Here is a 55,738-nt window from a genome sequence, read left to right on the forward strand (position 1 = left end):
TTCGGCGAAAAATCGTGCGTGTTGCCGGTTGCGGCCTTGCCGATCCAGGCGAGCGGTTCGCGCTCGGTGTTGAAGTTCGGGCCGGCGAGAAAAAGCACGACGAGGTTCTCGTTGATCTGCGCGTCTGTGGGCGGGAAGTTCGGAGCGTCCCAGTTCATCGCCCATACGGTCTTGTCGGGGTTCGCCTGCAAGTAGTCCAACGCGTTGTTCAGCGATGTGAAGCCGGCGTTTGCGCCGCCCTGAGTGATTTGCACGTCGGGGGGCGTGTCGCGGCTCCAAAGCGTCTTGGGTGATGGCGGCCCAATCTCGAAGAAGTTCATCATCCGATCGACCATGCGCGACTTGGCAAAGGCCGGATCGAGTCGGGGCGGAACGGCAACTTCGACGCGTATGCCGGCGAGTTCGCGCCAATCTTTCTGGCTATCGGACTGCACGGTGTAGAAGTACTTCGCGTTGCTAAAGTATCGAGCACGCAAGAGAAGGATGAATTTGTCGACGTACTTGGCGTAGAAGCCCTTGAATGTTTCTTTTCCTCGATTGCCGTAAACCAACGCCCCGATCGACTGAAGCGTGGAAAATGACTTCGGGTCGGTGCGCACCATGTCGTCGTTCTTGTTCGGTGCGGCAAGCCCTTGCGTCCACAACAATTGCCATTCGGTCGGGTAGTCCATACGTTGCAATGGATTCAACCAAATCAGGCCGACCACCTGCGCGACGAATGGCTTGACCGGCTTCTCGGCTGCCAGCGCCATATTCCCTGCAGCCTCCTTGGCAGACGCAGCTTGTGCCGGACGCATCACTGACGTAGTGAACAGAAACACCATGAGCGCAGCTAGGCCAGGTACAACAATGAATCGCTTCATCCAATCTCCTATTTCCAGATGTGCCGGGTCGGGTTGTTCCAGGTGCGCCATCGTCGTGGCGATGAGCACGATGGCAATCAGCCATACCGAAACAGCAATTGCGACACGTCGTGGCCATGTAGCAATCAGCGTCTTCATACGACACCCCCGACCTTGAGATAGAACTCACCTTCGCGTTCGTCAGCGATTGCGTCGGGAATCTTGCCTTCACTTGTTTCGCCATGTGCCCATTCGGGGAGGGGCGTTCTATCGAGCGTTCCCGATGCAAAATAGTCGGCGTACCTTTTGTTTGAATTTTCCAGGGGAATCCCATCCCCCATCCTCCAATCCGCCTCGATACGAAAGTCGTAGAGTTTTTCGGGCGTGAGGTAGCACAGGCCCACCGCAACGTCATACGCAAGTGCCTTTTCGGCATGCTCGGGGTTGGTCATCGTCGTTGAGTGATTCGTCGGGCTGTTGGTCGCACCGCGATCGAGCCAATCGACGATCTGTTTGTCGCGCCAATCCTTGTAGCCTTCGGGCATCGCACTTTTGCCGTCCTCGCCGATCACGTGGCCGTCGCCGTCGAGCCATTCGGTGTTTAGCGTCCGACGCGCTTCCATTCGCATCAGCGCGCGGTCCTCGTAACGCTGTCCGGCTTCGGTTGCAGCCGTACCTTGGGCGATGCTGTCCTCGTTCTTTGCCTTGTACTGGTCGTACGGATCGTCGCCGCGCTTGTCTGCCTCGGTCTTGCTCGCGTCGCGCCAAGCAGCCGGCGGATCGTTGCCTTCGTTGAAGTCGCTGATCGCGTCGCCGTCCTTGGTCGCGACTGACTTGCCGAATCGCAATGCCTTCGGCGGGAATGGCTCGTCAAGCGCCGGAGCATCTGCCACCACTGTCCAGCCCTTCGGCGGATCGGCGTTCACGCGGAGCATGTTCAATGCCGAACTGATGCCGGTCACGACGAACATGAGTGGCGCAGTCACGAGCGTCGCCGCCACACCGAACACAGACTCGTTCCCTCTGATCGCACCCACCAGATTGAATTTGGCCGGCGGCGACGGCGGATACCAGAACCCCGGCTTCGTTCCTTGTTTGCCATGCCGCCAATCGTCTTCCCAATACCGGTACGGTTTCTGCACGCCAACCGGAAAACCGGAAGCAAAGACCCGTTGCGTCAGGATGCCGGCTGCCCCGATATCGTCGAGTTCGTGCTTGCTGATGCCGCGCCAGCCGATCCCTTGCACCGTCACCGCCGAAATCACTTGGTCGTGCGGGCAGCAATATGCGGTGACGCGGCCATATGTCGATTCATTCAGCCCGTGCCTCGCGCGATCCTCTTGCGCCGCATAAGACCGATTGCTCGTCGGCGAGACCCGCTCGTTTTCCATGTCCTCATCGATTTTGTCGGCAGGTTGTTCGTATGCTTTTCGAGCACCGATGATCGACAGGAATGTGCCGAACGTCTTCGCGCGCGCCACGTAGGTTTGTCGTCCACGCCGTCCGCTGCCGTCCTTCGTCGCGCGTTGCGACCAGGTATCCATGAACGTATCGGATTTGTATGGGCCGTCTGCGTTCGCCAAGCTATATGGTGCGTTCGCCAGCACGTAGGCGTCTGCTACGCAGTGGCCCGAGCGCCCCCACGGATCTTCGACATCGGGGAATGCGTCGCCGAAGAACGCCGCCGTGAGGCCGACGATATTTCCTTGGCTGTGGCATACGACGGTAATCGGGACATCGGCCTGCATGCTTCGGATCGATTCGATCAGTCTGGCCAAGCGCAACGCGGCGAGTACGCCATACGCTCGAGGCGGCGCGCGATACAGCGGACGATTGGTTGGATTGATGCCTTGCACGGTCATCCACCCCATCGTTCGATCATCCAGACCGCCGTGCCAAAGATCGGGCAGACTGGCACAGCCGTTCGTGAACGGGCCGCCGCCCCAATAGTCCTTCTCGTTCAGGAAGATCTTGTCGCCGTACTCCTTCAATTCCGCAGCAGTCGCGCGATAGCCCCAGCGGAAATGAATGACGGGCGAGAACGACGGCTCGGGCTTGACGTAGTTATTGGGAAGCAGCTTCGGGTTGAGAAACCCATCCGGCGTCACGCTCTCCGTGTACTTCGCGGGCGTCAATTGCCCCGCATCGATACCGTGATACATCATCTGATCGTCCAGACGCCCGAGCCGGCGATTCAGCCCGGCGCACAGCCCTTCCTCCGACGCCTCGAACCATTCGCCCTCCGAGTTCACCCCATGCACGAAGATCACGATACCGGGCAACGGCAATTGCTTGATGCAGATGAGTGGCGTGTTCTTCGCGAACATCGTCACGCCTTCGCCCCGGCCGACGACGATCGGCGGCGGTGCCGGCCGCGACACAGCTACGTCGTCAGCATCGACTTTCGCCGCAGGTTGGTCGCGATGAGCAGTCGCCATCAGCGGCGGGTCAAGAAATGAATCAGTCATGCAGTTTCCTTCGCGATCCTATGTATTGTTTTTGATGAACTGCACCGCCAGTCTCTCGAACTGGTCAGCATCGACGGCCGGAAGTTGGCCGGCCGCATCGCTCGACAAGTTCGATAGCGGTCCGGACGGCCTTTTGACCTCTCCCTCGAATCCCGCAGCCGCGTTGCCGTCGGTGGATCGGACCAGCTTCGGTACGCGACCAAGCGTGTCCTGACCAAACTTCGGCATATCCGCACTCATGCTCGCAGGCCCGTCCCACACATGCCCTGCCGACTTCACCGTGAATGTCCCCGGACATCCCAGCTCGATATCCCCGCCGCGCAGCTTGAGATACGCCCCGCCGGACGTGACGAACACGACTTCATCGCTCGCCGTGCCGACGAGGTTTCCGCCACTGGCCGTCAACTGAAGGTTCTTCGCCGAATCGACCTGCGTATCGTCGTGCTGCGATTGAATCGTGACCTTCCCGTGATTCGCGATCGCCGACACGCCGTCGCTGTGCGCGAACAACGCGACGCCACGACCGGCATGCAGATTGATGCGCTCGCCGCTGCTGACCTGAACGTGTTGCTGCGCGATCTGATCGATGTTCTCGCCCGCATACATGACGTGCGTTCTGGGCGTGACATTGAGCGACCCCGACTGCGCGCCGAACGCGATCAACGCGGGCGCATCGCCGGTCGAACCGGGCCGTGCCCCGTCAGGCGTCCAGTTGCGGAACGCATCGGCGACGTTGTCCTGACCGGCGGTATCGGCCGACTGTCCGCCATGCTCGCCGGCATAGTCGCCGAGCGATTTGAACAGCGCCGTGCATTCGTCGAGCAGCCGAATCAGTTCGTCTCGATCGAGCTGACCGCCCGTGGCTCGTGCGCGCGCATAGGTCGACAACAGGATGCCCTGCGCCGCGCGCAGTGCCGCGGCGGCATCGGTGCGCAGCTCGGCACCTTCGCCGCGATCCTTCCCGTGTCCGCTTTCGCGCGGCTGGGTCAGATAGCCGAGATTCAGTTGGGTATGCGCATGTTCGCTCGCCAGCTGCGCCGAGATTTGCGACGGCGTATCGTCGAGACGAAGCTGGTTGTAGCGCCGGCCGTTGATTTCCTTGGTCTTGATGCCCGACAGGAAGCGGTTGCCGGGAAGCGCGCCCGTATGGGTGAACGTCACGGGCGGGTTCGCGCCGTTGCTCAGCACGCCGATGATGACGAGCCGATCCGGGTCACCGGACAGACATCCCAGCAGCACTTCCATACCGACGCGCGGCAGGAAGAGCGCGCCGAAGTTGCCTCCGGCGAGGCTTGTTCCGACACGAATCGGCGCACTGTCGCCGGCCCGGCCGTTCGTTCCGGCGCCTTGCGCGTGCGCATGATCGGCCGGATCGTGTCCGTGGATCAGCACACGCACGCGGCCGGCCCCGTCGCAAAACACTTCCTCGCCCTGGGCGCCGACGATCGTGCCGGTCAGCAGGTGAACCGGCGGTACATCGACCTTCGGATCATAGGCGGGCTTGAGCGGCACGCCGCGTCGCACGCACGTGAAACGGTTTTCATAGCGCGTGTCGGTTGGCTCCGGCAGATCGACAGGTGCCGGCGCAGCCGTTTGCGCGAGGTTCCGGCTCGCCGCGAACAACGTGTGCGCGCGGCCCGCGAGCGGCTTCGGCAGGTTGTTCCAGATATCGTGCCGAACCGACGTGACGACGAACTGGCGACGATCGGCCGGCCGCATGTCCAGCTCCGGGTCGCCCGTCAGCGTGAACCAGTGGCCGACGGGCAGGTCGCGTACGCTGCTGATTCCGTCGTAACGCTCGGCTTCGAACTGATGCGCCAGTATCCGGTCGCGCGTGATGCGATCGTGATCGCGCCATGAGTCGCCGACGTGCGGGATGTCGATCGCGGCGTCAGTCAGCAGGCGCGCAAGGTCGTTCCCCGCTTCGCCCTGGTCAAGGTCCGTGACAGCGGTGGAGTCATCTGCACGCGCTGGCTTGTAGTCCCAGGACGCGCGGCGGACCTGGCCGGGAGACACGCTCTGGCAGTGCGCAAAAAGCGTCACCGTGTCGCGTGGTTCGGTTCCGGCGTCGCGCGGGTGAAGCCGCAGCGTACCGGCCGGCGCTTCCTTCAGGCGATGCGGGTCGTCGCAGAACACGAGCGTATGAAGCGGCCACGCGTCGTTCATGCCGCGCGCGCCTCCGGCCGGCTCGGCCTTCGCGAAGACCGTAATGCCTTCCCGACGCAGCAGACGCCGGATGAAACGAGCGTCCGACTCGTTGACCTGCCGCGTGAGTTCGCGCACCGGATAGCGATCGGCCTGCAAGCCGGACAGGTCGAAATCGAATGCGCGCGTGAGTGCGTGGCTGCGCAGTTTCCACTCGTTCATCAGCGTCGCGAGAATCTCCGTCACGTGGCGCGATCGGAATACGCGGGCGTTGGTGCGACGGTCCATCAACGACAGCGCGTCACACACGTGCAATTGATAGACGGTCAGTTCGCCGTCGGATTGACCGGTTCGCACTTCGCGCACGATCGCGTTGATCGCACGCGTACTGCCGCGGTCGGTCGTCAGCCGGACCGATACGGGCAGGCCGAGAAACAGCGTCGGTGACAGATGATCGTGACTCGACACGCAGGTCAGTTCGCCGTCGATGCCGGACATCAGGCCTTCGCGGATATCGGCGTGATGGAGCGCAAGCAAGTGGCCGACCGCGCGCTGCGCCCGGCCGAAATGGAGATCGACGGGGCGCGTGCTCCCGTCGGTCAGACTGGTCGCAAATTCCCGAAATGTTCTTGCTATCGACATCGCCATAATCTCATTGCTTTTTTATTGATTGGGATTTGTTTGAAATGTGGTCCTGTTTGAAATGAGGAAATTGGATGGAAAATTCGCGTCGAGAATATCAAGCTTGTCGGTCTTGATAAATGTATTTTTGTTTTTATGTGGATAGATGCTTGGTTTGAAACGGTATTTTTCTTTTTCGGTGATTTGGATGGTTTTTTAAAAGTCTTGTATTGATCGGCGAAAAGGGAGGCGCACGGTGGTTCTGTCGGATTGCGTAGTTGTCGCACGGGCCGTTTTATTTAAATAAAATCGATTAACGGTCTTTGGGGATCAGATCCGTCTGATTTCGAAGAAAATGGCGGCGTATTGCGTCGACGAAAAACGTGTGGACGGATTGCTTCGTGCCCGCTCGGAGCGCATCGGCCGGTTGCCGGTCTCGTCATTCGACGCGACCTGATCAGCGCGCGGCCGGGCGGCGCGCTGAACGGCGTTCATCGGTCGCGCAAGCGGCGTCGCCTGCGGGCATCGCTAATGTCTATGAGGGATTCCCCCGTAACCCTCAACCAAGCGCCGCTTCGGCGCAGCGCCCCCTTCCACAGCGCTTCTCCACCGACCTTTCCCGCCCGCCGCCGCCGATTATTTGCGTTTCGCGAATGGCGCGTTCGCCGGTTGTTCCATACCCGATCCGCCTGCGCGCACCTATCGTTCGGGCGTCGGCTGATTGAATTCGACGCCTGCAACCGGAAAGAAGCCGGACAGGCGGCCGCCACTTCCTCGCGACTCAGGTCGCGTCGCACACCCAAGACAACGGACCTGGCTGATGCGCGGACGCCCCGGCGCGCGCAAGCGGACCAATCCACGGAGACAGACATGAAAGCAAACGAGTGGGATACCTCCTATGAGTGGAAGGCGGTGACGCTGCTGGCGCTCGGCTTCGGCCTGGTCGGCCTCGACCGCTGGCTCATCGCGCCGCTGTTCCCTTCGATCATGAAGGACCTGCACCTGAGCGCGCAGGACGTCGGCAACTGCATCGGCGTGCTCGGCCTGTCGTGGGGCATCTTCGCGGCACTGATGGGCGGCATCTCCGACAAGGTCGGCCGCCGCAAGGTCCTGATCCCCGCCATCATCGTGTTCTCGCTGCTGTCCGGCTTCTCGGGCCTCGCGGGCGGCTTGCTCGGCCTGATCGCGATCCGCGGGCTGATGGGCGTCGCCGAAGGCTCGTTCTGCCCGACCAGCTTCGCGGCCACCGCCGACGCGTCGCACCCGCGGCGGCGCGGCCTGAACCTCGGGCTGCAGCAAAGCGGCTTCGCGCTGTTCGGGCTGGCGCTGTCGCCGATCATCGCGACCCAACTGCTCAACGTCGTGTCGTGGCGCTGGGTGTTCGCGCTCGTGGCGATTCCCGGGCTGATCCTCGGCGCGATCATGTTCTTCGTGATCCGCGAACCGAAGCGCGCGAAGGAGGTCGTGTCGGAGCACGCGCCGGCGTCGCTCGGCCATGTGCTCAAGAGCCGCAACATCCTCGTCGCGATGGCCGCGCTGTGTTGCGCGATGACCGGCGTGTTCGTGCTCGGCGCGCTGCTGCCGCTGTACCTGACGGATTACCTTGCGCTCGGCACGCAGAAGATGGGCCTCGTGGTGTCGGCGATCGGCTTCGGTGGCTTTCTCGGGCAGTTCGGGCTGCCGGGCCTGTCCGACGTGGTGGGCCGCCGCCTCGCGAGCATCGCAGGCTTCGCCGGCACGGCGGTGATGCTCTACATCTTCCGCGGCCTCGGCCCGCAACCGCTCGTGCTGTTCGTGGTCCTGTTCGTTGCGTCGTTCTTCACGCTCGGGCTGGTGTCGCTGCTGTCGGGCCCCGTCGCGACCGAAGCCGCGCCCGTCGGCCTCGTGTCGACGTCGATCGGCGTGGTGGTCGGTTGCGGCGAGATCTTCGGCGGCGGCATCGCGCCGGCGATGGGCGGCTACGTCGCCGCGCACTTCGGGATCCAGAACATTCTGTGGCTGCCGATGGGGGCGGTGCTGCTCGGCATCGTGGTCAGCATGCTGCTGCGGGAGACGGCCCCGGCCGTGTTGCAGCGCCGCGTAGGCGTGCAGCCGGAGCTGTCGGCGGGCAAGCAGCCGTAACGTGCGGCGCGGTCATGCGCGCAGCCGGCGGGATTGACACCCGTCCGGTGACAGTGTGACGCGTTCGGCTTGACCCACCCGGCCGGCAGGTGCGGTTAGACTGCCGGTTTGGCTTTCGGGAAAGGTGCGGCATGGACCGGTTTCTGAGCATCGAGGCGTTCGTCAGGGTCGCGGAGGCGAGCAGCTTCGCGGAAGCGGCGCGGCAGCTTGGGGTCACCAGTTCGGTCGTGACGAACCGCATCCAGCAGCTGGAGAAGTTCGTCAACGCGCCGCTGTTCCATCGCAGCACGCGCCACGTGCGGCTGTCCGAAGTGGGCGAGACCTTCTACCGCGAATGCGCGGAAGTCGTGGGGCGCGTCAACGAGCTGACCGACCAGATGCGCGAGTTGCGCGCGACGCCGACCGGGCGGCTGCGCATCCAGATGCTGCCCGGCTTCGCGCTCGATCACTTCGGCGTGCCGCTCGCCGAATTCAATCGCCGCTATCCGGGCATCCAGCTCGACATCATCGTCAATGACCGTGTCGTGGACCCTGTCGAAGAAGGGTTCGACATCGCGTTCCAGATCTTTCCGCCGATATCCGAGTCGCTGATCGAGCGGCGCCTGTTCGTGGTCCGACGCCTGTTCTGCGCGTCGCCGGCCTACCTCGACGCGCATGGTGCGCCACAACATCCGCGCGAATTGCTGCAGCACACCACGGCGCTGTATTCGGGTTATCCATCACGCAACCGCTGGACGCTGACGCGCGGCGACGAGGTCGTCGAAATGGAGCTGCCGGGCATGATCCGCTCGAACTCCGTGCACCTGCTGCGCGAGTACGCGCTGACGGGCGGCGGCGTCGTGTGCCTGCCCACGCTGGTCGCGAGCGACGCGCTTGTCGCGGGCCGGCTGGTGCCCATCCTCACCGACTTCCAGATCGCGCCGCTGAGCTTCGCCGCCGTTTATCCCGCAACGCAGCGACAGGCGCTGAAGGTGAAGGCGCTGGTCGAATTCCTCGTCGAATACATCGGCGACGAGTCGCCGTGGGATCGTCCGCTGCTGGAGCGCGGCTGGGTTCGTTGAGCGAAGCGATTATTCGCGAAACGCAAATGCCGTAGTCGCGCTCCGTTGCCTTGTTGACGGGCGGCGTCGCCCCTAAAGTTGAATCCAACAAGCGGTTCAACTCAGGAGACAGCAATGACCGACACGGCATTCCACACCGTCTTTGGCTCGCTCGACGGCTACACGAAGGGCGAGATCGAAATCACCAGCGGCAGCGCAAAACACTACGCGTTCTCGAACGTCTTCGAGATCGCATCGAAGTCGGCGCCCTACGAAAAGGTCGTCGCCGGCAAGAACCTCGAATACGTGATCGAAGTGCTGCGCACCGAAGGCCAGTCGCCGTGGTTCGCGTGCGCGCACGACGAGTTCGCAATCCAGATGGATGGCGAAGTCCGCATCGACTTCATCAAGCTCGACAACCCGCCCGCCACCGGCCACGGCACCGTGAACGCCGGCACGCAGCCGGCGGGCCGCGAGATGGGTTATGTCGTGCTGCGCAAGGGCCACCAGGCACTGCTGCCGGCCGGCTGCGCGTATCGCTTCGCCGCCGGCAAGCCGGGCGTCGCGCTCGTGCAGACCGTGCTCGGCGAGCTGTCCGTCGAGAAGTGGGCCGACATCTGCCTGCACTGATCGATTCGATCGCGAAGATTCAACTATTCCAGGAGACACGTTATGGCCACCCTCGAGACCCTCGATCTTTCCGCAGGCTTCGCCGCCGATCTGGTGCAGGCCACGCAAGCCGATGCCGTCACCGGTTACCGCCGCTTCCACCTCGGTGAATTCGCGTTCCAGCGCGACGAGTATTTCGTGAAAATCAGCTGGCCGGCGAAAGGCCAGACCCGCACGCACGCGATCCCCGCGGACGCATTCCTGCGCGCGATGATGCGCGACGTCGCATGGGGCTTCTTCTACGGCTGGGTGAATTTCGATCACGTGTTCGGCACGCGCAACCACTACGGCAAGGTCGACGTCTATGCGGGCACGTTCAACGGAATCCTGAAGGAAGCCGGCGTCGACTACACCGAGACGTTCGAAACGCCGACGATCATGGCGACCTTCAAGGCGATGCTGCACGACTGGACCAACGAAGGCTTCGATCCGTTCGCGGCGCCGGAGGAAACCGGCACGGCGTTCGGGCGCAAGCACGGCGAGAACGGCTCCGCGATCGAACGCACGCGCATCGCGACGCGCCGCATGCCGGGCCTCGAAGGCGACTCGCCGCTGCGCGACGATTTGCCGGTGAACCGCGCGTTCCTCGACGTCGCTCAGGACGAGCCGGAAGTGCACGTGAAACCGGGCTTCGAAGGCGAGCTGCATGCGTTCAACCTGTTCAAGTACCTGTCGCGTTCGGACGTGACGTGGAATCCGTCGGTGACCTCCGTGTGCGGGCGCAGCCTGTTCTGCCCGACCACCGAGGAATTCATCCTGCCGGTATTCCACGGCAACGACCGCGTCGAATGGTTCCTGCAACTGTCCGACGAAATCGTGTGGGACATCGGCGACAAGAACACCGGCGCACCGCGCGCGCGCGTCACGATGCGCGCCGGCGACATCTGCGCGATGCCCGCCGACATCCGGCACCAGGGCTACTCGACGAAGCGTTCGATGCTGCTGGTCTGGGAAAACGCGACGCCGAACCTTCCGCAGCGATACGAGAGCGGCGAGCTGGCGCCGTATCCGATCGAGTTCTGAGCCGCGCCGGCTCGCACAAGCACACCATCGAGGACGATTCATGCAAACCCAACTCTTCATCGACGGCCGTTTCGTCGACGCCGTCGAGCGCGGCACGATCGACGTGCTCAATCCGCACGACGGCTCGCTGATCACGAAGATCGCCGCCGCCACCGCGGCGGACGTGGACCTCGCGGTGGAAGCCGCGACCCGCGCATTCCCGAAGTGGTCGGCGATGCCGGCGGCCGAGCGCGGCCGGCTGCTGCTGCGCCTCGCGGACGCGATCGAAGCCAACGCGGAGGAACTCGCGCAGCTCGAATCGCTGGACACCGGCCACCCGATCCGCGATTCGCGCGCGCTCGACGTGCCGCGCACGGCCGGCTGCTTCCGCTACTTCGGCGGCATGGCCGACAAGCTGCAGGGCTCGGTGATTCCGGTCGAAACCGGCTTCCTGAACTATGTGCAGCGCGCGCCGATCGGCGTGGTCGGCCAGATCGTGCCGTGGAATTTCCCGCTGATGTTCACGAGCTGGAAGATGGGCCCGGCGCTGGCGGCAGGCAACACCGTCGTGCTCAAGCCGTCGGAGATCACGCCGCTGTCGACGCTGCGCATCGTCGAACTGATGGCCGAAGTCGGGTTTCCCGAAGGCGTCGTCAATATCGTTCCCGGCTACGGTCATACGGCCGGCCAGCGTCTCGCCGAACACCCCGGTGTCGGGAAGATCGCGTTCACCGGTTCGACGGCGACGGGCCGCCGGATCGTCGAGGCGTCGCAGGGCAACCTGAAGCGCGTGCAGCTGGAGCTGGGCGGCAAGGGCGCGAACATCGTGTTCGACGACGCGAACCTCGACGCCGCCATCAACGGCGCCGCGTGGGCGATCTTCCACAACCAGGGGCAGGCGTGCATCGCGGGTTCGCGGCTCGTGCTGCATGAACGCATCGCCGACGAATTCCTCGAGCGCTTCGTGTCGCTGGCGTCGTCGATCCGCGTCGGCAACCCGCTGGACCCCGACACCGAGATGGGCCCGCTGACGTCGAAGCAGCATCTCGACCGCGTGCTGTCGTTCGTCGACGTCGCGCGCGAGCAGGGCGGCCGCGTGCTCGCCGGCGGCAGCGCGCCGCAGGATGCGGCACTCGCGAACGGTTACTACGTGCGCCCGACCGTCATCGAAGCGAAGAGCGCCGCCGATCGTGTCGCGCAGGAGGAAGTGTTCGGCCCGTTCGTCACCGTGCTGCGCTTCGGCAGCGACGAGGAAGCGCTGTCGATCGCCAACGCGACCGAATACGGGCTCGGCAGCGGACTCTGGACCAACGATCTCTCCCGCGCGCACCGGATGGCGTCGCGGATCGACGCGGGCATGTGCTGGATCAACTGCTACAAGCGCGTCAATCCGGGCAGCCCGTTCGGCGGCATCGGCAAGTCGGGCTACGGCCGCGAGATGGGTTTCGAGGCGATGCACGACTATACGGAAGCACGCTCGGTGTGGGTCAACGTCGACGGCAAGGTGCCGCCGCACTTCAAGCGCTGAGGCCGAGATGGAGCGCTTCGTCTATCAGGGAACGCCGTCCCGCGTCGTGTTCGAATGGGGCGCGCTCGAACGGCTGCCGGACGAGTTGTCCGCGCTCGGCGCGCAGCGCGCGCTGATTCTGTCGACGCCCGAGCAGCAGCCGCTCGCCGAACGTGTCCGGGCCGTGCTCGGCGAGCGTGCGGCCGGCGTGTGCGCGCAGGCCGTGATGCACGTGCCGGTCGAGGTGGCGCGGGCCGCGCGCGAGATGGCCGCCGAGCTGGGCGCGGACTGCTGCATCGCGATCGGCGGCGGCTCGACGATCGGGCTCGGCAAGGCGATTGCGCTCGAGTCGTCGCTGCCGATCCTCGCCGTGCCGACGACTTACGCGGGCTCGGAGATGACGCCGATCTTCGGGCTCACGGAAGGCCGGCTCAAGCGCACCGGACGCGACGCGCGCGTGCTGCCGCGTACGGTGCTGTATGACCCGTCCCTGACGCTGTCGCTGCCTCCGGGGATTTCCGCGGCGTCGGGCGTCAATGCGATGGCGCATGCGGTCGAGGCGCTCTATGCGGAAGATGCGAACCCGGTGATCAGCCTGATGGCCGAGGAGTCGATTCGTGCGCTCGGCGAAGCGCTGCCGGCGATCGTGCGCGCGCCCGACGATCGCGAGATGCGCAGCCGCGCGCTGTATGGCGCATGGCTCGCCGGCACGTGCCTGGGTGCGGTCGGCATGGCGCTGCATCACAAGCTCTGTCATACGCTCGGCGGCACTTTCAACCTGCCACACGCACAGACGCACGCCGCGATGCTACCGCATACCGCGCACTACAACCATGCGGCGGCGCCCGACGCGCTGCGCCGCGTCGCGCGGGCGCTGGGCGGCACCGACGCGGCCGACGCCGGCCCGCTGCTGTTCCGGTTGAACCGGCAACTGGGCTTGTCGGCGGCGCTGGCCGACATCGGAATGCCGGAAGCGGGCCTCGACGAAGCCGCCGACCTCGCGTGCCGGAATCCGTACGCGAATCCGCGGCCGATCGAGCGCGCGCCGATCCGCGAGTTGCTTCAGCATGCGTGGGAAGGGCGCGAGCCGCAGTGAGCGGCCGGCTGCATACAAAGGAGACGAACGTGACGAATGATCATCATGATGACGGCGACACGCGGTTGACCGAGCAGGTCGTCGCCAGCTTCGACGGTACGCCGAACCCGCGCTTGCGCGTGCTGATGCAGAGCCTCGTGCGGCACCTGCATGCGTTCGTCCGCGAAACGGAGCTGACCGAGGCCGAGTGGATGGCCGCGATTCGCTTCCTGACCGAAACCGGGCAGATGTGCGACGACGTCGTGCGCCAGGAATTCATCCTGCTGTCGGACACGCTCGGCGTGTCGATGCTGGTCGATGCGATCAACCATCGCTTCGCCACCGGTGCGACGGAAACAACCGTGTTCGGCCCGTTCTACATCGAGGGCATGCCCGAGCGCGCGTATGGCGAGAACATGGCGTTCACGCCCGGCACGCCGGTCGTCGTGCATGGCCGCGTGCTCACGACCGACGGCGCGCCGGTGCGGGACGCCGTGCTCGACGTCTGGCAGACCGCCGAAAACGGTATGTATTCCGGGCAGGATACGGCGCAGCCGCACGGCAACCTGCGCGGCCGCTACCGGACCGATGCCGAAGGTCGTTACGCGATCACGACGATCCTGCCGGTCAGCTATCCGATTCCGACCGACGGCCCGGTCGGGAAGATGCTCGATGCCACCGGGCGCCATCCGTGGCGGCCCGCGCATTTGCATTTCATGATCGACGCGCCGGGTTACCGCAAGCTCGTCACGCATCTGTTCGACGAGAACGACGCGTATCTGCAGTCGGATGCCGTCTTCGGCGTGAAGCCGTCGCTGATGGTCGCCTATCGGCCGCGTGCGGCGGGTGACGAACTCGCGCGCCGGGTCGGCTTGAGCGGCCCGTATCGCGAGGCGACGTACGACTTCGTGCTCGACCGGAGCTGACCGACATGGCGCGATTCTTTGCGGTATTTGCGACGGACCAGCCCGGCATGCGCGAGGTGCGCGACCGCGTGCGGGCGACGCATCGGACCTACCTGCGTTCCGCCGCGCAGCACGGCGTGTATGTGCGGCTCGGCGGGCCGACGCTCGATCCGCAGGGCGATGCGATGAACGGCACGCTGCTCGTCGTCGAGGCGGACGACATCGATGCGGTGATGCAGTTCGTCGGCAACGATCCGTATGTGAAGGAAGGGCTGTTCTCGCGGGTCGAGGTGCGTCCGTGGGACTGGAGCCTCGGCAATCCCGAGCGGAGAGCGTGAGTCATGGGTGCCACGCAACTCTGTCGCTTCGCCGATGTGCCGGATGGTGGCGCGCGGGTCGTCGATGAGGCGTGCATCGGACGCCCCGTCATCGTCGTGCGGCGCGGGGAGCAGGTGTGGGCTTACGTGAATCGTTGCCCGCATTTCTCGGTTCCGCTCGATTTCGTGCCGGGCAGCGTTTCCTGCTATCGATCCCAGGTGCTGATGTGCGCGCATCACAGTGCGCTGTTCCGGTTCGACGACGGGGTGTGTATCGACGGGCCGTGTTCGGGTGCCGGGCTGGAAGCCGTGGCCGTCGAGGTGGATGCGGCGGCGTGGGTGATTTGCCGGAGCGCCTGAATCGGCGGACGGGCCGATCGCATCTGGCTGGAAGAAATCGGAAATGCGCGGGATTTCATTCGTTCCAGTAAATAAGTATAGCTAAGTAAATCTCATTGTGCCGGACCGGATGCAAGCCTGATCCGGCGGGAAGGTGTTGTTTAACGAAGCATGGGGCGGATCGTTCGCGACGTGGCGGGCGACCGGCTCGAATTTCAAAAAAGACGGAGACGCAATGAAGCTCAGGTTTGGAGTAGTCGCGATGCTGGCCATCGCGCAGGGTGCGTATGCACAGAGCAGCGTGACCATGTTCGGTCTGATCGACAGCGGCATCTCGTACGTCAGCAACGAGGGCGGCGGGAAGAACGTCAAGTTCGACGACGGCATCTTCACGCCGAACCTGTTCGGCTTTCGCGGCACGGAAGATCTCGGCGGCGGATATCACGCGACGTTCGCGCTCGTGAACCAGTTCTCGATGGCGAACGGCAGCATCATCGGGACCGGGATCTTCGGACGTAATGCATACGTGGGCATCGAGAGCGACCGGTTCGGCAGCGTCAGGCTCGGGAATCAGTACGACTTCATGGTCGATTCGCTGTTTGCGAAGGGGAATGCGATCTCGATGGACATCTCGGGGCTGTATGGATTCAGGAATGGCCCGTTCCAGCGTCTTGCGCTGCCCGGCAATCCGACCGGCGCGTTCGACTGGGATCGCACGGCAGGCAGCAAGCCGGTCGCGAATTCGGTCAAATACACTTCGCCGACGGTCGCGGGGTTTTCCGGCGGTGTGATGTATGCGTTCGGCGGCGTGGCCGGTTCCATCGGCGCGGACAATGCCGTAAGCGCGGGCTTGAACTACGAAGTCGGCGCGCTCGGCATCGGTGCCGCATATACGAACGAGAAGTACGGCCCGGCGCCCGGTACACCGTCGACCAGCGTGCGCAACTGGGGTGTCGGGATGCACTACGACTTCGGTGCGGTGAGCGCGAAGGCACTCCTGACCACCGTGCACAATTCGTTCAACGATGCCGGCGTGTGGATGGCCGAGGCCGGTGGCGTGTGGCGCATCAGGCCGGACGTGTTTCTCGGCGCGAAGTACATGTACATGAAGGGCAACGAAGCCGTGAACGACAACCATGCGCATCAGGTCAGCGTCGCGCTTCAATACCTGTTCACGAAGCGGACGATGGTCTACGTGTCCGCCGATTATCAACGCGCGAACAGCGGCGCGAACGCGCAGATCAACGGCGTGCTCGATCCGAACGGGGCGTCGAGTTCAGCGAGTCAGGCGGTGGCGCGGGTCGGCCTGCATACGATGTTCTGATGGCGCGGCGGGCGGGACCGGCGTCGCGGTTCGCCCGCCAACCGGCTACCGCGTGGCTGCGGCCGCCTCCTTGGCCTTGTCCTGTTCCGCCGCCAGCGCCGCATCCGCCGCCTGCGCGCGCTGGATCGCCGGGCGCGCCAGCACGCGATCGATGTACGCGAGAATGCGCGGCGTTTCGGGTACCAGCTTGAACATCGTCGTCCAGTTCAATGCCGAGCCCCACAGCACGTCGACCGCCGTAAAGCGCTCGCCCAGCAGGTAGGGCCCTTTCGCCAGTTGCGCATCGATCCGCATCATCACGGTATCGAAGTCGCCGTACGGCGACGTCGAGTAGGCGGCGGGCGGGCGATTCATCGAGCGGTCGACGATGGCCGGCTCGAGGCACGAGCCATAGAACGTCATCCAGGTCAGATACGGCCCGCGCAGCGAATCGCCCGGCGCCGGCGACAGGCCGGCTTCCGGATACAACTCGGCCGCGTACATGTAGACGGCGGCCTGCTCGGTGACGATCACGTCGCCATGACGCAGCGCGGGAACCTTGCCCAGCGGGTTGATGGCGAGGTATTCGGCTTCGTGATGTTTGCCGGTGGAGAGGTCGAACGCGTGCAGTTCATAGTCGGCACTCAGTTCTTCCAGCAGCATCCGCGCGCCGGCCGAGCGGCTGCGCGGGGAGTGGAACAGGGTCAGGTGACGGTCTTGCGGCATCGCGGGCTCCGGTGTGCATTCGGGACAGGCCGCCCAATATAGGACGGCCGCGCGGCTTCGTCTTGGAAAAATCCGCTGCGGCGGTGCATCATCACGCAGTCACCTCAACGGTTCGTCACCATGGCCGACTTGCGTAACGTGACCGAGACGCCCAAAGGCGTCGTCGGCCCGAAAGCCTTCAATCAGCGCTTCCGCCTGAATCGCTATTACCCGTGTGCCGATCTGGCCGGGGTGCTGGATCACCACTGGATCGTCGAATGGGATCTGCGCGACCAGCCGCCGTATGTGCAGCGCACGCTGCCGTATCCGTGCGTGAATCTGGTGTTCGACCGGCGGCGGACGGGGATCTTCGGCGTGGTGTCGGGGGCGTTCGAGACGACGTTGGCCGGGGCCGGGCGCGTGATCGGCTTGCGGTTCCGGCCGGGCGCGTTTCGGGCGTTCTTCGGCAAGCCGGTGCATTTGTCGACCGACAAGGTACTGCCGGTGTCGACGCTGCTCGATTGCGGCGACGCGCAAGCCGAAGACGCCGTGCTCGGTGCCGAGGATGACGCCGGGATGGTGGCGGCTGCCGAGGCGCTGCTGTTGCGGGTGCTGCCGCCGGCCGATCCGCAGGTAGAACGTATTCATGGCATTTTGCAGATGCTGCAGCAGGATATCGGGCTCACGCAGGTGCGTGACCTGGCCGAGCGCGCGGGGTTGAGCGAGCGCACGTTGCAGCAACTCTTTTCCGACTATGTGGGCGTGACGCCGAAGTGGGTGATCTGTCGTTATCGCCTGCATGAGGCGGCCGACAAACTCGCCGGCGGCGAGCCGGTCGATCTCGCGGAACTGGCGCAGGCGTTGGGGTATTTCGACCAGGCGCATTTCACGCGCGATTTTCGCAAGCTGGTCGGGAAGGCGCCGGCGGAGTATCGGCGGGAGGATCGGCAGGGGTGAGGTTGCGGATGAGCGGGCGTTGGCCTGCTTTCGGGCTGACAATGAACCGGCGAAGGGGCGCTCAGGGCATCGGTGAATTTCAAACAATGGATGCGTTGCCTATCATTCCACCCTATAGTGCTCGTCGTTGACCGATCCGCAAGAAAATCAGGAGTCTTCGTGTTTCATCGGAAATCCAAGTTGGGGCGTTCGAGCTTCGCGTGCGTCGTCGCTTTGACGATGATCCTGGCGCCCGTCGCGGTGCATGCAGAGGCGGAGGCCGTCGACGGCACGACGCACGTCGCGCCTGCTGCCGATCACGACGCGTCGCCCGCACGACCGATCGTCGGCGACGACCCGGTTGCCATTCGGGATGCCCTGAAGAAGCTGCACATCAGCCCCGCGCCGCCTTCCTTGAGCGACCGGGTGCGCGGCCTCGTCTCCGACGCAACCGACCGGTATGCCCCGAATCCCGACCTGGCGGCCGTCGGCCTCGATCGCGACGTGACGTTCGTGGTGCCGGTGCAGTACGGGCTGAGGTACCGGTCGCTACGGCACCTGTTGACGCTGGACGTCGACCTGTTCGACGCGGAGCACGGCGACCGGACGGGCATCCTGCTCCGGAAGGTCACGAAGGGGCCACGAGGGCGAGGGCTCGTGATCGCCCCCGAAGCGAAGGCGAAAGGGTACGTCCAGCAGATCGACATCATCGAACTCGATTCCGGGCATGGGAAAAAGACCACGGTTCGCAGCCGGATGCGGATTTCGCCTGCCGTGTACGCTCAAGCGCATGGCGACTTCGCGCTCGTCTTTTCCGGGCGCCTGGTTCGGCCTTATCTGACGGAGCAAGTCGACCATGCCGATCCGAGTATCGACGAGCCGACGGACATTACGACCCGGATCTCCAGGTTGCATATGGATATCAATGCGATCTCGCTGGTGAGTCCGTCGAGCGGGGTTGTGTTGGCGAAGAAACTGAAGTTGTCGAAGTAGGGTTTTTTCCTGTGCAGGGCGGTGATGCCGACCGGCTTGCGGGGGCACGTATGTCGCGTGCTTCGGCGCCGGTCGTCTGCGCGATTGCGTGCGATTGCGGTGCGGTCGGTGTTCGGTCGGCACAGCCCGGCCCTCCGCGATATACCCTCACTCCACCGTCACCGACTTGGCCAGATTCCTCGGCTTATCAATATCCGTCCCCCGTGCCAACGCCGCGTGATAAGCCAGCAACTGCATCGGCACCGTATGCAGGATCGGCGACAACGGCCCGTAGTACTCATTGAGTCGAATCACCTCGATCCCCTCACTCGGCACCAACCCGCAGTCCACATCCGCGAACACGAAAAGCCTGCCGTTCCGCGCGCTGACTTCATGCATGTTCGACCTGAGCTTTTCGAGCAGCACGTCATTCGGCGCCACCGCAATCACGGGCATTTCATTACTGACCAACGCCAGCGGCCCATGCTTCAACTCCCCGGCGGGATAAGCCTCCGCGTGGATATACGAAATCTCCTTCATCTTCAGCGCGCCTTCGAGCGCGATCGGATAATGCATTCCGCGTCCGAGAAACAGCATGTTGTCGCGTCGCGCGAGCAACTCCGACCAGCCCATGATCTGCGGCTCCAGCGCGAGCACCTTCGACATCGCATCGGGCAGATGCCGCAGCGCACGCAGATGCGCCTTCTCCTCGTCGTCGCTCAACCGCCCGCGCACCTGCGCCAGTGACAACGTCAGCAAGAACAACGCCACGAGCTGCGTCGTAAAAGCCTTCGTCGACGCCACCCCGATCTCGATCCCCGCACGCGTGACGAACTGCAGCGCGCATTCGCGCATCAGCGCGCTCGTTGCGACGTTGCAGATCGCGAGCGTGTGCAGCATCCCGCGCTGCTTCGCGACGTGCACGGCCCCGAGCACGTCAGCCGTCTCGCCGCTCTGCGACACCGCGACGACCAGCGTGCGCGGATTCGGCACGCTGTCGCGATACCGGAACTCGCTCGCGATCTCGACACTCGCCGGCAGCTTCGCGATGCTCTCGATCCAGTACTTCGCGGTCAGCGCGGCGTGATAACTGCCGCCGCACGCGAGCAGCAACACCGAATCGACGTCGTTGAACACGCGCCACGCGCCGTCGCCGAACAGCTCCGGCATGATCGACCCGACATCGAGCAGCGTATCGGCCACCGCCTGCGGCTGCTCGAAGATCTCCTTCTGCATGTAATAGCGATACGATCCGAGGTCGGCCGCGCCGCTGTGCGCGGCCACCCGCTGCACCGCACGCTCGACGCGCTGGCCGGCCGCATCGACGATCCAGTAGCGATGCAGCTGGATATCGGCAACGTCCCCGTTCTCGAGGTAAGCGATCCGATCGGTGATGCCCGACAACGCGATCGCATCCGACGCCAGGAAATTCTCGCCATCCCCGACACCGACGACGAGCGGCATCCCGTCGCGCGCACCGACGATCCGGTGCGGCTCGTCGCGGCACATCACCGCGATCGCGTAGCTGCCGCGCAGTCGCGCGACCGCGCGGCGCACCGCGTCGAACAGGTCGCCGTCGTACAGGTGATCGATCAGGTGCGCGATTGCCTCGCTGTCGGTCTGGCTTGCGAACACATAACCATGCGCCTGCAGTTCCGCGCGCAGCTGATCGCAGTTCTCGATGATCCCGTTGTGCGACAGCGCGATGCGCGCGTTGTCGTCGCTCGGCGAGAAGTGCGGATGCGCGTTGAGCGTGACGGGCGCGCCGTGCGTCGCCCAGCGCGTATGCGCGATGCCGGTGTAGCCCGACAGCGCATGCCCGGCGATCTCGCGCTGCAGGTTGGCGACGCGGTCGACGCTGCGCGCGCGGGCCAGCGCGCGATCGCGATAGACCACGACGCCGCACGAGTCGTAGCCGCGGTATTCGAGCCGCTTCAGCCCGTCGACGAGGTTCGGCAGGATGTCCCGCTGGGCAACCGCCCCGACAATTCCACACATAGCGCGCTCCGTAAATGTCCTGTCTGGACCCGTGACAGCGATGGTAGAGGTGCATAGATGGAATTAAATTTCAAAATCCGTCAACGAATGAAACAGACAGGCGATCATCTATCATGTTGAAATTAAATTTCACACCCTGACCGGAAGGAGCCGCCCATGGCCGGCATCACGCTCGACGATCTCGACCTGCGCATTCTCGCGATCCTGCAGGACGACGCATCGGTGTCGAACCTGCAACTCGCCGAGCGCGCGCTGTCGTCGCCGCCGACCTGCATGCGTCGCGTGCGGCGGCTGACGGAAGCGGGCGTGATCCGCCGCCAGGTCGCGGTGCTCGATCCGGTCGCGATCGGCACGGCGGTCACGGCGTTGATCGAGATCAGCCTCGACCGGCAGACGGCCGAAGACTACGATGCGTTCGAAGCCTACGTGTGCGCGGAGCCGGCGGTCACGCAGTGCTACCGCGTGTCGCCGGGGCCGGATTTCGTGGTCGTGGCCGACCTGGCCGACGTCGCCGAATACGACGCGTTCGCGCGGCGGCTGTTCACCGGCGCATCGAACGTCCGCAACGTGCGGACGTTCTTCTCGACGCATCGTGCGAAGTTCGAGGCCAACGCGCGGGTCGCGCATGCGATGCGCAAGCGTGCGTAATCGTGCGTGTAAGCGCAGCCGTCACGCCGCGGCGGCTGCCGCGAGTTGCAGCGGCTTGCCGTACCCGAAGCAGTGCGCCGGCTCGGGAAACACGCGCTGCCGCACGTCGTGCGCGTACTGGCGGATCGCGTCGCGCATCACCGCGTTCGCATCGGCGTAGCGCTTCACGAAGCGCGGCGTGTACGCGTCGAACGCGCCGATCATGTCCTCGGTCACGAGCACCTGCCCGTCGCACGCGGGCGATGCGCCGATGCCGATGGTCGGGATCGACAGTGTTTCGGTCAGATGGCGCGCGAGCGCTTCCGCGGTGCCCTCGACGACGACGCTGAACGCGCCGGCCCGCTCGGCCGCGCACGCGGCGTCGAACACCTGTGCGGCCGAGCGCGGGTCCATCCCCTGCGCGCGGAAGCCGCCGGTCGCATTGGCCTGCTGCGGCATGAGGCCGACGTGCGCCATCACCGGAATGCCGCGCTCCGTCAGGAAGCGGATCGTGTCGGCCATCTCGCTGCCGCCTTCGAGCTTGACGCCTTGCGCGCCGGTTTCGGCGAGCAGCCGCGCGGCGGAGCGATACGCTTGCGCGGGCGATTCCTGATACGTCGAAAACGGCAGATCGACGACGACGCACGCCTGCGCGGTGCCACGCACGACTGCCGCGCCGTGCGCGCTCATCATGTCGAGCGTGACGCGCAGCGTATCGGGCATGCCGTACAGCACCATGCCGACGGAGTCGCCGACGATGATCACGTCGGCCACTTCGTCGACGAGCTTTGCCATCGGCGCGGAATAGGCGGTGAGCGAGACGAGGCTGCCGATGCCTTTCGTCGCGCGGATCGCGGTGACGGTCTTGCGGGTGGTGCGGGTATGCGCGCTCATGAACGGAAGCCGTGAGAAAGAAGAGTCGTTACGGTAGCATCGCGATCGTGCATGCAATGACCTTCGGAGGACGTCTTATGTCGCTGGCGGGACAATCGGGTGATCCGTACGCGGTGCCGCCGATGGCGCGCCTGCCGAGGCCGCTGTTCGTGCGCGCGTTCGGGATTCCCGGCAACGCGAGCGTCGACGCGCATAGTCACCCGTGGGCCCAGCTGATGTATGCGACGAGCGGCGTGCTGGAGGTATCGACGCCGTCGGGCCGGCATCTGCTGCCGCCGCACTACGCGATGTGGATTCCGCCGCACGTGCCGCACGCGGTGTCGACGCGCGATTGCGTCGCGTTCCACAGCCTGTATCTCGACGATGCGATCGCGCGCGACGATGCCGCCGACGATTGCATGATCCTCTGCATGACGCCGCTGTTGCGCGAGCTGGTGATCGCGACCGGCGAGTTGCCGGTGAACTACGACGAGTCGGGGCCGGACGGTGCGCTTGTGTGCCTGATCGCCGACCGGATCGCGCGGATGCGGCCCGCGCCGCTGACGGTGCCGCTGCCGCACGATTCGCGTCTGCTCAAAATTGCGCGTGCGTTGCATGCGCAACCGGGCGACACGCGCAGTCTGGACGAATGGGGCCGTCAGGTCGGTGCGACGCGGCGCACGCTGTCGCGTCTGTTCCGGCAGGACACGGGGCTGTCGTTCACCGAGTGGCGGCAGGCCGTGCGGCTGCTCGCGGCGCTGCCGCTGCTCGATGCGGGCGAGCCGATCGGCGCGGTGGCCGCGCAACTGGGCTACGACTCGACGTCGTCGTTCATCGCGCTGTTTCAGGCGAAGTTCAACGTGACGCCGGGCGTGTATGCGAAGCGTGAAGCGCGCCGGCCGGCGCTGAGCGCATGACGCGGCAACGCGCGCCGCGGATCTTGATTCAGAACGCCAGCGACTGCTGCATCGGATGACGTTCCCCGCGCACGAACCCGGCGCCTTCGAGCAACAACAACGCGCGTTTGCGTTCGATGCCGCCTGCATAACCGGTCAGGCTGCCCGACGCGCCGATCACGCGATGGCACGGCACCATGATCGACACAGGATTGCGGCCAACCGCGCCGCCGACGGCACGCGCCGCGCTCATCGGCAGCCCGACGCGTTCGGTGATGTCGCCGTATGAAACGAGTTCGCCGAACGGAATCGCGAGCAGTTCCTTCCACACGCTGCGCTGAAACGCGGTGCCGCGCAGATGAATCGGCACCGAGAAGGTTTCGCGCGTGCCGGTGAAATATTCGGCGACTTGTTCGGCAACCTTGCACACAAGCGGCGACGCGCTGCGTACGTCCGCGTCCGGCGCGATCGCCAGCGACGGATAGTATTTCTGGCCGACGAAGAACAGGCCTGTGAGCGCATCGTCCTCGATGCGGATGGCGATGTCGCCCAGCGGGCTCGGAATCAGATGAGCGTGCGTCATCGCGAAGCTTCTCCATGAAGGTCGAGCAGCCCGTGGCCGGGCGCGAGCTCGGGCCGGCAGCGCATGCACGGCCGAAAGCCGGCCTTCTCGGCGGCCGCGGCGGTCGGGTAATAACTGCAGTTCTGCGCCTTCGGCGGTTTCACCGGGCAAACGGGGCGGCAATACACGCCGGTCGTCGACACGCCGACGAAGAACCAGCCGTCGAAGCGGCGGTTCCGCGCAAGCAGGGCGTCGTAGCAGGTGTCGGGATCGAGGCGCATGCGACGACTGTAAACCATCCGCGCCGCCGATTCCGGCTGGAATCGGACATGTGTGTCGACGCACCGTCCCGCGTCGTGGCCCCGTTTCGCACGCGGGAGAATCCCGGAAAAACGGTTAATGCCACTCTGCGAAACAGTCATCTCTTTTTGCACGGCCAATTTTGAGATGACTCATCGAAATCCCCGACTGACACGGCACCGACCCACGCCCTATCCTTTGAAAAACGTTTTCCAGAACTCGACGGACGAGCGGCCGCGCCACGCTAGGGGTGTGGCCGCCGCCCGCCCCGGCGCCCGTCGCCGGTCACGGACAGCACCATCCAGCGGCGCGACGGGCGCGACCGCGTATCGGAGACATTCATGCAATCCGCCGTCGTCGGTGCCGTGCGCACCGCGGCCAGCCGCTACCGCTGGACCGTTTGTGCGCTGCTGTTCTTCGCGACCGTCATCAACTACATGGATCGACAGATCCTCGGCCTGCTCGCGCCGATGCTGCAGCACGACATCGGCTGGAGCCAGGTGCAGTACGGCCGCATCGTGATGGCGTTTTCCGCGTTCTATGCGATCGGCCTGCTCGGCTTCGGACGCATCGTCGACTGGCTCGGCACGCGCATCTCGTATGCGGTCGCGATGCTGGTGTGGAGCATCGCGGCGATGCTGCACGCGGCGGTCGGCTCCGTGACGGGCTTCGCGGCGGTGCGCGCGCTGCTCGGGATCGGCGAGGGCGGCAACTTCCCGGCCGCGATCAAGACGACGGCCGAATGGTTTCCGCGCCGCGAACGCGCGCTCGCCACCGGCATCTTCAACTCGGGCGCGAACATCGGCGCGGTGTTCGCGCCGGCGATCATCCCCGCGATCGCGGTGGCCTACGGGTGGCGCGCGGCGTTCGTGATCATCGGTGCGATCGGCATCGTGTGGCTCGCGGTGTGGCTGGTGATGTATCGCACGGCCGACACGCGCGCGCTCGCCGCGGAATACGACGAGCCGCGCGACGAAGCCGAAGCGCTCGACGCGGCGAACGCGGATGCCGGCGCGCCGCGCTGGGGCGAACTGATCCGCAAGCGCGAGACGTGGGCGTTCCTGATCGGCAAGTTCCTGACCGACCCGGTGTGGTGGTTCTATCTGTTCTGGCTGCCGAAGTGGCTCAACGAGTCGCGCGGGATGGACATGCAGCATATCGGCCTGCCGCTCGTGTGCATCTATGCGCTGACGACGGTCGGCAGCATCGGCGGCGGCTGGCTGTCGTCGGCGCTGCTGCGCGCGGGCTGGAGCGTGAATGGCGCGCGCAAGACGGCGATGCTGTTCTGCGCGTGCTGCGTGCTGCCGATCGCGTTCGTGTCGCAGGTGCAGAGCCTGTGGATCGCGGTGCTGATCGTCGGTCTCGCGGCCGCCGCGCACCAGGGCTGGTCGGCGAACCTGTTCACGACGGCGTCCGACCTGTTCCCGCGCCGCGCGGTCGCGTCGGTGGTCGGCATCGGCGGGATGGCCGGCTCGATCGGCGGCGTGCTGTTCTCGGAAGTGATCGGCCAGGTGCTGCAACGCACGGGCCACTACTGGGTGCTGTTCGCGATCGGCGCGCTGGCCTACCTGCTCGCGCTGGCGATCATGCACATGCTCACGCCGAAGATGAAGCCCGCGAAGCTCGACGCGTGATCGCGTGACGGCAAACGAACGCGCCGCCCGGAGGCGGCGCGTTTTTGTTTGCGAAGCGACGAAGCGACGAAGCGACGAAGCGACGAAGCGACGAAGCGACGAAGCGACGAAGCGACGAAGCGACGAATCAACGATATGACGAAGCAGCGATACAGCGGATATCGAACGCGATGCGCGCTTCAACCCACCGCGGCCGTCGACGCGCGCATGATCAGCCGCGGCTCGAACGTCGAATAGCTTGCCTCGGTACGCCCGGCGAGCGCGTCGATCAGCTTCTGCATCGCGAGCTCGCCCATGTTTTCGCTCTGGATGTCGATGGTGGTCAGCGCGGGCGCCGCGTATGCGCCGTACGGCACGTTGTCGACGCCGGCAACCGACACGTCCTGCGGCAGCCGGAACCCGAGCGACGCCGCTTCCTTCATGAAGCCGAGCGCGATCAGGTCGTTGTAGCAGATCACGGCCTGCGGACGCTGCGGCCCGAGCATCACGCGCGAGCATGCGCGCTCGCCGGCTTCGGCGGTCGGCGCGTGCGCGTCGTGCACGTCGAGCGTGAGCCCCGCTTCCGCGAGACAGTCGCGCGCGCCCTGGATCCGTTCGTCGTTCACGCGCGCGGGCCCGAAGCCGAGGTACGCGATGCGCGTATGGCCGAGATTGAGCAGGTGACGCGCGAGCATGTAGGTGGCGAGCCGGTTGTCGATGCCGACGCTCGGAATCGGCAGGTCGGGGCTGCGGCGCAGCAGCACGAGCGGCTTGTGCAGGTCGAGCATCCAGCCGGCCTGGTCGTCGGGCATCCGCGTGCTGACGATCAGCCCGTCGACGCGCTGCGCGAGCGCCTCGATCAGCGAGCGTTCGCGCGCCTGGTTCTCCTCGGTATCGACGAGCAGCAGCGTGTAGTCGTGCTGGAGCGCGACGCGGTTCGCGCCCTTGACGACGTTCGTGAAGTGCGGATTGCTGATGTCGAGGATCACGAGGCCGATGGTGCGCGTGCGCCCGGTGATCATCGAGCGCGCGAGCGGGTTCGAACGGTAGCCGAGCCGCTCGATCGCTTCCTTGAGCCGCGCTTCGACGGTCGGCGAAAAGCGCTGCGTGCCGTTCACGTACTTGGAGACCGTCGCGACCGACACGCCGGCTTCCGCGGCCACGTCGCGGATCGTCGGGGAAACTTTTTTCATCGGAAGGGTAACGTTTTCGTTCGATTGCACCGGATTGTGGCAGAAAAAGCCGGCGTCCGGCCGCCGGACGATATCGGGAAAGTGCGGATGGGTGCGAACAGGTTCAACCATTGACGTTCGGCTTTTGCCCCGCGTATAGTTGGAAAACGTTTTCCGCTTGTTTGCCGGCTCCGCCGGTTTCGGGCAACGTCCAGCACACCTCAGAACAGATTCAAGGAGATTCGATGAACGCCACATCCACCGGCGCACGCAAGCCGTTCGGGCGTCTGCTGCTGACCGGCGCGGCCGGCAATCTCGGCCGTCAGGTGCGCGGCGCGCTGGCGAACTGGGCCGACGTCGTGCGCGTGAGCGACATCGCCGCGCTGGGCGACGCCGCCCCGCACGAAGAAACCCGGGTCGTCGACCTGGCCGACCGGCCGGCGGTGATGGAACTCGTCGACGGCGTCGACGCGATCGTCCACCTCGGCGGCATTTCGGTCGACGCGCCGTTCGACGATCTCGTCGATGCGAACATCACCGGCACGTACAACCTGTACGAAGCCGCGCGCAAGCACGGCGTGAAGCGCGTCGTGTTCGCGAGCTCGAATCATGCGATCGGGTTCCATCCGGTCACGGAAGTGCTCGATGCCGATTCGCCGCAGCGTCCGGACAGCCTGTATGGCGTGACGAAGTGCTTCGGCGAGTCGCTGTCGCGCTACTACTTCGACCGCTTCGGGATCGAGACGGTGTGCCTGCGGATCGGCTCGTCGTTCGAAGTGCCGAAGAACCCGCGCATGCTCGTGACGTTCCTCAGCTATCGCGACTTCATCGAGCTCGTGCGCTGCTCGCTGCTGACGAACCGCGTCGGCCACGCGATCGTCTACGGCGTGTCGGACAATCCGGTGAAGTGGTGGGACAACACGAAGGCCGGCTTCCTCGGCTTCCGGCCGCAGGACAGTTCCGAGCAGTTCGCCGGGCTGTTTCCGGTGACGGCGCCGAGCGCCGAGTACGACGATCCCGCGCAACGCTTCCAGGGCGGCGGGTTCGTCGTCGGCGAGCCGATGGAGCGCAACGCGAAGTAAGCGAGGCCGGCTCGCGCACGTCGATCAGCGCAGGACGTCCGTCGCCTTGTGCCGCTCGTCCACGCCGTCGCTGCGACGTAAGCAAATCCGCGCAGCCGTGCGCGCGGGCCGGCGCGCGTGAGCCACACCGCAAGACCCGGCGCACGCGTGCGCTCGCCGCGCCTACGCGCGCTTGCGCATCGGCCGATGGTGCGCCATCGGCGCAGGCGCCGGCACCGACTCGGCTTCCTCCTTGCACAGCTTGTCGAGCATGCGTTGCGCGGCGCCCGCGCAATCCTCGCCAGCGGGCTTGTTCGCGATCTCGTCGATCAGCGTCTGCAGGTTGCGCCGGTTCTGCGCGAGCCGCTGCTCGAGCAGCGCGATTTCGTCGACCTTGTGCCGCAACGCCTCCAGCAGTTCGTCGCGCGGCCATGCGCCGAGATCGGGCGGCAGCACCGCGCGGATCTCGTCGAGCGCAAAGCCCGCGCGCTGCGCGCGGTCGATGATCGCGAGCCGCGTCAGCGCTTCCGGCCCGTATTCGCGATAGCCGTTCGCCTGCCGGCGCGCCGGTTCGAGCAGGCCGCTCGCTTCGTAGAACCGGATGCGCGACGCCGCGATGCCGCTGGTGCGCGCCAGTTCGCCGATTTTCATGCTTGTGCTCCAGAGGGGCTTGACCTTGAAGCTGACTTTAAAGTTATGGTTGGGCATCGTCAATCGAGGAAGTCCACCATGAACCTGTTTGCGCCCCTCACGCTGCCCAATGGCGCGGTGATTCCGAACCGGCTCGCGAAGGCCGCGATGGAAGAGAACATGGCCGATGCGGATCACGCGCCGTCCGACGCGTTGCTGCGCCTGTACCAGGCGTGGGCCGACGGCCGGGCCGGCCTGATCCTGACCGGCAACGTGATGGTGGACGGCCGCGCGATGACGGGGCCGAACGGCGTCGTGCTCGACGGCGACGCGCATCTCGACCGCTTTCGGCGGTGGACGCAGGTCGCGCGCTCCGGCGGCGCGCACGTGTGGATGCAGATCAACCATCCGGGGCGCCAGATGCAGGCGGCGCTCGGCCAGACGACGCTCGCGCCGTCGGCCGTGCCGCTCGCGCTCGGCGCGCTGTCGAAGCAGTTTCCGGTGCCGAAGGAGATGACGGAAGCCGACATCGCCGACGTGCAGCAGCGCTTCGTGCGCGCCGCGCAGCTTGCCGAGCAAAGCGGCTTCACCGGCGTGCAGATCCACGCGGCGCACGGTTACCTGCTGAGCCAGTTCCTGTCGCCGCTGACGAACCGCCGGCAGGATGCGTGGGGCGGCAGCATCGAGCACCGCGCGCGGCTACTGCTCGACATCGTGCGCGCGGTGCGTGCGACGGTATCGCCGGCGTTCGTCGTGTCGGTCAAGCTGAATTCGGCCGATTTCCAGCGCGGCGGCTTCAGCGCGGACGATGCGAAGCGCGTCGTCGAACTGCTGAATCCGCTGGGCGTCGATCTCGTCGAACTGTCAGGCGGCAGCTACGAAGTGCCGGCGATGCAGGGCGAGGCGCGCGACGGACGCACGCTGGCACGCGAAGCGTATTTCCTCGAATTCGCACGGGACATCACGGCGGTCGCGGCGATGCCGCTGATGGTCACGGGCGGGATCCGGCGTCGCGCGGTGGCCGAGCAGGTGGTCGCGAGCGGCGTGGCGATGGTCGGCATCGCGACCGCGCTGTCGATCGAGCCGAACCTGCCGCGCGACTGGCAGGCAGGCAAGGACAGCGCGCCGGCGCTGCAGCCGATCCGATGGAAGAACAAGGCGCTGGGCGCGCTGGCGAACATGGCCGTCGTGAAGTTCCAGCTCGCACGGCTGAGCGTCGGGCGGCGCACGCATCCGCGCGTGTCGCCGCTGCGCGCGCTGGTGTCGCAGCAACTCGCCGCGCAGTGTCAGACGCGGGGGTACCGCAAGTGGATGGCGGGGCGGGCGGCGCGCTAGCCGCGCACGCGGCGCGTCGGGCTGCCCGAGGCCCGCTCACACCGGATACGCGTCGTCGACCTTCAGGTTCGCGAGCCGGAACAGCGTGCGCAGCGTCTGCGGATGAATGTCGCGGTGCGCGGCGAGCGACGTCAGCATGAAGTCGAGGACCTTCGCGTAGCGCAGCAGCACGAGGCAGTGCGCGAGATCCGCGTTGCCGCCGCGCATGGCTTCCGCGTAGCTGACCATCCGGGTCGACAGCGTGCGCGCCATCTCGAGTTCCATCTGCTGCTTTTCCGTCCATTCGGGCTGCGGCTGTTCGAGCAGTTTCGCGAGGAAGATCTGGAACGACGTATCGGACGAATTGGGCAGCGCATCCATGATGTGCCTCGCAGCTTGCGTGGATCGTTCGGGCGTATCCGGGGACGGTCCCGATCCGGGTTGGTGTTCGCGCCGATCGTCGGCGCGGCTGTCACTGCAATGCGAATGCAGGTTCCGTACCAGCCCTCGATCCGATTGTTGAGCACTGTTGACGCGGGGCGCGGCAACGGTCATCGCGTCCCGCCGGGACTGGCTTGCACGGAAAATCGGGCAGGGCGCCCATCCGCCGCGCGCGATCGCGGTCGGCCGCGCGACAGGGGCCGGACGGACGAAATGCTTCAGCGATGTAACGTAACGCCGGGTTGAAAACGGTCGAGTGTGTCGATCGACGAAGCGCTGCAAGGTCGCGGAGCATGGGCGTCGGCGGCGTCCCCGCGGCCTCGGGACGGTCTCGTGCGGCGAGCCGCGACGCCACCCGCCGCCACCCGCCGCGCATTGAAGGCGCGCGCCGCATGCGCCGGATGTTTCATATCCGAGACGTTTTTTTCGCGGCCCGCCGGACGCACGTGCAACCGGCGTCACGCGCGCCCTCCAACTGGCCCACCGAATAACCGGACAACTGTTCATGGGCAGCGGCGCCGGGTTCGCGAACAATCACCGCATCATCCCCCGCGAGGTTCGACATGAGCGTCCACGCCTTCTTCTCGGCCAACCTGCTGCTGGCCTACGCGGCTTACTTCGTCGGCACGGGCAGCCCCGGCCCGAGCAATCTCGCGATCATGTCGGTCGCCGCGAACCACGGCCGCAAGGCGGCGCTCGCGTTCGCGCTCGGCGTGATCTCCGGTTCGATGTGCTGGGCGACGGTGGCCGCTTTGGGTGTTTCGGCCGCGCTGCTCGCATGGTCGAAGCTGCTGCTCGCGATCAAGCTGTTCGGCGGCGTGTATCTGCTGTGGCTCGCGTTCAAGTCCGGCCGCACCGCGTGGTCGGCGAAGGCGGGCGCCGCGCTGAAAGCTGCGCCCGAGCAGACGCTGTCGCGCTTCTTTGCGCGCGGCGCGATGCTTCACCTGACGAATCCGAAAGCGATCCTGGTGTGGGTGTCGATCGTCGCGCTGTCGTCGAACGGCGCGGGCGCGTCGCACGGCGCCGTCGTGCCGGGCTGCCTCGCGATCGGATGCGCGGTGTTCGGCGGTTATGCGCTGGTGTTCTCGACGGACGGTGCACGCCGGCTGTACGTGCGCGGCCGCCGCATGATGGACGCGTGTCTCGCGGTGGTGTTCGGGCTCGCCGGGGTCCGGCTGCTCGCGTCCAACGTGTGAGCGAACCCGCCGCGGTCACCGGAACCCGAATCCCGGAACCGCGAATCCCCGAATCCGAAAACAGACGATCCGCCGCGCACACACGCGGCGGATCGTCGATCGCGCCGTCCCGGCTTCAGCGCTTCAGAAGATGAAGCCGGTATTGATGAACTTCGAGTAGTGATCGGACACGATCGAATCGAGCAGCTGCTTGCTGCCGTCGGTCTGCTTCGCCGCGACCATCGAGCGGATCGAGAACGCGCGCAGCGCGTCGCTCACCGACAGCGTGCCTTCCGCCGAATCCTTGCGCCCGGCGAACGGGAACACGTCCGGCCCGCGCTGGCACTGGCAGTTGATGTTCACGCGGCACACCTGGTTCACGAGCGGATCGACGAGCGCGCCGATCTGCGCCGGATCGGAACCGAAGATGCTGACCTGCTGCCCGTGCTCCGAGGTCGTCACGTAATCGAGCGCGGTTTCCACGTCGTCGAACGGCGCAACCGGAATGATCGGCCCGAACTGCTCCTCGCGATACAGCTTCATCCCTTCGGACACCGGATACACGACGGCCGGGTAGAACAGCGTCTTGCTGAACTCGCCGCCCGAGTGGTTGACGACCTGCGCGCCCTTGGCCTTCGCGTCGTCGATCGCGTCGGTCATGTACGCGGTGCGATGCATGCCCGGCAGCGGCGTGATGCTCACGCCTTTCTCCCACGGCATGCCGATCTTCAGCTGTTCGAGCGCGGCGGTGAAGCGTTTCAGGAATTCGTCGACGATCGAGCGGTGCACGAGCAGCATCTTCAGCGCGGTACAGCGCTGGCCGTTGAACGACAGCGCGCCGAGCAGGCACTCCTTCACGGTGAGGTCGAGATCGGCGTCGGGCAGCACGATCGCCGCGTTCTTCGCGTCGAGGCCGAGGATCGCGCGCAGCCGGTGCGACTTCGGATGCTGCTTCTTCAGGTGATCGGCGACCTTGCTCGAACCGATCAGCGCGAGCACGTTGATCTTGCCCGACGCGAGCATGTGCGGCACGACCACCGCGCCCGGCGCGTAAATCGTGTTGATCACGCCCTTCGGGAACGCGTCGCGGAACGCCTCGAGCAGCGGCTCGAACAGCAGCGTGCCGTATTGCGGCGGCTTGAACACCACCGTGTTGCCCATCAGTAGCGCGGGGATCAGCGTCGCGAAGGTCTCGTTCAGCGGATAGTTGTACGGCCCCATGCACAGCACGACGCCGAGCGGCGTGCGGCGGATCTGGCCGATCGTGCCTTCCGCGATCACGAAGCGCGAGTTCGCGTTGTCGAGCTCCTTCAGCGCGTCGATCGTCTGCGCCATGTACGTGACGGTGCGGTCGAACTCCTTCTGCGAATCGGCGAGGCTCTTGCCGATCTCCCACATGATCAGGTTCACGACCAGCTCGCGCTGCGCGACCATCCGCTTGATGAAGTCCTGCATGCAGGCGATGCGCTGCTCGACCTTCATCGTCGGCCACTCGCCGCGGCCCGAGTCGTACGCGCGCACCGCGGCGTCGAGCGCCGCGTCGCTTTCCGTCTCGCCCATCACCGGATAGCTGCCGATCTCCATCTGCGCGACGCTGCCGTCCGGCTGGCGCACGCACACGGGCGACAGCACGGTCTTCGTCGTGCCGTCCCACGGACGCAGCTCGCCGTCGACCAGCGACACGCGCTGGTGGATGGGGGCTGCGAGCCGGAACTCGGCGGGGATGTCCTGATAGGCGGGAAACAGCTGCTGCAGGGAAGCGGAATCGGGCATGACGGTCTCGTTTGACGGGGGTGTCCGGTAAGGACGGGCGATGCGGAATCCTGAGCTGAACGATCCTCGATCCTGAATCGGCATGATGACGCGCGGACGACGGGACGTCACGCGTCGGCATGGCTGAAACGCGGAATGGAACCAGTTCCATTAAAAAGGAACGCCGAGCCGATTGCAAGATTTGCCGAATGCCATCGCACCGCGCGTAAACAATTTGAAGGATTGTGTCCGAATGGCGGGTATAAGCCGTTCGGTGCGTACGCAAACGTTTCACTTCGGCCGCATTGAGCGGATAATGACCCGGCGCGGCGAAGAAAAAATTGCCCGGAACCTGAGAGAAAACAGACGCAGTGAAGAAAAGAGAGAAGGTCCGCCGCGCTGCCGAAGCGAGGTCGGCTGCCCGGAGCGCCGGGTCGGGGTTGCCCGGCTCGGCGCGCACCGGACCTCCGGTGACGCGTCGCGATCACTCGACGTCTTCGTCGTCCTCTGCATCCATGTCATCGTCCTCCCTGTCCCGCCCCGGCGCCGCATACGCGCTCGCCTGTTCCAGCAACCACGCCCGAAACGATTCCAGCGGCTTGCTGTGGCTGAACTCCGTCGGATACACGAGGTAGTACGCCGAATCGCCGACCGTCGCCGCGTCGCACGGCACGACGAGGCCGAGCTGCTGCAACTGTTCCTCGACGAAGAACTTCGGCACCAGCGCGACGCCGAGCCCGGCCGCGGCCGCGCTGATCAGCATCGTGTGCAGCTCGTAGCGCACGCCCTGCATCGTGCGGATGTCCTCGACGCCGTGCGTCTCGAACCACTGCGCCCACGCGCCGGGACGCGTGGTCGAGTGCAGCAGCGGATACGCGAGCAGATCCTCGACGCGTTCGACCGGCCCGTCGAGCAGCGCCGGCGAGCAGATCGGCACGACTTCCTCGCCGAACAGGTAGTCGGACGACGTGCCGGGCCAGGTCGGCTTGCCGTAGTGGATCGCGGCCTCGAAGTGGGTGTCCTCGAACGAGAACAGGTCGGTGCGGCTGCCCATGTTCACGCGCACGTCCGGCGTGCGGTCGTAGAAGCTCTTGATGCGAGGAATCAGCCAGTGCGACGCGAAGGTCGGCAGCACCGCGAGTTCCAGGTAGCCGCCGCCGCTGCCGTGCGCGATGATCGACAGCGTGTCGCGGTCGAGCGCCTCCAGCGCGCGCCGCACCTGCGTGCCGTACAGCTTGCCGGCGCGCGTCAGCACGACGCGCTGCTTCACGCGCGCGAACAGCCGCACGCCGAGGCTCGCCTCGAGCGTCGCGATCTGCCGCGATACCGCGCTTTCGGTCAGGAACAGCTCCTTGGCCGCGTGCGTGAAGCTCTCGTGGCGCGCCGCGGCTTCGAAAGCCACGAGCGCACCCATGTTGGGGATCTTGAATTTGCGCATGATGCTCGTTTTGTCTGACGAACGGACCGGCCCGCGGCGGGCCGTCGGACGCGTGTGGGGATCGCGAATAATTCCAAAAACTCATCACGTGTCAATTTAATCTCGCTTTACGCCCCGCTGCAACCCTTTGAATAATGCATCCCACGCAAGGCCAGGCGCCCGCTGGGCGGCCGGCCAATCGAGTTGCCGGCACGTTTGCCGGCGGTCCCCCGAACACGAGAATCCTGATGCGCAATCCGAATATCGAGAGCTTGCTGACGAAGCTGCTGGGACAGGCGAAGACCGACGCCCTGTTCGCGACCCTGAACATGCCGGCCATCCTCGACGAATGGGAAACCGACGTCGTCACGCGCGCGGAAATCGCGCAGGCGATGAACATGGCGCTGTTCGAAGGGCTGCTCGAACGTTCGGCGAACGGCCGCGCGTATACGGCCGATGCCATCGAAAACGGCGGCTCGGTCTACTTCGACCACGGCGCGCTGCGCACGGTGCGCTGGCCGCACACGGGCGCGCTGCCGCCGGGCGAGGCCGCGTTCACGCGCATCCTGCGTCCGCTCGGCTTCCGCCTGAACGGCCGCTATCCGCTCGACAAGCTCGGCATGACCGGCCGCGCGTATGCGCACGAAGACGCGCCGGACGAGATCGCGCAGTTCTTCGTCAGCGAACTGCATCCGGAGCGCTTCTCGAAGGAATTCCAGCAGGCCGTGACGAACGTCGTGAGTTCGTCGCGCGATCCGCTGTCGCCGGCGGCCGTCGCGCTTCTGTGGGAGATCGAGCGCGAAGGCTGGCTGTCGCTCGACGCCGCGCATGCGCTGCTGCCCGAGATCGTCGGTGCGTTCGCGCGCCAGCACGACCTGCCGAACGAACTCGACTACGAAACGCTGCTGCTCGAATCGGCCGAGATGGCGTGGATCGCGACCGAAGGCAACGCGTTCAACCATGCGACCGATCGCGTGGCCGACGTGTTCAAGCTGTCCGACGACGAGAAGGCGAAGGGGCGGCCGATGAAGCCGGAAGTCGAGCGCTCGCGTTCGGGCCGCGTGTTCCAGACCGCGTATCGCGCGGACATCGTCGAGCGCGAGTTCCGCACGCGCGACGGCGGCACGGTGAAGCGCAACGTGCCGGGCTCGTTCTACGAGTTCATCACGCGCCGTCGCACGTTCGACCAGGCGGCGCGCCGCTGGGTGACGGACCTGCGTTTCGATGCGGGCAACGCGCAGGGCATCTTCAAGATGACGGTGAACGCGGCGAAGTAAGCGCGACGCCGCACGAAAAAAACGGGCCGGTGGCTGAGCATAAGCCACTGAACTGCACCCCAAAAGTTGGACTAGATCCAATCTTTGGGGTGTTTTTCATGACGAAGTACGACGAACGTTTCCGGCATCGAGTGGTTCAGGCGTATCTGACTGGAGAGGCAGGTACCAGGAGGCTTGCGCATCGGTTCGGTGTGGGCAGGACGATGATCCAACGTTGGGTGGCGAGCTATCGTGAGCATGGCGAAGAAGGGTTAAGCAAGAAACACGGCCATTACGACGCGCGATTCAAGCTATCAGTTCTCCAGCAGATGTGGCGCGATGAGCTGTCATATGCACAGGTGGCGGCGGTATTCGGTGTCCGCAACGAGCGAAGCATTCCGGTTTGGGAGCGCCTGTATCATGAGGGCGGTATAGAAGCCTTGACGCCTCGTCGCCGAGGGCGTCCCCCCAAGATGACCACCTTACCGCCACCGAAGCCTACCGACGATGCCGCGCAGAAAGAGCCGACCCGCGAGGAGCTACTCAAGGAAATCGTGTACTTGCGCGCGGAGGTGGCGTACCTAAAAAAGCTCGATGCGCTGCTGCAATCAAAGAAGCAGGCAGCGCCCAAGAAAAAGCGCAAATAGTGCGTGAGCTCAGGCAGTGCTATCCGGTAGCCGCGCTACTGAAGGCGGCAGGTCTGGCACGCAGCACGTTCTATTACCAACTCAAGGCATTGGATGCAGGCGATCGGTATGCGGATCTCAAAGCGAAGATCCGAACCGTGTACGACCACCATAAGGGCCGTTACGGCTATCGGCGAATCACGGCAGCGATCCGGCAGGCCGGACATGCGATCAACCACAAGACCGTACAGCGGTTGATGGGACAGCTGCAGTTGAAATCTCTGGTGCGTCCGAAGAGATATCGCTCCTGGCGAGGCGAAGTCGGCCGTGTTGCCCCGAATCTACTGCGGCGCCAGTTTGATGCTGAACGCCCGAATCAGAAGTGGGTGACCGACGTGACTGAGTTCAATGTTGATGGCCAGAAGCTGTATCTGTCGCCGGTGATGGACTTGTACAACGGGGAAATCGTCGCTTACCAAATGGATGAGCGGCCGAGCTTCCAGTTGGTCAGCGGTATGTTGAAGAAGGCACTGGCCAAGCTCGATGATGAGGGGCGGCCGTTGCTGCATTCGGATCAAGGTTGGCAGTATCAGATGCCCGCATACCGTCGACTGTTGATGCAGCACGCGCTCACCCAGAGCATGTCGCGCCGAGGCAACTGCCTCGATAACGCAGCAATGGAGAGCTTCTTCGGCACGCTGAAGTCCGAGTGCTATCGGTTGACTCGCTTTGCAAACGTGGAGCAGTTGCGAGATGCATTGAGCCGGTACATCCATTACTACAACCACGAGCGCATCAAGCTCAAATTAAATGGGCTGAGTCCCGTGCAATACAGAACTCAGCCCTCGGCCGCCTAGGCTTCAACCGTCCAACTTCGTGGGGTCAGTTCACACCGGCCCGTTTGCGTTCAATGGGCGCCGCGATCGTCAGAACAGGTGCGTCACCAGATAGAACAGCAGCAGCACGCCGATCGGTACGCCGAGCAGCCAGGCGATCAGATACTTGCCCATGTCGTTGTCCTCTTCATGGCCGCGACGCGGGATGCGCCGCGGCGGGGTGAGACGACCGGCGCGTTACAGCTCGCGATCGAATTCCTTCAACTGCTTCTCGGCTTCGTCGCGCGCAATCCCGTAACGCTCCTGGATCCTGCCGGAGAGGTAGTCGCGGTTGCCTTCGGCGACCTTCAGGTCATCGTCGGTCAGCTTGCCCCACTTCGCCTTCATCTTGCCGGTCAGCTGCTTCCATTGACCCTTGATCTTGTCCTCGTTCATGATGCGCTCCTGTCATAAGGGGAGAAAAAAGTGCGGCACGCGGCCGCGTGATAGCTCAGGCCTTCGCCTTCAGGCCGGCTGCGTCGACGTGCTTCACGCCCTTGATCGAGCGCGTCGCGGCGACGGCCTTCTTCACCGCGATCCTCGACGGCAGCACGCCCGTCAGCGTGACGACGCCGTCGACCGTCTTCACGCTGATGTGCGTACTCTTCACGCCCTCGGTGGTCGCGAGTTCGCTCTTCACCTTGGTCGTGATCCACGTGTCGGTGACGGGCTGGTTCGATTCCGTTTTCATGCCTTCGTCGGACGACGATGCCTGTGCGTTCGTGAGCGGGGCGGCGCAAAGCAGGAACGCCGCGCTGACGGCGAGTAACGCCGACAGGTTCGAGGTCTTGTTCATGGGATGTGCTCCTTCGATTGACGTGATGGATGGGCGAGTCGGTGCAGGCGCGCCGCGCGTCATCGCGCGATCGGCGTGTCGTAGCCAGGCTCGCGCGGCGGCATGTCCGGGCGCGGCACGTCGGGCGGCAGCGGCACCGGCGGATCGGTGCCGGGCGACGGTTCGGGCGGATTGTCCGGAGCCGGCTCGGGCCGCGTCGGATCGGGTGTCTGATGCAGCTTCATCAGTTGGTCCTCCTCTGCGGTATGGAAGGGCAGCGCGTGAGCGCCGATGCAGTACCAGCGTACCGGCGCGAACGCACGCGGGCATCGCGCAAATTCACCGGATCGGCTAGTGCGTTTGCACGGGGACGGAACGGGGAAGCGGGAACGGGAAATGCGTCGTGACACGCGCGATGCGGGACGACAGGCGCGGGAGGTGCGCCGCGCGCCGCTTGGCGGGATGGCGCACGCAGGCGGCGCGGCATGCGAATGTACTATTGCGCAGGGTGCATCCGCGCCTCTCGACCGCGTCGACCGCACGCGATCATCGCGGCGCGCGCCGGCCGCACATGTCGGCGCTTATCGGCGCTTATCGGCGCGGCGGCGACCCGCCCGGCAACAATATCGACCACGTGGATCACCGATCAATGGACGAACGAGTCAACGAACAGGTGCTCAAGTCGCATACCGACCGGCGCCAGTTGCATCAGATCATCGCGGGGCTCACCGAGGGCGTGATCCTCATCGAACCCGACCAGCGCATCGTATGGGCGAACGAGGCCGCGCTCGCGATGCACGGCGTGACCGAGCTCGACGCGCTCGGCGCGGACGTCACCGAGTATCGCGAGCGCTTCCGGCTGCGCTACCGGAACAACCGTCCGGTGCGCGACGGCCACTATCCGATGGACCGCGTGATCGCGGGCGAGGAGTTCAGCGACGTGACGGTCGAAGTCGAATCGGCGGCCGACGAGAACGTGAGCTGGGTCCACCGGATCCGCAGCCTCGTGCTGACGAACGCGGCCGGCGAGCCCGACTGTCTCGCGCTCGTGCTGCACGATGCGACCGAATGGGCGAGCGCCGAGGACCGCTTCGAGCGCACGTTCAACGCGAACCCGGCGCCGGCCGTGATCTGCCGGCTCGACGACCTGCGCTACGTGAAGGTCAATCAAGGCTTCCTCGAGATGACGGGCCATGCGCGCGACGACGTGCTCGGCCGCTCCGTCTACGAACTCGACGTGCTCGAACAGGCCGAGCGGCGCGAACTCGCGATCGAGCGGCTGGGCGAGGGCGCGACGATCCCGCAGATGGAGGCCGTGCTCAAGCGCGCGGACGGCGGCACGAAGGCGGTGGTGGTCGCCGGGCAGCCGATCGACATGAACGGCGAGCCATGCATGCTGTTCACGTTCATGGATCTCGAGCCGCGCAAGCAGGCCGAGCTCGCGCTGCGGCAGAGCGAGGAGCGCTTCGCGAAGGCGTTCCGGATGGCGCCGGTCGCGACCGCGATCGTCACGGCCGACGGTTTCGTGCTGCTCGACGTGAACGACGCGTTCGTCGGGATGGCCGGCCATGCGCGCGACGACCTGCTCGGCAAGTCCGCGGACGAGATCGGCCTGTGGGCCGAACGCGGCGCACGGCAGTGCATCGACACGCAACTCGCGCGCGACGGCAACGTGCGCAACGCAGATGTGCAGATCCGGACGCGCGACGGCGACGTGCGCGATTGCGTCGTGTCGGCCGAGCCGGTCGCGATTCACGGGCAGGATTGCCTGCTGATCGCGCTGCTCGACATCAGCGATCGCAAGCGCACCGAGATGGAACTCGTCTATGCGATCGAGACCGCGATGCAGGATGCGTCGTGGTTCAGCCGCACGCTGATCGAAAAACTGGCGAACGTGCGGCGCGCGAATGCGCCGGACGCGGGCGCGCAGTTGTCGGACCTCACCGCGCGCGAGCGCGACGTGTTCGACCTGCTGTGTCACGGCCTCGCCGACAAGGAGATCGCCGGCCGTCTCGGGCTCGCGCCGAACACGGTCCGCAATCACGTCGCGACGATCTACGCGAAGCTCGACGTGCATAGCCGCGGGGAGGCGATCGTGTGGGCGCGCGAGCGCGGGATTGTCGGCACGTCCGACGCGAACGGTGCGCGAGGCGAGAAAGCTGCCGACAAGAACGGCAAGAACTGACGCCGGCCGTCGGGCCATCGGTGCGAATGCACCATGCAGGCTGGTGCATCCGCATCTGCCGCGCGCGGCGCGCGGCTGCGATCCTGTCCACTCGGCGGTGCGGCGCGGGCTGCCGTGCCGTCGTCTCTCTCCCCAACTCATCGCAGGAGACGACCATGGACAGGAATCGCATCGAAGGCAAGCTCAAACAGGTGAAGGGTTCGGTCAAGGAAGCGCTCGGCAAGGTGACGGGCGACCGCGAGACGGAAGCGGAAGGCGTGGCGGAGCAGCAGGCCGGCAAGCGTCAGGAGCAGGCCGGCGAGGCGGCCGATGCGGAGCGCAAGCAGACGGGTACCGACCGGCATTGAGCGGCACCGGGCGTCATTGATCGAATCGCGCGATGTGCGCTGCGTTGCCGCCGTGTGGCACGGCGATGATTCTCCATCGGCATGACCCGACGCGGCCTTGGGGCAACGGTACGTGCGCGCATCCCGCTCGATGCGTTTGCTTCCAGGCCGCCGTCGCACGGGCCGCGGATCGGTGGCACGGGCACTTGATGACAATTCCTCACAACATAGTTCCGATATTTCGTTTGCTGCACGCGTATTGGCTACCCACAATCGGTTCACCTCTTTCGCGCTGACAGGTTCCCCGGAGACGGAACCGCGGTGATCGACCGGCAGGCGATGCGCCATCGGCGCCGCCCCGGCGACAAAAAAATTCACCGGCACGCGGGAGGTCGCCGGCGCGCGATGGTCGCGCGTCGCATCCCGACCCACAGAAGAAGGATTGGCCGATGACGTTCCGCATTCGTTCGCTTTCCGGCATTGCATTGACCGCCGCGATTCTCGCGTTCCAGACGGGCGCGGCCCATGCGCAGGAAACCGTCGTCAAGGTCGGCGTGGCCGTGCCGCTGACCGGCGGCGGCGCCGCGTATGGCAAGGACATCGAGAACGGCGTGCGCATGGCCGTCGACGAGGCGAACGCCGCGCACCCGACGATCGGCGGCAAGCCGGTGAAATTCGTCGTCGCGTCGCAGGACGACCAGAGCGATCCGCGCATCGGCGTGCAGGCCGCGCAGCAGCTGACCGACGCGCAGGTGGCCGTCGTGGTCGGCCACTTCAATTCGGGCACGACGCTGCCCGCGTCGAAGATCTACGCGAAGGCCGGCATTCCGATGATCACGCCGTCGGCCACCAATCCCGACATCACGCGCGCCGGTCTCGGCACCGTGTACCGCGTGATCGCGACCGACGCGCAGAACGCCGGCAATGCCGGTGCGTATGCGGCGAGCGTGACCAAGGCGAAGCGCATCGCGATCATCGACGACCGCACCGCGTTCGGCCAGGGCGAAGCCGACGAATTCGAGAAGGCCGCGAAGGCGAACGGCGGCACGATCGTCGCGCGCGAATTCACGAACGACAAGGCCGTCGACTTCAGCGCGCAGCTCACGAAGATCAAGAGCACGAATGCCGACCTGGTGTTCTTCGGCGGCCTCGACGCGCAGTCGGCGATGCTGGTCAAGCGCATGCGCCAGCTCGGCATCCGCGCGCAGTTCCTGGCCGGCGGCGGCGTGATGAACGCGAACTTCATCAAGCTCGCGGGCAATGCGGCCGAAGGCGCGTCCGTGTGGGAATACGGGCAGCCGCTGTCGCGTCTCGCGAAGGGCAAGCAGTTCGAAACGAAATTCAAGCAGAAGTACGGCGTCGACATGCTCGCGTATGCGCCGTTCGCGTACGACGCGACGTGGATCGCGATCAACGCGATGCAGAAGGCGAACTCGACGAAGCCGGCCGATTTCAACGGCGCGCTGAAGGGCACGCGCTACGACGGCATCACCGGCACGATCGCGTTCACGAACACGGGCGACCTGAAGAACCCGAGCTCGACGCTGTATGAAGTGAAGAACGCCGCGTGGCAGCCCGTCACCACGCAAACGGCGGACTGAGTACCCGAATTACCCGAACGCGCGCGGACTTTCGCGGCGCGCCCGGACGTGCTGAAATAGCCAGAGCGATCGGATGCGATCGCGGCGCATGTCGGGGCGATTCGCCGGGTGGTCACGGTCCGCCGCGCACGGCGCCGCGCGCGACGCGGCACGAACAACCTTCGGGCGCGGCCGGCCGGCCGCGCCTTTCACGTGCAACTGGAGTCAGTCGTGAGTTCTCAAGTCGTCATCGTCGGCGGTGGTGTGATCGGCAGCTCGATCGCCTATTTCCTGCGTGCTACCGATCCGACGGTGTCCGTCACCGTCATCGAACGCGATCCCACCTATGCGAAATCGTCGTCGGCGCTGTCGGCCGCGTCGATTCGCCAGCAGTTCTCGACGCCGCTGTCGATCGAGATGTCGCTGTTCGGGATCGACTTCCTGCGCACGATCGGCGAGCGGCTCGAGGTCGACGGCACGCGGCCGTCGATCGATCTGCATGAAGGCGGCTACCTGTTTCTCGCGACGCCGGCTGGTGACGCGACGCTGCGCGAGAACCATGCGCTGCAGACGCAGCTCGGTGCCGATATCCGGTTGATGGATCGCGACGCGCTGCGCGCGAAGTTTCCCTGGCTGAACGTCGACGATCTCGTGTCGGGCGCCTATGGCGCGAGCGGCGAAGGGTGGTTCGACGGTTACGGGCTCGTGCAGGCGCTGCGCAAGAAGGCGCAGGCGCTCGGCGCGCGGTATGTGCCGGCCGATGTGACCGGCGTCGTGCGCGATGGTCGCAAGATCACGCACGTGGTGACGAACGACGGCGAGCGCTACGCATGCGACACGCTCGTCAACGCGGCCGGTGCGTGGACGCGCACGCTGTCGTCGATGATGGGCATCGACATTCCCGTGTACGCGCGGCGTCGCAGCATCTTCAACGTGTCGTCGCCGGCGAAGCTCACCGATTGCCCGCTGCTGATCGATCCGACCGGTGTGTATTTCCGGCCGGAAGGGCGCACGTATATCTGCGGGACGTCGCCGAGCCCCGATCGCGACCCGGACGACCTGCCGCTCGACGAGGTCGATCACGACCTATTCGACGAGGTGATCTGGCCGACGCTCGCGAATCGCGTGCCGGAGTTCGAAGCGCTGCGCGTGGAGAATTGCTGGTCCGGGTACTACGAGTACAACGTGTTCGATCACAACGCGATCATCGGGTATCACCCCGAGCTCGCCAACGTCGTGTTCGCGAACGGGTATAGCGGGCACGGGCTGCAGCAAGGGCCCGCAACCGGGCGTGGGGTGAGTGAACTGATCCTGGGCGGGCGATATGAATCGCTCGACCTGTCGTCGCTCGGCTGGGAGCGTGTGCTCGAAAACCGGCCGATCGTCGAAAAGAACGTCGTGTAGCGCGGCGTGACCGCCCGGTGTGTGGTGGGCGGGATTCTCCTTGTGTCTCAATCTGATTGGCCCGGCTTTGCCGGGCTTTTTTTTGTCTGAGCGGGAGGCCGGAGGCGTCGTTCCGGCACGTGCGCTTCACGCCAGCAAGCAAGCGATCAGATCGTGCGTTGTGCGCACCTCGTACTTCCTCAACAAGCTCGCACGATGAATATCGACCGTGCGCGGGCTGATGTTCAGCTCCTTGCCGATTTCCTTGCTGGTGAGCCCGTGAACCAGGAATGCCGCGACGTCGCGCTCGCGATCGGTCAACGTGCTGGCGACGTCGGGATGCTTCGCGTCGCCCGACAGGTCGGTGAAGGTCCAGACGGCCAGCTCGAAAGGCCGCTTCGGGTTGTAGCCGAAGCCGCACACGGTGACCCAGAAATGGCTGCCGTCGACGCGGCGCATGATGCGATCGTCGCTGAACCCCGCACGCTTCGCGAGCAGCGGCGCGAGGCGACGGCCGGTCGTCGCGAAGTCCTTCTGCTGCGGATACAGCTTCGCGAACGACTGGTCGATGATGTCGTCGCGGGTCGCCCTGAACAATTGCAGCGCCTTCTCGTTGCAGTCGATCATGATGCGCTCTTTCGCCACGATCGCGGCGACGGGAAGATGCCTGAAGAGATCTTCGTAGTCGAGGCTTGGCATCGTGTCGGTCATGTTCGGCATCGGGTCGGCGGCTCCGAACCGTGTTCGGACCCAGGCTATCGGGCAGGTTCGCTCCTGTCGGATTGTAGCCGTAGCGCTTGCAGCACATTCAACCGACGTGAAAGACGCAGCAGTCGTGCCCTTCGCCCGCGCACCGGAGTTCGGCCGAATGCGCACGCGGGCCCCTGCTCGCCGTGTCGGGCGCGGTGTCGTTGACCCAGTCCATTGCGCCGGCGAACCAGCCCGCGAACATGTAGCAGAGCTTGCCGTGCTTGTCGGGCTGGGCCAGCACGAAGGACGAGTGATGCAGATGGATGCGCGCGTGCGACGTCGCCGGATCGGCTTCGGCAATGCTGAACACGCCCCAGCCGCGCTGCGACAGCCGCTTCAGATAATGTTCGAACACGGCCATGCCGGCGATGCCGTGCTGCTTCGCCTCCTTGTCGCACCAGTGATAGGCCGACTTGTAGCCGGCCTTGTAGAGAATCGACGCGTAGGCTTCGCGGCCGAGCGCCTCTTCCACGGCGACATGATTATTCGTGAAGAAATGGCGCGGCACGTACAGCATCGGCAGCGCGTCGGTGGTCCAGACACCGGTGTCCGGATCGACGTCGATCGGCAATTGTGGCTGCATGGCGGGTGCGTGGTGGGTTCGTGTCGTGCGATCAACCGTTCCAGACTTCGCCGAACACCCGCAGCCAGTTCTCGCCCATCACCTTCCTGATGCGCGACTCGCTCCAGCCGGCGCGTTGCATCGCGGCCGTCAGGTTCGGGAATTCGCCGATCGTGCGGATGCCTTCCGGATTGACGACCTTGCCGAAGTCAGTCAGGCGGCGATAGCGGCCCTTGTCGTGCGTGATCCAGTCGAAGAACTCGGTGCTGTAGCCCTGCGTGAAGTCCGTGCCGATTCCGACCTTGTCCTCGCCGATCACGTCGATCACGTATTCGATCGCTTCGAGGTAATCGTCGATGGTTGCATCGGCGCCGCGTCGCAGGAACGGCATGAACATCGTGACGCCCACGAAGCCGTTCGCTTCCGCGATCTCGCGCAGTTGCTCGTCCGTCTTGTTGCGCGGATGTTCCTTCAGCGCGGACGGGCAACAGTGCGAGTAGGTGACCGGCTTCTTCGAACAGGCGATCGCGTCGGACGAGGTTTTCGCGCCGACGTGCGAGAGATCCACCATGATGCCGACGCGGTTCATCTCCTGGATCACTTCGCGGCCGTAGCCGGACAACCCGCCATCCGGTTCATAGGAACCCGTGCCGACGAGGTTCTGCGTGTTGTAGCAGAGCTGCACCACATTCACGCCGAGCTCCTTGAACACCTCGATATAGCCGAGGTTGTCCTCGAACGCATATGAGTTCTGGAAGCCGAGGATGATGCCGGTCTTGTTCTCCCGCTTCGCGCGCAGGATGTCGTCCGTCGTGCGCACCAGCGTGAGGATTTCACTGTATTCGCGGATCTGCTGCTTCATCTCCGCGATGTTGTCGATCGTCTTCTGGAAGTCTTCCCACACGGAGACCGTGCAGTTGACGGCCGTGACGCCGCCCTTGCGCATGTCTTCGAACACCGATCGCTCGAAGCGGGAGATGTTCAGGCCGTCGATGATGATGCTGGTGTCGTGAAGGCTCGTCATGGTGTTTCTCCATGCGTTGGTTTAGTCGGCTCCGTTTGCACGAGCGGGGCGTGTACTCAAACCGCGCCTTCGACGCCGCGCTTGGCGGACTGGCCGGTTCTCGCGGTTGCCGGACCTGCATCTTCGAGCGCCGTCTTCGACGTTTCCGGCAGGGACAGGCCGCCGATCATCGCCAGGATCGACACGGCGATCAGGTAATAAGCGGGCGACAGGTTGGTCCCCGTCGCCGAGATCAGCCACGTGGCGACGAGCGGTGCGGTACCGCCGAAGATCGTGTACGCGAGGTTGTACGTGATCGCCGATGCGGTATAGCGCGTTTTCGTCGCGAACACTTCCGACATCAGCGGTGCCGTCACGACGCCCGAGAAGACCGCGCCGATCGCAAGCAGCGCGACGCCGGCCAGCGATTGCGACAGCACGCCCGAGCCGCCCAGCGAGAACGCCGGATAAACCGACACGATGATGAAGAGGCCGGTCGTGGCGATCGTCGCGCGGCGGCCGACGAGATCGGAGAAGAAGCCTGCGACCGGGCACAGGGCCGCGGCGAAGAAGAGGGCGAGCACCGTCACCAGGAGCGACGTGCCGCGAGACAGGTGCCCGGCCACTTGAAGGTAGGTCGCGAAATACGTCGTGAACGTGTAGAACGACAGCGCCGTCACGGACACGAACGCGCCGAGCTTCAGGATATTCAGCGACTGCGAACGCAGCGTTTCCATCAGCGGCGCATGCGCGATGTCGTGCTTGCCTTCGAGCGCCTGGAACGCGGGCGTTTCATTCAGGTTGACGCGCAGGTACACGCCGATGAGGCCGACCGGTGCCGCGATCAGGAACGGCACGCGCCAGCCCCATTCGACCATCGCCTGCGACGACAATGACGATTCGAGCAGATAGGCGACCACGGCCGCGCAGGCGAACGACGAGAAGGTCGACACCGGCACGAAGCTGCCGAAGAACGCGCGGCGGCGGCGCGGTGCGTGTTCCATCACGTACGCGCATGCGCCGGCGTATTCGCCGCCTGCCGAGAACCCCTGGACGCAGCGGATGATCGTGAGCAGCAACGGGGCCCAGTAGCCGATGCTCGCGTAGGTCGGGAGCAGGCCGATCAATGTGGTCGAGCCGGCCATCATCAGGATCGTCAGCGCAAGCGTGCGCTTGCGGCCGATCCGGTCGCCGATGACGCCGAAGACCAGGCCGCCCAGCGGGCGGAATGCGAAGGCCACCGCGAAGACGGCGAAGGTCTTCAGGAGGCCGACCGTGGGGTCGCCGCTCGGAAAGAATTCGCGCGTCAGGATGGTGGCGAGAAAGCCGTATGCGGCGAAATCGAACCACTCGACGAAATTGCCGATCGAGGCTGCGGCGATCACGCGTCGTAGCGTGCTGGTATCGACGTCCTGGGTGGTCATGGTCGGGTCCTCTTCGTAGGTGTGGTTCGGTTCGCGTCGAAAACATCGTAGGGACGCCAATTACGTAGGTCCATACGTGTCAATTACCTAGGTAATCGGGGGCGGGGCGAGGGGCGCTGGCCGCCCGGCAGGCTGCCGCGCGGCGTTGCCGGAGTTGAATAAGGGAGCGTGGAGGCTAGACTGGAAGTTCCCCATGCACACCATGGAGGGAGACATGACGACCATCTATGTCGTGAAGACCGGGCTTCAGTTCCTCTGTACCGGCGAGGACGGCGATATCGGCATGGCACCGGAGATCGAAGAAGCGATGTCCTTTCTTTCGTATGAAGAAGCGAAAAAGGCGGCGAGCGAGAACGCCGATCCGGGGTACGAGATCCTGGCGGTCGATATTGTGTGCCGCTGATGGGGAGTTTCGTGGCGAGGGCTCGATGACGGAAGATGCCTCGGATTGCGCGCATCTTGGGGCTTCCGTGTGGCCATCAACGCATGTAGCGGCACACCTGTAGTCACCTGTGACAACTGCGGCTGCGAGCCTCCGTGAAGCGCCAACACGTACCCGTCGAAACCCTCCAACGTACTCTATTCATCCGCGCGGCACGGCCGCATCACGTCCCTCGATCGATGATCGAACCACAAGACCGTGATCGATGGATATCGTTTGTCGATATCGACCGCGGTTAGCCAATCCATGTAGCCCTTGGGCTACATCGGTGCCTGTTTTATCAGTTTTTGTATCCCTGGGGATACAAAATCGCAGATGGCAACTTGTGCCTCTGGGGCTACAATTAAGCCAGGTTCACTCATTTTTGATGCCCCGGGGCTACAAATGACCACATTGTCCGATGTCGGAGAGATGCTGAAAGAAGCGCGCAGCGCGGTGGGGCTTTCCCAGAGAGAACTCGCGGAGCGCGCCGGCATCGCCCGTACGACGCTTGCTCGTATGGAAACGCTTGCACGAGGCGACATGAGCGTATCCGCGCTGGTGCGCCTGCTTGAGGCAGCCGGCTACGATCTGCGCATGGTTCGGCGCGGACATCAGCGCACGCTGGACGATGTTCTGGCCGAACAGCGCAAGACCGAGGACTGACGAAATGCGCCTTAACGTCTATGTCAAAGGCAAGCTTGTCGCTCATCTCAATCGTCAGGCGGATGATTATGCGTTGCGCTACACCGACGATGCGACTGCCGACAACTTTGTCGGCTTGACGATGCCCGTTCGCGAAAATGCATGGGTGTGGCCTCGCGACTTGCATCCCTTCTTTCGCCAGAACTTGCCGGAAGGTTTTCTCCTTCAGGTGATTCGTGAGCAGTTCGGTCCTTATCTGGACGGAACGGACCTTTCGCTACTGGCTGTTATCGGAAGCTCGGGCATTGGCCGCGTGACCGTCTCACCCGAAGGAGGCTCACCAGGCGGCGAGCTCGAACCGGTCGATCTCAAGCGCCTGCTGCACGAGGACATGACGACCGATCACTTCGCAGAACTGGTGCGGTACTACGCTCGCGCGGCGATTTCCGGAGCCGTGCCCAAGTTCCTGGCACCTGAATCCTCATCGTTGCAGACGCCTGTTGGCAAGCAGACACTGCGCACGAGCAGGCACATCATCAAAGGCTCCGATGAGCAAACGCCGTATCTGGGCTTCAACGAACATTATTCGATGCAGGTGCTGGCAAGGCTGGGCGTCGCCCGCGTCGCGAATACCACGATGTCGGACGATGGTCGCGTGCTCGTCGTCGATCGTTTCGACGTGGACGAGCAAGGCAAACCGGCATATGGCGTGGAAGACGCGTGCAGCCTGCTTGGCCTGCCTCCGCACGAGAAGTACCGTCCGTCAATGGAACAGGTTGTCAACGCAACGAAACCATACGTCCACGCTGCAAATTGGAGGCGGCAGGCCGAACAGCTAGGCTGGCTGATCATCACCAACCATGTGGTGCGCAACGCAGACTGCCATGCCAAGAACATCGCTCTCCTGTACTCGGGCATCGATGATGTCCTCTACACCCCCGCCTATGACATCGTCACCACGGAGGCTTACCCGCGCTTTGCGAACAATCCGCCCGCGCTGAGCATCGACGGTCGCAAGACATGGGCGCCGGGAAAGACGCTGGAGCGCTTCTTCAACACCCGGCTCGGCATCCCGCCGAAGCAATATCGCGAGATGGTCGAGGCGATCTGCGATTCGGCCGTGTCCACCGGGAAGGCAGTCGCCGAAGCGGCAAAAAACGACACGCGGTGGCACTGGGTGGCAAAGCAGATGCTGCATGCGTGGAACGAAGGGATGGCGTCGCTACGGAGTGCCAAACCGCAGACGGCACTGAGGGCGCTCACACCGGTAATTGATGCCGCCGGTTTCTCGGACGCGGACAAGGCCGACAATGGAAGAGAAGTGATCGGGCGCTCGGAATTGCTTGGAGAGCGCGGGAAAGGCGGGTGATGTCGGGTCACCGAGCCGCCGACAACCGGAAACCGGGGGAGTCTGCCGACCTCCCGAGAAGCGGCGAGCGCCGCCCATTTGATGACCAAACCGCAAGACCTAGTGCATAGATATCGTTTGCCGCAGCGTTAATGACTATCGACAATCGTGGCTCGAATTCCCGCCGTTGGCGCCAGAAGCGCCTTGGCGGGCGGCACCTGTCGGCTATCCCGGCCGTCGCTGCCATCCAGCTCACGACGACATGTACGCGTTCACGCCTTCATTCCAGAATCCTGCCGGTTCGCCGATCCGCGAGCTGTTCAAATACCTCTCCGAGCCGGGGATGATTTCGTTCGCCGGCGGTTACCCGGCCAGCGACCTGTTCGACGTCGACGGCCTGAACGCCGCCGCCGAACGCGCGTACGCGCAGCCGGTCCGCTGCCTGCAATACGGCCCGACCGACGGCCTCGCCGAACTGAAGCAGCAACTGATCGCATTGATGGCGCGCCGCAACGTGACGTGCACGCCCGCCGAACTGCTCGTCACGACCGGCTCGCAACAGGGCCTCGATCTGCTATTGCGCGTGATGGTCGGCCCCGGCGACGTCGTGCTGACCGAACAGCCGGCGTACCCGGCGACCCTGTCGGCGATGCGTCTGCAACAGGCGCGCATCGTCACGATCCCCGTCGACGGCGAAGGGCTCGACGTCGAGCGCCTCGCGTCGCAACTCGCGTCCGGCGCGATCGCGCAGCCGAAGCTGCTCTACACGGTCCCGACCTTCGCGAACCCGACCGGCGCGACGCTCACGCGCGAACGCCGGCTGAAGTTGCTGCGCCTCGCGGTGCAATACCGTTTCCTGATCGTCGAGGACGATCCCTACGGCGACCTGCGTTTCGCGGGTGAACCGGTGCCGTCGATGCTTGCACTCGCGAACGACGTCGAAGGCGCGCGCGACTGGATCGTGCATTTCGCGAGCCTGTCGAAAATCGTCGCGCCGGGGCTGCGCGTGGGCTGGACGATCGCGCCGGCCGAAATCGCGCGGCGCTGCGTGATCGCGAAGCAGACGGTCGACCTGTGCAGCACGCCGTGGACGCAAGCCACCGCCGCCGAGTATCTCGCCGACGGCGCACTCGAACGCCATCTGCCGCGCATCACGGCGGCCTACCAGCGCAAGTGCGACGCGATGTGCGACGCGCTGCGCGACGGTCTCGGCGACGCGATCACGTTCCATCGTCCCGAAGGCGGGATGTTCGTGTGGGCGCGCATCGGCGCGGTGTCGTCGGACGTGCTGCTGCAGCAGGCGATCGCGAACAAGGTCGTCTTCGTGCCGGGCAAGGCGTTTTTCGCGGACAACGTCGACGCGGCATCGCTGCGGCTGTCGTTTGCCGCGCCCGATGTCGACGCGATCCGGGAAGGCGTGGCGCGCCTCGTGCGCGCGTATGGTGCGGCGCTGGCCGCGTGAGGAGACACACATGAACATGATCATCAACCACACCGCATGGATGGACGAAGCGCCGGGCATGGCCGATATCCGTCCCGTCGCGCACAAGTCGTCGCAGATCAGCGCGGGGCCGCAGTACGTGGCCGACGTACTCGGCCGCTTCGGCGCGGAGTCGACCGACACGCGCGACGCCGCACCGGCCGTCCTCGGCTACAACTGAACCGCGCGGCGGCGGGCCTACAAGGAAAGCCCGCCGACGAAACGGTTAAGCTGTCGCGATCGAATCGCGCAGGATCGCCGCGCCATCATGTCCGACACCGACACCCCTTCCGAATCGCTGACGGAAACGTACGACCGCCTTTGGTCCTGCCTCGAGTCCGGCGTCGGCGCGCAGCGCTCGCCGTTCACGATGCTGCAGGCCGCGACGCTCGGCCTCGACGGCGCGCCGAAGGTGCGCACGATCGTGTTGCGGCAAGTGAGCCGCGCCGATCGCCTGCTGTCGTTCCATACCGATGCGCGTTCGGAGAAGGTCGCGGAATTGCGCCGTGACGCGCGTATCGCCATCGTCGCGAACGATCTCGATTCACTCGTGCAGATTCGCGCGGAAGGCGTGGCATCGATCTGCGACGACGAAGCGCAACGTCGCGCGGTCTGGCAATCGAGCCGTCCGCATACGCTGCTGCTGTATCGCGCACCGCTGCGCCCCGGCACGCCGATCGCGTCGCCCGAAGAGGCGCACGTTGCGGCAGGCGCAACCACAGGCACATCGGCCACCGACGACGGCTACCGGAACTTCTGCCTGCTCCACGTCACGGTGACGCGCATCGACTGGCTCGAACTCGCGCGCAGCGGCCATCGCCGCGCGGTGTTCGACGTGAACGACGACGGCTACGTAGGCCGTTGGGTCGCGCCCTGACGGCGACGTCCGCGTTTCCGCTACAAACCCGTACAAGTCAGACAAATCCCGGATACATCAGACCTTTCAAATGGGCAACGCCGCGTGACCGGCGCGCGCCCGAATGAAAGCGAAGGCGCGCTCGGACGCGCGGCATGTTCACTTTCCACTTCACGAAAGGAGATGCCGAACGATGTCTTCCACACCGTTTTCCCCGACGCGTCGCCACCTGCTGGCCACTTCCGTGGCCGCCGGGGTATCCGCGATGCTGCCCACCGCCGCGCTGCGTGCGGCCACCGGCGGCAACGGCATACGCCCGTTCACCGCCCATATCCCCGACGACGCACTGGCCGACCTGCGCCGCCGCCTTGCCGCGACGCGCTGGCCGGGCCGCGAGACCGTCGCCGACGAATCGCAGGGCGTGCGGCTCGCGCGCATGCAGGCGCTGCTGCGTTACTGGGGCACCGAATACGACTGGCGCAAGGGCGAGGCGCGCCTGAACGGCTTTCCGATGTTCATCACCGAGATCGACGGGCTCGACATTCACTTCATCCACGTGCGCTCGCGGCACGCGAACGCGATGCCGATGATCATGACGCACGGCTGGCCCGGTTCGATCTTCGAGCTGCTGAAGGCGATCGGCCCGCTGACCGACCCGACCGCGCACGGTGCGAGTGCCGACGATGCGTTCCACGTCGTCGTGCCGTCGCTGCCGGGCTTCGGTTTCTCGGGGCGTCCGGCGAAAACGGGCTGGGGCTCCGACCACATCGCGCGTGCCTGGGGCGAGCTGATGGCGCGGCTCGGCTATACGCGCTTCGTGTCGCAGGGCGGCGACTGCGGCTCGGTGATCTCGCACCGGATGGCGATGCAGCGCGTGCAGGGCCTGGCCGGGATTCACGTGAACATGCCGGCGACGGTGCCGCCGGACATCGCGACGCTGCTCCAGACCGACGCGCCGGCACCGGCGTCGCTGGCGCCGAAGGAGAAGGCCGCGTACGAGAAGCTCGCGACGTTCTATCGCGATAACTGCGGCTACTCGGCGATGATGGTCACGCGTCCGCAGACGGTCGGTTACGCGCTGGCCGATTCGCCGTCGGGTCAGGCCGCGTGGATGTACGACAAGATCTCGCAGTGGACCTACAGCGGCGGCGTGCCCGAACGGTCGATCCCGCGCGACGAGATTCTCGACGACATTTCGTTGTACTGGCTGACCAACACGGCGACGTCGGCCGCGCAGATCTACTGGGAGGATCGCTCGAACAACTTCAACGCGGTGGACATCTCGCTGCCGGCGGCGATCACGGTGTTCCCCGGCGAGATCTACCAGGCGCCGCGCAGTTGGGCCGAGCGCAGCTATCACAACCTGATCTACTTCAACGAAGTCGACAAGGGCGGGCATTTCGCGGCTTGGGAGGAGCCGGAACTGTTCGCCCGCGAAGTGCGCGCCGGGTTCCGGCCGTTGCGTCGCGCGTAAGCGTGGTTTGACGGGAAAACGCGGGCCGGTAGCGATGCCGGCTCGTGTCGCGCGTCGCGCGCGGCCGACCGCGAACACCCGTTTCCGCCACGATTTTGAATCGCTGTATGTCGTACCCGAACGCAGATACGTTGGGATACAAAGCGTCCGGACGGTTCGGATATAAAACCGGTGAAGCGATTCACACGGCGGCGCGGTGCGATGCGCCGCCGCCGTGAATGGCGATACCGCATCGCCCGCACGTGCCGCGGGCCCCTTTCTTACCGATCGACAATGGAGAACGCGTCATGCCTGATACCGTCAACACCCGCCGCCGCCTGATTCTGGGCACGACACTCGCCAGCCTGAGCCTGGCCGACCTCGGGTTCGGCTCGCTGGCGCGCGCGCAGTCGGCGCCCGATGCGTCGACGCCGAAGCGCGCGGCCGGCGCGGCGTCGCTCGGCAAGATCCACCAGATCGACGCGGGCGTGCTGAACGTCGGGTATGCGGATCTCGGGCCGAAGAACGGTCCGGTCGTGTTTCTGCTGCACGGCTGGCCGTACGATATCTACAGCTACGCGGACGTTGCACCGCTGCTCACGGCGGCCGGCTATCGCGTGATCGTGCCGTACCTGCGCGGCTACGGATCGACGACGTTCCGCTCGGCCGACACGGTGCGCAACGGCCAGCAGGCGGTGACGGCCGTCGACATCGTCGCGCTGATGGATGCGCTCAAGATCGACCGCGCGGTGTTCGGCGGCTACGACTGGGGTGCGCGCACGGCTGACATCATCGCGGCACTGTGGCCGCAGCGCGTGAAGGCGCTGGTGTCGGTGAGCGGCTACCTGATCGGCAGCCAGGAGGCGAACCGCAAGCCGCTGCCGCCGCAGGCCGAATTGCAGTGGTGGTATCAGTTCTACTTCACGACCGAGCGCGGCGCGCTCGGCTACGCGGCGAACCGCGACGCGTTCAACAAGCTGATCTGGCAGCTCGCGTCGCCGAAGTGGCAGTTCTCCGACGAGACCTTCGCGCGCAGCGCCGCGTCGTTCCAGAACCCCGACCACGTAGCCGTCGTGATCCACAACTATCGCTGGCGCCTCGGGCTCGCGCAGGGTGAAGCGCAATACGACGACATCGAGCGGAGGCTCGCGGCCGGCCCGGCGATCACCGTGCCGACGATCACGATGGAAGGCGACGCGAACGGTGCGCCGCATCCGCAGCCGGCCGCGTATGCGAAGAAGTTCACGGGCAAGTACCAGCACCGGACGATCACCGGCGGCATCGGCCACAACCTGCCACAGGAAGCGCCGCAGGCGTTCGCGGATGCGATCCTGCAAGTGGAGCATCTGTGATGCGGGCACGTACTGCTGGTGTTGTGCATCGCGGCGCGCGCCGTGCGCTCGTCGCGGGTGCGCGGCTGGCCGGTGCGTTGTCCGCGAGCGGCCCGGCCGCTTTCGCGGAGCAGCCGAAGCCGGCCGCGTCGCCGATCTACGGCGTGACGATTCCGCCCGGCTACCGGAAGTGGGAAATGGTCGCGCCGGCCGAGGAAGCGGCACCGCTCGACGAATTGCGCGTGGTGCTCGGCAACCCGGTCGCGATCCGCGCGCTCGAACGGTCGACGCTGCCGTTTCCGGACGGCACGATCCTCGTGAAGCTCGCATACAAGCGCAAGCAGTCCGACGAGTTCGCGCCGGCAACGGTGCCCGGCCAGGCGACGACCGTGCAGGTGATGGTGAAGGATTCGCGTCGCTATGCATCGACGGGCGGCTGGGGCTTCGGGCGCTTCATCAACGGCGTGCCGGCCGATATCGGTCAGCACCAGACCTGCTTCGCGTGTCATCAGGCGCGCGTGAAGAATCACGACTATGTGTTCACGCGGTTTGCGCCTTGAGGGGGCGAGCGTGGCGGAACCGGCGAATGCGTGTCGTGTGGGGTACGCCGTTCGCCATTCACCATCGTTCTGATCGCCGGTGCCGAATTGCGGGTGGCGCG

The 55,738-nt window shown here is 65.2% G+C and carries 52 protein-coding genes and 3 pseudogenes; 34 read left to right on the top strand and 21 right to left on the bottom strand.

Annotated elements, in window-relative coordinates:
- The 3 genes and pseudogenes from PL79_RS07815 to PL79_RS07825 form a co-directional block, all read right to left on the bottom strand.
- A pseudogene (locus PL79_RS07815) lies at positions 1–863 on the bottom strand (virulence factor); the annotation flags it as partial.
- A 134-nt stretch (positions 864–997) separates the two neighbouring features.
- The gene (locus tag PL79_RS07820) at positions 998–3,310 is read right to left on the bottom strand and encodes a T6SS effector phospholipase Tle3 domain-containing protein (protein ID WP_082088728.1); all 2,313 of its coding nucleotides are present in this window, start codon (positions 3,308–3,310) and stop codon (positions 998–1,000) included.
- 18 nt (positions 3,311–3,328) lie between these two features.
- Entirely contained in the window at positions 3,329–5,992 is a 2,664-nt protein-coding gene (locus PL79_RS07825) for a type VI secretion system Vgr family protein (protein ID WP_235879242.1), read from the bottom strand.
- On the opposite strand from PL79_RS07825, the gene PL79_RS36550 reads away from it, so the two are divergent.
- Positions 5,906–6,157 carry a hypothetical protein gene (locus PL79_RS36550; protein ID WP_235879244.1) on the top strand — a complete coding sequence of 84 codons (252 nt, stop codon included), beginning with the start codon at positions 5,906–5,908 and terminating at the stop codon, positions 6,155–6,157. The genes PL79_RS07825 and PL79_RS36550 overlap by 87 nt on opposite strands.
- Positions 6,158–6,406: 249 nt before the next feature.
- Here the strand turns inward: PL79_RS36550 and PL79_RS36070 are convergent, their stop codons facing one another.
- Complete coding sequence (locus PL79_RS36070) at positions 6,407–6,571, bottom strand: hypothetical protein (RefSeq protein ID WP_193759821.1); 165 nt, start codon at positions 6,569–6,571, stop codon at positions 6,407–6,409.
- A 375-nt stretch (positions 6,572–6,946) separates the two neighbouring features.
- On the opposite strand from PL79_RS36070, the gene PL79_RS07830 reads away from it, so the two are divergent.
- The 10 genes from PL79_RS07830 to PL79_RS07875 all read left to right on the top strand — a co-directional run bounded on the left by PL79_RS07830 (position 6,947) and on the right by PL79_RS07875 (position 16,375).
- Positions 6,947–8,197, top strand: a complete 1,251-nt coding sequence (locus tag PL79_RS07830; RefSeq protein WP_044848335.1) for an MFS transporter — start codon at positions 6,947–6,949, stop codon at positions 8,195–8,197.
- Between the two features lie 131 nt (positions 8,198–8,328).
- The gene (locus PL79_RS07835) at positions 8,329–9,258 is read left to right on the top strand and encodes a LysR family transcriptional regulator (RefSeq protein WP_044848336.1); all 930 of its coding nucleotides are present in this window, start codon (positions 8,329–8,331) and stop codon (positions 9,256–9,258) included.
- A 114-nt stretch (positions 9,259–9,372) separates the two neighbouring features.
- Positions 9,373–9,867: a hypothetical protein gene (locus PL79_RS07840; RefSeq protein WP_044848337.1), complete on the top strand. Its 495-nt coding sequence runs from the start codon at positions 9,373–9,375 to the stop codon at positions 9,865–9,867.
- A 42-nt stretch (positions 9,868–9,909) separates the two neighbouring features.
- On the top strand, positions 9,910–10,929 hold the full coding sequence (locus PL79_RS07845) for a hydroxyquinol 1,2-dioxygenase (RefSeq protein ID WP_044848338.1): 1,020 nt from the start codon (positions 9,910–9,912) through the stop codon (positions 10,927–10,929).
- Between the two features lie 40 nt (positions 10,930–10,969).
- Positions 10,970–12,436 carry an aldehyde dehydrogenase family protein gene (locus PL79_RS07850; protein ID WP_044848339.1) on the top strand — a complete coding sequence of 489 codons (1,467 nt, stop codon included), beginning with the start codon at positions 10,970–10,972 and terminating at the stop codon, positions 12,434–12,436.
- Between the two features lie 7 nt (positions 12,437–12,443).
- The gene (locus tag PL79_RS07855; RefSeq protein WP_044848340.1) at positions 12,444–13,511 is read left to right on the top strand and encodes a maleylacetate reductase; all 1,068 of its coding nucleotides are present in this window, start codon (positions 12,444–12,446) and stop codon (positions 13,509–13,511) included.
- A 29-nt stretch (positions 13,512–13,540) separates the two neighbouring features.
- Positions 13,541–14,416, top strand: coding sequence for an intradiol ring-cleavage dioxygenase (locus PL79_RS07860; RefSeq protein ID WP_044848368.1), 876 nt, complete (start codon positions 13,541–13,543; stop codon positions 14,414–14,416).
- Positions 14,417–14,421: 5 nt separating this feature from the next.
- On the top strand, positions 14,422–14,733 hold the full coding sequence (locus PL79_RS07865) for a YciI family protein (RefSeq protein ID WP_044848341.1): 312 nt from the start codon (positions 14,422–14,424) through the stop codon (positions 14,731–14,733).
- Positions 14,734–14,736: 3 nt separating this feature from the next.
- Entirely contained in the window at positions 14,737–15,072 is a 336-nt protein-coding gene (locus PL79_RS07870) for a Rieske (2Fe-2S) protein (protein ID WP_044848342.1), read from the top strand.
- Between the two features lie 214 nt (positions 15,073–15,286).
- Entirely contained in the window at positions 15,287–16,375 is a 1,089-nt protein-coding gene (locus PL79_RS07875; protein ID WP_044848343.1) for a porin, read from the top strand.
- Positions 16,376–16,420: 45 nt separating this feature from the next.
- Here the strand turns inward: PL79_RS07875 and PL79_RS07880 are convergent, their stop codons facing one another.
- Positions 16,421–17,080, bottom strand: a complete 660-nt coding sequence (locus PL79_RS07880) for a glutathione S-transferase family protein (RefSeq protein ID WP_044848344.1) — start codon at positions 17,078–17,080, stop codon at positions 16,421–16,423.
- 120 nt (positions 17,081–17,200) lie between these two features.
- Between PL79_RS07880 and PL79_RS07885 the strand changes: the two genes are divergently transcribed.
- A complete protein-coding gene (locus PL79_RS07885) occupies positions 17,201–18,016 on the top strand; it encodes an AraC family transcriptional regulator (protein WP_044848345.1) in 816 nt (271 codons plus the stop codon).
- A gap of 159 nt (positions 18,017–18,175) precedes the next feature.
- The gene (locus PL79_RS07890; protein WP_044848346.1) at positions 18,176–18,988 is read left to right on the top strand and encodes a hypothetical protein; all 813 of its coding nucleotides are present in this window, start codon (positions 18,176–18,178) and stop codon (positions 18,986–18,988) included.
- A gap of 147 nt (positions 18,989–19,135) precedes the next feature.
- On the opposite strand, the gene glmS is transcribed toward PL79_RS07890, so the two are convergent.
- Positions 19,136–20,965 carry a glutamine--fructose-6-phosphate transaminase (isomerizing) gene (gene glmS / locus PL79_RS07895; RefSeq protein ID WP_044848347.1) on the bottom strand — a complete coding sequence of 610 codons (1,830 nt, stop codon included), beginning with the start codon at positions 20,963–20,965 and terminating at the stop codon, positions 19,136–19,138.
- 156 nt (positions 20,966–21,121) lie between these two features.
- On the opposite strand from glmS, the gene PL79_RS07900 reads away from it, so the two are divergent.
- Entirely contained in the window at positions 21,122–21,613 is a 492-nt protein-coding gene (locus PL79_RS07900; RefSeq protein WP_006761025.1) for an Lrp/AsnC family transcriptional regulator, read from the top strand.
- Between the two features lie 21 nt (positions 21,614–21,634).
- Here the strand turns inward: PL79_RS07900 and panB are convergent, their stop codons facing one another.
- Positions 21,635–22,486 carry a 3-methyl-2-oxobutanoate hydroxymethyltransferase gene (panB, locus tag PL79_RS07905; RefSeq protein WP_044848348.1) on the bottom strand — a complete coding sequence of 284 codons (852 nt, stop codon included), beginning with the start codon at positions 22,484–22,486 and terminating at the stop codon, positions 21,635–21,637.
- Between the two features lie 77 nt (positions 22,487–22,563).
- Between panB and PL79_RS07910 the strand changes: the two genes are divergently transcribed.
- On the top strand, positions 22,564–23,382 hold the full coding sequence (locus tag PL79_RS07910) for an AraC family transcriptional regulator (protein ID WP_044848349.1): 819 nt from the start codon (positions 22,564–22,566) through the stop codon (positions 23,380–23,382).
- 28 nt (positions 23,383–23,410) lie between these two features.
- Here PL79_RS07910 and PL79_RS07915 read toward each other — a convergent pair whose 3' ends face one another.
- Together PL79_RS07915 and PL79_RS07920 are read right to left on the bottom strand one after the other, a co-directional pair.
- Positions 23,411–23,944: a methylated-DNA--[protein]-cysteine S-methyltransferase gene (locus PL79_RS07915; RefSeq protein WP_044848350.1), complete on the bottom strand. Its 534-nt coding sequence runs from the start codon at positions 23,942–23,944 to the stop codon at positions 23,411–23,413.
- 11 nt (positions 23,945–23,955) lie between these two features.
- Positions 23,956–24,222 (bottom strand): annotated as a pseudogene (locus PL79_RS07920) (Ada metal-binding domain-containing protein); the annotation flags it as partial.
- Between the two features lie 342 nt (positions 24,223–24,564).
- Here PL79_RS07920 and PL79_RS07925 point away from each other — a divergent pair.
- Positions 24,565–25,857, top strand: coding sequence for an MFS transporter (locus PL79_RS07925; protein ID WP_044848352.1), 1,293 nt, complete (start codon positions 24,565–24,567; stop codon positions 25,855–25,857).
- Positions 25,858–26,036: 179 nt separating this feature from the next.
- Here PL79_RS07925 and PL79_RS07930 read toward each other — a convergent pair whose 3' ends face one another.
- The gene (locus tag PL79_RS07930) at positions 26,037–27,140 is read right to left on the bottom strand and encodes a LacI family DNA-binding transcriptional regulator (RefSeq protein ID WP_052664833.1); all 1,104 of its coding nucleotides are present in this window, start codon (positions 27,138–27,140) and stop codon (positions 26,037–26,039) included.
- Between the two features lie 113 nt (positions 27,141–27,253).
- Here PL79_RS07930 and PL79_RS07935 point away from each other — a divergent pair, with 113 nt between their 5' ends.
- Positions 27,254–28,090: an NAD-dependent epimerase/dehydratase family protein gene (locus PL79_RS07935; RefSeq protein WP_044848354.1), complete on the top strand. Its 837-nt coding sequence runs from the start codon at positions 27,254–27,256 to the stop codon at positions 28,088–28,090.
- Between the two features lie 162 nt (positions 28,091–28,252).
- On the opposite strand, the gene PL79_RS07940 is transcribed toward PL79_RS07935, so the two are convergent.
- Positions 28,253–28,720: a MerR family transcriptional regulator gene (locus PL79_RS07940; protein ID WP_044848355.1), complete on the bottom strand. Its 468-nt coding sequence runs from the start codon at positions 28,718–28,720 to the stop codon at positions 28,253–28,255.
- A gap of 78 nt (positions 28,721–28,798) precedes the next feature.
- Between PL79_RS07940 and PL79_RS07945 the strand changes: the two genes are divergently transcribed.
- A complete protein-coding gene (locus PL79_RS07945; RefSeq protein ID WP_044848356.1) occupies positions 28,799–30,034 on the top strand; it encodes an NADH:flavin oxidoreductase/NADH oxidase family protein in 1,236 nt (411 codons plus the stop codon).
- A 36-nt stretch (positions 30,035–30,070) separates the two neighbouring features.
- Here PL79_RS07945 and PL79_RS07950 read toward each other — a convergent pair whose 3' ends face one another.
- Positions 30,071–30,394 carry a hypothetical protein gene (locus PL79_RS07950; RefSeq protein WP_044848357.1) on the bottom strand — a complete coding sequence of 108 codons (324 nt, stop codon included), beginning with the start codon at positions 30,392–30,394 and terminating at the stop codon, positions 30,071–30,073.
- A 623-nt stretch (positions 30,395–31,017) separates the two neighbouring features.
- Between PL79_RS07950 and PL79_RS07955 the strand changes: the two genes are divergently transcribed.
- Positions 31,018–31,650 carry a LysE family translocator gene (locus tag PL79_RS07955; RefSeq protein ID WP_044848358.1) on the top strand — a complete coding sequence of 211 codons (633 nt, stop codon included), beginning with the start codon at positions 31,018–31,020 and terminating at the stop codon, positions 31,648–31,650.
- Positions 31,651–31,773: 123 nt separating this feature from the next.
- Here PL79_RS07955 and PL79_RS07960 read toward each other — a convergent pair whose 3' ends face one another.
- Complete coding sequence (locus PL79_RS07960; protein ID WP_044848359.1) at positions 31,774–33,402, bottom strand: NADP-dependent glyceraldehyde-3-phosphate dehydrogenase; 1,629 nt, start codon at positions 33,400–33,402, stop codon at positions 31,774–31,776.
- Between the two features lie 463 nt (positions 33,403–33,865).
- Positions 33,866–34,819 carry a LysR family transcriptional regulator gene (locus PL79_RS07965; protein ID WP_044848360.1) on the bottom strand — a complete coding sequence of 318 codons (954 nt, stop codon included), beginning with the start codon at positions 34,817–34,819 and terminating at the stop codon, positions 33,866–33,868.
- 227 nt (positions 34,820–35,046) lie between these two features.
- Between PL79_RS07965 and PL79_RS07970 the strand changes: the two genes are divergently transcribed.
- Together PL79_RS07970 and PL79_RS07975 are read left to right on the top strand one after the other, a co-directional pair.
- Positions 35,047–36,075 (top strand): DUF1338 domain-containing protein, encoded by a 1,029-nt coding sequence (locus PL79_RS07970; RefSeq protein ID WP_044848361.1) that lies wholly within the window; start codon positions 35,047–35,049, stop codon positions 36,073–36,075.
- Positions 36,076–36,173: 98 nt separating this feature from the next.
- A protein-coding gene (locus PL79_RS07975; RefSeq protein ID WP_135801001.1) for an IS3 family transposase occupies positions 36,174–37,537 on the top strand; the annotation gives its coding sequence in 2 pieces (ribosomal slippage) (positions 36,174–36,636 and positions 36,636–37,537; 1,365 coding nt in all).
- A gap of 216 nt (positions 37,538–37,753) precedes the next feature.
- On the opposite strand, the gene PL79_RS07980 is transcribed toward PL79_RS07975, so the two are convergent.
- Genes PL79_RS07980 through PL79_RS36075 form a run of 3 tightly spaced genes read right to left on the bottom strand, consistent with a single transcriptional unit; the run spans position 37,754 to position 38,575 of the window.
- Positions 37,754–37,951 (bottom strand): CsbD family protein, encoded by a 198-nt coding sequence (locus PL79_RS07980; protein ID WP_044849025.1) that lies wholly within the window; start codon positions 37,949–37,951, stop codon positions 37,754–37,756.
- 55 nt (positions 37,952–38,006) lie between these two features.
- The gene (locus PL79_RS07985; RefSeq protein ID WP_044849024.1) at positions 38,007–38,351 is read right to left on the bottom strand and encodes a BON domain-containing protein; all 345 of its coding nucleotides are present in this window, start codon (positions 38,349–38,351) and stop codon (positions 38,007–38,009) included.
- 59 nt (positions 38,352–38,410) lie between these two features.
- Positions 38,411–38,575, bottom strand: a complete 165-nt coding sequence (locus tag PL79_RS36075; RefSeq protein ID WP_167357956.1) for a hypothetical protein — start codon at positions 38,573–38,575, stop codon at positions 38,411–38,413.
- A 404-nt stretch (positions 38,576–38,979) separates the two neighbouring features.
- Here PL79_RS36075 and PL79_RS07990 point away from each other — a divergent pair, with 404 nt between their 5' ends.
- The 4 genes from PL79_RS07990 (at position 38,980) to PL79_RS08010 (ending at position 43,825) form a co-directional block, all read left to right on the top strand.
- Positions 38,980–40,515 (top strand): helix-turn-helix transcriptional regulator, encoded by a 1,536-nt coding sequence (locus PL79_RS07990; RefSeq protein WP_044849033.1) that lies wholly within the window; start codon positions 38,980–38,982, stop codon positions 40,513–40,515.
- A gap of 155 nt (positions 40,516–40,670) precedes the next feature.
- Complete coding sequence (locus tag PL79_RS07995; RefSeq protein ID WP_044849023.1) at positions 40,671–40,862, top strand: CsbD family protein; 192 nt, start codon at positions 40,671–40,673, stop codon at positions 40,860–40,862.
- A gap of 428 nt (positions 40,863–41,290) precedes the next feature.
- Positions 41,291–42,442: a branched-chain amino acid ABC transporter substrate-binding protein gene (locus PL79_RS08005; protein ID WP_044849022.1), complete on the top strand. Its 1,152-nt coding sequence runs from the start codon at positions 41,291–41,293 to the stop codon at positions 42,440–42,442.
- A 210-nt stretch (positions 42,443–42,652) separates the two neighbouring features.
- Complete coding sequence (locus tag PL79_RS08010) at positions 42,653–43,825, top strand: NAD(P)/FAD-dependent oxidoreductase (RefSeq protein ID WP_044849032.1); 1,173 nt, start codon at positions 42,653–42,655, stop codon at positions 43,823–43,825.
- A 126-nt stretch (positions 43,826–43,951) separates the two neighbouring features.
- Here PL79_RS08010 and PL79_RS08015 read toward each other — a convergent pair whose 3' ends face one another.
- The 4 genes and pseudogenes from PL79_RS08015 to PL79_RS08030 all read right to left on the bottom strand — a co-directional run bounded on the left by PL79_RS08015 (position 43,952) and on the right by PL79_RS08030 (position 47,543).
- Positions 43,952–44,524, bottom strand: coding sequence for a PAS and helix-turn-helix domain-containing protein (locus tag PL79_RS08015; protein WP_052664858.1), 573 nt, complete (start codon positions 44,522–44,524; stop codon positions 43,952–43,954).
- Positions 44,525–44,912: 388 nt separating this feature from the next.
- A pseudogene (locus tag PL79_RS37145) lies at positions 44,913–45,137 on the bottom strand (DUF5943 domain-containing protein); the annotation flags it as partial.
- Between the two features lie 31 nt (positions 45,138–45,168).
- Positions 45,169–46,140: a dipeptidase gene (locus PL79_RS08025; RefSeq protein ID WP_044849020.1), complete on the bottom strand. Its 972-nt coding sequence runs from the start codon at positions 46,138–46,140 to the stop codon at positions 45,169–45,171.
- Positions 46,141–46,196: 56 nt separating this feature from the next.
- Positions 46,197–47,543 (bottom strand): MFS transporter, encoded by a 1,347-nt coding sequence (locus PL79_RS08030; RefSeq protein ID WP_044849019.1) that lies wholly within the window; start codon positions 47,541–47,543, stop codon positions 46,197–46,199.
- Positions 47,544–47,757: 214 nt separating this feature from the next.
- Here PL79_RS08030 and PL79_RS08035 point away from each other — a divergent pair, with 214 nt between their 5' ends.
- From PL79_RS08035 to PL79_RS08080, 9 genes are all read left to right on the top strand, one after another.
- Positions 47,758–47,946: a hypothetical protein gene (locus tag PL79_RS08035; protein ID WP_044849030.1), complete on the top strand. Its 189-nt coding sequence runs from the start codon at positions 47,758–47,760 to the stop codon at positions 47,944–47,946.
- A 423-nt stretch (positions 47,947–48,369) separates the two neighbouring features.
- On the top strand, positions 48,370–48,630 hold the full coding sequence (locus tag PL79_RS08040) for a helix-turn-helix domain-containing protein (RefSeq protein ID WP_044849018.1): 261 nt from the start codon (positions 48,370–48,372) through the stop codon (positions 48,628–48,630).
- Between the two features lie 4 nt (positions 48,631–48,634).
- Positions 48,635–49,978 (top strand): type II toxin-antitoxin system HipA family toxin, encoded by a 1,344-nt coding sequence (locus tag PL79_RS08045; RefSeq protein ID WP_044849017.1) that lies wholly within the window; start codon positions 48,635–48,637, stop codon positions 49,976–49,978.
- Between the two features lie 241 nt (positions 49,979–50,219).
- The gene (locus PL79_RS08050; protein WP_044849016.1) at positions 50,220–51,419 is read left to right on the top strand and encodes an aminotransferase-like domain-containing protein; all 1,200 of its coding nucleotides are present in this window, start codon (positions 50,220–50,222) and stop codon (positions 51,417–51,419) included.
- Positions 51,420–51,429: 10 nt separating this feature from the next.
- A complete protein-coding gene (locus tag PL79_RS08055; RefSeq protein ID WP_044849029.1) occupies positions 51,430–51,618 on the top strand; it encodes a hypothetical protein in 189 nt (62 codons plus the stop codon).
- Positions 51,619–51,705: 87 nt separating this feature from the next.
- The gene (locus PL79_RS08060) at positions 51,706–52,314 is read left to right on the top strand and encodes a pyridoxamine 5'-phosphate oxidase family protein (protein ID WP_044849015.1); all 609 of its coding nucleotides are present in this window, start codon (positions 51,706–51,708) and stop codon (positions 52,312–52,314) included.
- A 172-nt stretch (positions 52,315–52,486) separates the two neighbouring features.
- Positions 52,487–53,767: an epoxide hydrolase family protein gene (locus PL79_RS08065; protein WP_044849014.1), complete on the top strand. Its 1,281-nt coding sequence runs from the start codon at positions 52,487–52,489 to the stop codon at positions 53,765–53,767.
- Positions 53,768–54,054: 287 nt separating this feature from the next.
- On the top strand, positions 54,055–55,098 hold the full coding sequence (locus tag PL79_RS08075) for an alpha/beta fold hydrolase (RefSeq protein ID WP_044849013.1): 1,044 nt from the start codon (positions 54,055–54,057) through the stop codon (positions 55,096–55,098).
- Positions 55,098–55,637, top strand: a complete 540-nt coding sequence (locus tag PL79_RS08080; protein ID WP_044849012.1) for a cytochrome P460 family protein — start codon at positions 55,098–55,100, stop codon at positions 55,635–55,637. Before PL79_RS08075 ends, PL79_RS08080 begins: the two co-directional genes overlap by 1 nt.
- Positions 55,638–55,738: the final 101 nt, after the last annotated feature.

This window comes from Burkholderia sp. USMB20 (assembly GCF_000949135.2).
GTDB lineage: Bacteria > Pseudomonadota > Gammaproteobacteria > Burkholderiales > Burkholderiaceae > Burkholderia.

What these genes read in the sequence shown, in the direction of transcription:
- PL79_RS07820 (WP_082088728.1), bottom strand. Translation starts at nt 3,310, where the DNA reads ATGACTGATTCATTTCTTGACCCGCCGCTGATGGCGACTGCTCATCGC.
- PL79_RS36550 (WP_235879244.1), top strand. Translation starts at nt 5,906, where the DNA reads ATGATCGTGACTCGACACGCAGGTCAGTTCGCCGTCGATGCCGGACAT.
- PL79_RS36070 (WP_193759821.1), bottom strand. Translation starts at nt 6,571, where the DNA reads ATGAACGCCGTTCAGCGCGCCGCCCGGCCGCGCGCTGATCAGGTCGCG.
- PL79_RS07830 (WP_044848335.1), top strand. Translation starts at nt 6,947, where the DNA reads ATGAAAGCAAACGAGTGGGATACCTCCTATGAGTGGAAGGCGGTGACG.
- PL79_RS07835 (WP_044848336.1), top strand. Translation starts at nt 8,329, where the DNA reads ATGGACCGGTTTCTGAGCATCGAGGCGTTCGTCAGGGTCGCGGAGGCG.
- PL79_RS07840 (WP_044848337.1), top strand. Translation starts at nt 9,373, where the DNA reads ATGACCGACACGGCATTCCACACCGTCTTTGGCTCGCTCGACGGCTAC.
- PL79_RS07845 (WP_044848338.1), top strand. Translation starts at nt 9,910, where the DNA reads ATGGCCACCCTCGAGACCCTCGATCTTTCCGCAGGCTTCGCCGCCGAT.
- PL79_RS07850 (WP_044848339.1), top strand. Translation starts at nt 10,970, where the DNA reads ATGCAAACCCAACTCTTCATCGACGGCCGTTTCGTCGACGCCGTCGAG.
- PL79_RS07855 (WP_044848340.1), top strand. Translation starts at nt 12,444, where the DNA reads ATGGAGCGCTTCGTCTATCAGGGAACGCCGTCCCGCGTCGTGTTCGAA.
- PL79_RS07865 (WP_044848341.1), top strand. Translation starts at nt 14,422, where the DNA reads ATGGCGCGATTCTTTGCGGTATTTGCGACGGACCAGCCCGGCATGCGC.
- PL79_RS07870 (WP_044848342.1), top strand. Translation starts at nt 14,737, where the DNA reads ATGGGTGCCACGCAACTCTGTCGCTTCGCCGATGTGCCGGATGGTGGC.
- PL79_RS07875 (WP_044848343.1), top strand. Translation starts at nt 15,287, where the DNA reads ATGAAGCTCAGGTTTGGAGTAGTCGCGATGCTGGCCATCGCGCAGGGT.
- PL79_RS07880 (WP_044848344.1), bottom strand. Translation starts at nt 17,080, where the DNA reads ATGCCGCAAGACCGTCACCTGACCCTGTTCCACTCCCCGCGCAGCCGC.
- PL79_RS07885 (WP_044848345.1), top strand. Translation starts at nt 17,201, where the DNA reads ATGGCCGACTTGCGTAACGTGACCGAGACGCCCAAAGGCGTCGTCGGC.
- glmS (WP_044848347.1), bottom strand. Translation starts at nt 20,965, where the DNA reads ATGTGTGGAATTGTCGGGGCGGTTGCCCAGCGGGACATCCTGCCGAAC.
- PL79_RS07900 (WP_006761025.1), top strand. Translation starts at nt 21,122, where the DNA reads ATGGCCGGCATCACGCTCGACGATCTCGACCTGCGCATTCTCGCGATC.
- panB (WP_044848348.1), bottom strand. Translation starts at nt 22,486, where the DNA reads ATGAGCGCGCATACCCGCACCACCCGCAAGACCGTCACCGCGATCCGC.
- PL79_RS07910 (WP_044848349.1), top strand. Translation starts at nt 22,564, where the DNA reads ATGTCGCTGGCGGGACAATCGGGTGATCCGTACGCGGTGCCGCCGATG.
- PL79_RS07915 (WP_044848350.1), bottom strand. Translation starts at nt 23,944, where the DNA reads ATGACGCACGCTCATCTGATTCCGAGCCCGCTGGGCGACATCGCCATC.
- PL79_RS07925 (WP_044848352.1), top strand. Translation starts at nt 24,565, where the DNA reads ATGCAATCCGCCGTCGTCGGTGCCGTGCGCACCGCGGCCAGCCGCTAC.
- PL79_RS07930 (WP_052664833.1), bottom strand. Translation starts at nt 27,140, where the DNA reads ATGGTTGAACCTGTTCGCACCCATCCGCACTTTCCCGATATCGTCCGG.
- PL79_RS07935 (WP_044848354.1), top strand. Translation starts at nt 27,254, where the DNA reads ATGAACGCCACATCCACCGGCGCACGCAAGCCGTTCGGGCGTCTGCTG.
- PL79_RS07940 (WP_044848355.1), bottom strand. Translation starts at nt 28,720, where the DNA reads ATGAAAATCGGCGAACTGGCGCGCACCAGCGGCATCGCGGCGTCGCGC.
- PL79_RS07945 (WP_044848356.1), top strand. Translation starts at nt 28,799, where the DNA reads ATGAACCTGTTTGCGCCCCTCACGCTGCCCAATGGCGCGGTGATTCCG.
- PL79_RS07950 (WP_044848357.1), bottom strand. Translation starts at nt 30,394, where the DNA reads ATGGATGCGCTGCCCAATTCGTCCGATACGTCGTTCCAGATCTTCCTC.
- PL79_RS07955 (WP_044848358.1), top strand. Translation starts at nt 31,018, where the DNA reads ATGAGCGTCCACGCCTTCTTCTCGGCCAACCTGCTGCTGGCCTACGCG.
- PL79_RS07960 (WP_044848359.1), bottom strand. Translation starts at nt 33,402, where the DNA reads ATGCCCGATTCCGCTTCCCTGCAGCAGCTGTTTCCCGCCTATCAGGAC.
- PL79_RS07965 (WP_044848360.1), bottom strand. Translation starts at nt 34,819, where the DNA reads ATGCGCAAATTCAAGATCCCCAACATGGGTGCGCTCGTGGCTTTCGAA.
- PL79_RS07970 (WP_044848361.1), top strand. Translation starts at nt 35,047, where the DNA reads ATGCGCAATCCGAATATCGAGAGCTTGCTGACGAAGCTGCTGGGACAG.
- PL79_RS07980 (WP_044849025.1), bottom strand. Translation starts at nt 37,951, where the DNA reads ATGAACGAGGACAAGATCAAGGGTCAATGGAAGCAGCTGACCGGCAAG.
- PL79_RS07985 (WP_044849024.1), bottom strand. Translation starts at nt 38,351, where the DNA reads ATGAACAAGACCTCGAACCTGTCGGCGTTACTCGCCGTCAGCGCGGCG.
- PL79_RS36075 (WP_167357956.1), bottom strand. Translation starts at nt 38,575, where the DNA reads ATGAAGCTGCATCAGACACCCGATCCGACGCGGCCCGAGCCGGCTCCG.
- PL79_RS07990 (WP_044849033.1), top strand. Translation starts at nt 38,980, where the DNA reads ATGGACGAACGAGTCAACGAACAGGTGCTCAAGTCGCATACCGACCGG.
- PL79_RS07995 (WP_044849023.1), top strand. Translation starts at nt 40,671, where the DNA reads ATGGACAGGAATCGCATCGAAGGCAAGCTCAAACAGGTGAAGGGTTCG.
- PL79_RS08005 (WP_044849022.1), top strand. Translation starts at nt 41,291, where the DNA reads ATGACGTTCCGCATTCGTTCGCTTTCCGGCATTGCATTGACCGCCGCG.
- PL79_RS08015 (WP_052664858.1), bottom strand. Translation starts at nt 44,524, where the DNA reads ATGCCGAACATGACCGACACGATGCCAAGCCTCGACTACGAAGATCTC.
- PL79_RS08025 (WP_044849020.1), bottom strand. Translation starts at nt 46,140, where the DNA reads ATGACGAGCCTTCACGACACCAGCATCATCATCGACGGCCTGAACATC.
- PL79_RS08030 (WP_044849019.1), bottom strand. Translation starts at nt 47,543, where the DNA reads ATGACCACCCAGGACGTCGATACCAGCACGCTACGACGCGTGATCGCC.
- PL79_RS08035 (WP_044849030.1), top strand. Translation starts at nt 47,758, where the DNA reads ATGACGACCATCTATGTCGTGAAGACCGGGCTTCAGTTCCTCTGTACC.
- PL79_RS08040 (WP_044849018.1), top strand. Translation starts at nt 48,370, where the DNA reads ATGACCACATTGTCCGATGTCGGAGAGATGCTGAAAGAAGCGCGCAGC.
- PL79_RS08045 (WP_044849017.1), top strand. Translation starts at nt 48,635, where the DNA reads ATGCGCCTTAACGTCTATGTCAAAGGCAAGCTTGTCGCTCATCTCAAT.
- PL79_RS08050 (WP_044849016.1), top strand. Translation starts at nt 50,220, where the DNA reads ATGTACGCGTTCACGCCTTCATTCCAGAATCCTGCCGGTTCGCCGATC.
- PL79_RS08055 (WP_044849029.1), top strand. Translation starts at nt 51,430, where the DNA reads ATGAACATGATCATCAACCACACCGCATGGATGGACGAAGCGCCGGGC.
- PL79_RS08060 (WP_044849015.1), top strand. Translation starts at nt 51,706, where the DNA reads ATGTCCGACACCGACACCCCTTCCGAATCGCTGACGGAAACGTACGAC.
- PL79_RS08065 (WP_044849014.1), top strand. Translation starts at nt 52,487, where the DNA reads ATGTCTTCCACACCGTTTTCCCCGACGCGTCGCCACCTGCTGGCCACT.
- PL79_RS08075 (WP_044849013.1), top strand. Translation starts at nt 54,055, where the DNA reads ATGCCTGATACCGTCAACACCCGCCGCCGCCTGATTCTGGGCACGACA.
- PL79_RS08080 (WP_044849012.1), top strand. Translation starts at nt 55,098, where the DNA reads ATGCGGGCACGTACTGCTGGTGTTGTGCATCGCGGCGCGCGCCGTGCG.